Source organism: Pseudomonas sp. Irchel s3a10 (assembly GCF_900187525.1).
Classification (GTDB): domain Bacteria; phylum Pseudomonadota; class Gammaproteobacteria; order Pseudomonadales; family Pseudomonadaceae; genus Aquipseudomonas; species Aquipseudomonas koreensis_G.
Genome location: NZ_FYDR01000013.1, coordinates 55,801 through 100,637, shown reverse-complemented (window position 1 = coordinate 100,637; position 44,837 = coordinate 55,801). Strand labels below are relative to the sequence as shown.

Annotated in this window: 41 protein-coding genes and 1 pseudogene (1 of these 42 running past the window's edge); 17 read left to right on the top strand and 25 right to left on the bottom strand. The window is 56.0% G+C overall.

What is annotated here, in order from left to right; translation table 11 throughout:
* Window positions 1-502: 502 nt before the first annotated feature.
* From CKW11_RS25890 to xth, 4 genes are all read right to left on the bottom strand, one after another.
* Complete coding sequence (locus tag CKW11_RS25890) at window positions 503-1,018, bottom strand: hypothetical protein (protein ID WP_095139961.1); 516 nt, start codon at window positions 1,016-1,018, stop codon at window positions 503-505.
* 291 nt (window positions 1,019-1,309) lie between these two features.
* Window positions 1,310-2,833 carry a nucleobase:cation symporter-2 family protein gene (locus CKW11_RS25885; protein WP_095139960.1) on the bottom strand — a complete coding sequence of 508 codons (1,524 nt, stop codon included), beginning with the start codon at window positions 2,831-2,833 and terminating at the stop codon, window positions 1,310-1,312.
* Between the two features lie 241 nt (window positions 2,834-3,074).
* A complete protein-coding gene (locus CKW11_RS25880) occupies window positions 3,075-3,902 on the bottom strand; it encodes an arylamine N-acetyltransferase (RefSeq protein ID WP_095139959.1) in 828 nt (275 codons plus the stop codon).
* A gap of 100 nt (window positions 3,903-4,002) precedes the next feature.
* Window positions 4,003-4,797 (bottom strand): exodeoxyribonuclease III, encoded by a 795-nt coding sequence (xth, locus tag CKW11_RS25875; RefSeq protein ID WP_095139958.1) that lies wholly within the window; start codon window positions 4,795-4,797, stop codon window positions 4,003-4,005.
* 127 nt (window positions 4,798-4,924) lie between these two features.
* Between xth and CKW11_RS25870 the strand changes: the two genes are divergently transcribed.
* Together CKW11_RS25870 and CKW11_RS28595 are read left to right on the top strand one after the other, a co-directional pair.
* The gene (locus CKW11_RS25870; protein WP_095139957.1) at window positions 4,925-5,509 is read left to right on the top strand and encodes a GNAT family N-acetyltransferase; all 585 of its coding nucleotides are present in this window, start codon (window positions 4,925-4,927) and stop codon (window positions 5,507-5,509) included.
* A gap of 89 nt (window positions 5,510-5,598) precedes the next feature.
* A complete protein-coding gene (locus CKW11_RS28595; RefSeq protein ID WP_095139956.1) occupies window positions 5,599-5,898 on the top strand; it encodes a hypothetical protein in 300 nt (99 codons plus the stop codon).
* A 92-nt stretch (window positions 5,899-5,990) separates the two neighbouring features.
* Here the strand turns inward: CKW11_RS28595 and CKW11_RS25860 are convergent, their stop codons facing one another.
* The 5 genes from CKW11_RS25860 to CKW11_RS25840 form a co-directional block, all read right to left on the bottom strand.
* Entirely contained in the window at window positions 5,991-7,559 is a 1,569-nt protein-coding gene (locus tag CKW11_RS25860; RefSeq protein WP_095139955.1) for a diguanylate cyclase, read from the bottom strand.
* A 236-nt stretch (window positions 7,560-7,795) separates the two neighbouring features.
* Window positions 7,796-8,320 carry a hypothetical protein gene (locus CKW11_RS25855; protein WP_095139954.1) on the bottom strand — a complete coding sequence of 175 codons (525 nt, stop codon included), beginning with the start codon at window positions 8,318-8,320 and terminating at the stop codon, window positions 7,796-7,798.
* Window positions 8,317-9,045, bottom strand: coding sequence for an alpha/beta hydrolase (locus CKW11_RS25850; RefSeq protein WP_095139953.1), 729 nt, complete (start codon window positions 9,043-9,045; stop codon window positions 8,317-8,319). The genes CKW11_RS25855 and CKW11_RS25850 overlap by 4 nt, the downstream gene beginning before the upstream one ends.
* Before the next feature lie 3 nt (window positions 9,046-9,048).
* The gene (locus tag CKW11_RS25845; protein WP_003226482.1) at window positions 9,049-9,546 is read right to left on the bottom strand and encodes a PAAR domain-containing protein; all 498 of its coding nucleotides are present in this window, start codon (window positions 9,544-9,546) and stop codon (window positions 9,049-9,051) included.
* A 137-nt stretch (window positions 9,547-9,683) separates the two neighbouring features.
* Window positions 9,684-10,349, bottom strand: coding sequence for a ribonuclease T2 (locus CKW11_RS25840; RefSeq protein ID WP_095139952.1), 666 nt, complete (start codon window positions 10,347-10,349; stop codon window positions 9,684-9,686).
* A gap of 165 nt (window positions 10,350-10,514) precedes the next feature.
* Here CKW11_RS25840 and CKW11_RS25835 point away from each other — a divergent pair, with 165 nt between their 5' ends.
* From CKW11_RS25835 to CKW11_RS25805, 7 genes are all read left to right on the top strand, one after another.
* Window positions 10,515-10,985, top strand: coding sequence for a hypothetical protein (locus CKW11_RS25835; protein WP_095139951.1), 471 nt, complete (start codon window positions 10,515-10,517; stop codon window positions 10,983-10,985).
* A gap of 102 nt (window positions 10,986-11,087) precedes the next feature.
* Window positions 11,088-12,794, top strand: coding sequence for a copper resistance system multicopper oxidase (locus tag CKW11_RS25830; protein ID WP_095139950.1), 1,707 nt, complete (start codon window positions 11,088-11,090; stop codon window positions 12,792-12,794).
* A gap of 11 nt (window positions 12,795-12,805) precedes the next feature.
* Window positions 12,806-13,672 carry a copper resistance protein B gene (locus CKW11_RS25825; protein WP_095139965.1) on the top strand — a complete coding sequence of 289 codons (867 nt, stop codon included), beginning with the start codon at window positions 12,806-12,808 and terminating at the stop codon, window positions 13,670-13,672.
* Between the two features lie 32 nt (window positions 13,673-13,704).
* Window positions 13,705-14,079, top strand: coding sequence for a copper homeostasis periplasmic binding protein CopC (gene copC, locus CKW11_RS25820; RefSeq protein WP_095139949.1), 375 nt, complete (start codon window positions 13,705-13,707; stop codon window positions 14,077-14,079).
* 3 nt (window positions 14,080-14,082) lie between these two features.
* Window positions 14,083-14,952, top strand: a complete 870-nt coding sequence (copD, locus tag CKW11_RS25815; protein ID WP_095139948.1) for a copper homeostasis membrane protein CopD — start codon at window positions 14,083-14,085, stop codon at window positions 14,950-14,952.
* A 58-nt stretch (window positions 14,953-15,010) separates the two neighbouring features.
* The gene (locus CKW11_RS25810; RefSeq protein ID WP_177440042.1) at window positions 15,011-15,796 is read left to right on the top strand and encodes a transporter substrate-binding domain-containing protein; all 786 of its coding nucleotides are present in this window, start codon (window positions 15,011-15,013) and stop codon (window positions 15,794-15,796) included.
* A gap of 358 nt (window positions 15,797-16,154) precedes the next feature.
* Entirely contained in the window at window positions 16,155-16,820 is a 666-nt protein-coding gene (locus CKW11_RS25805; protein WP_095139946.1) for a TIGR02466 family protein, read from the top strand.
* Window positions 16,821-16,833: 13 nt separating this feature from the next.
* On the opposite strand, the gene CKW11_RS25800 is transcribed toward CKW11_RS25805, so the two are convergent.
* Window positions 16,834-17,334, bottom strand: a complete 501-nt coding sequence (locus tag CKW11_RS25800) for an Lrp/AsnC family transcriptional regulator (RefSeq protein WP_095139945.1) — start codon at window positions 17,332-17,334, stop codon at window positions 16,834-16,836.
* A gap of 119 nt (window positions 17,335-17,453) precedes the next feature.
* Between CKW11_RS25800 and CKW11_RS25795 the strand changes: the two genes are divergently transcribed.
* The 3 genes from CKW11_RS25795 to CKW11_RS25785 all read left to right on the top strand — a co-directional run bounded on the left by CKW11_RS25795 (window position 17,454) and on the right by CKW11_RS25785 (window position 21,153).
* Window positions 17,454-18,488, top strand: coding sequence for a histone deacetylase family protein (locus tag CKW11_RS25795; RefSeq protein WP_095139964.1), 1,035 nt, complete (start codon window positions 17,454-17,456; stop codon window positions 18,486-18,488).
* Window positions 18,489-18,538: 50 nt separating this feature from the next.
* Entirely contained in the window at window positions 18,539-19,591 is a 1,053-nt protein-coding gene (locus tag CKW11_RS25790; RefSeq protein ID WP_095139944.1) for an ornithine cyclodeaminase, read from the top strand.
* A 146-nt stretch (window positions 19,592-19,737) separates the two neighbouring features.
* Complete coding sequence (locus CKW11_RS25785) at window positions 19,738-21,153, top strand: amino acid permease (protein WP_095139943.1); 1,416 nt, start codon at window positions 19,738-19,740, stop codon at window positions 21,151-21,153.
* Window positions 21,154-21,213: 60 nt separating this feature from the next.
* On the opposite strand, the gene CKW11_RS25780 is transcribed toward CKW11_RS25785, so the two are convergent.
* The 4 genes and pseudogenes from CKW11_RS25780 to CKW11_RS25770 form a co-directional block, all read right to left on the bottom strand.
* Window positions 21,214-21,993: an EAL domain-containing protein gene (locus tag CKW11_RS25780; protein ID WP_095139942.1), complete on the bottom strand. Its 780-nt coding sequence runs from the start codon at window positions 21,991-21,993 to the stop codon at window positions 21,214-21,216.
* 135 nt (window positions 21,994-22,128) lie between these two features.
* Window positions 22,129-22,908 carry a methyl-accepting chemotaxis protein gene (locus CKW11_RS29200; RefSeq protein ID WP_371917805.1) on the bottom strand — a complete coding sequence of 260 codons (780 nt, stop codon included), beginning with the start codon at window positions 22,906-22,908 and terminating at the stop codon, window positions 22,129-22,131.
* A 78-nt stretch (window positions 22,909-22,986) separates the two neighbouring features.
* A pseudogene (locus tag CKW11_RS29195) lies at window positions 22,987-24,063 on the bottom strand (methyl-accepting chemotaxis protein); the annotation flags it as partial.
* 447 nt (window positions 24,064-24,510) lie between these two features.
* On the bottom strand, window positions 24,511-24,873 hold the full coding sequence (locus CKW11_RS25770; protein ID WP_095139940.1) for a DUF6124 family protein: 363 nt from the start codon (window positions 24,871-24,873) through the stop codon (window positions 24,511-24,513).
* A 688-nt stretch (window positions 24,874-25,561) separates the two neighbouring features.
* Between CKW11_RS25770 and CKW11_RS28460 the strand changes: the two genes are divergently transcribed.
* The 5 genes from CKW11_RS28460 to CKW11_RS28455 all read left to right on the top strand — a co-directional run bounded on the left by CKW11_RS28460 (window position 25,562) and on the right by CKW11_RS28455 (window position 33,942).
* Window positions 25,562-27,637: a DUF4238 domain-containing protein gene (locus CKW11_RS28460; RefSeq protein WP_143500117.1), complete on the top strand. Its 2,076-nt coding sequence runs from the start codon at window positions 25,562-25,564 to the stop codon at window positions 27,635-27,637.
* Between the two features lie 537 nt (window positions 27,638-28,174).
* Window positions 28,175-28,390, top strand: coding sequence for a hypothetical protein (locus CKW11_RS25755; protein WP_095139938.1), 216 nt, complete (start codon window positions 28,175-28,177; stop codon window positions 28,388-28,390).
* Window positions 28,391-28,845: 455 nt separating this feature from the next.
* Window positions 28,846-30,165 carry a hypothetical protein gene (locus CKW11_RS25750; RefSeq protein WP_095139937.1) on the top strand — a complete coding sequence of 440 codons (1,320 nt, stop codon included), beginning with the start codon at window positions 28,846-28,848 and terminating at the stop codon, window positions 30,163-30,165.
* Between the two features lie 472 nt (window positions 30,166-30,637).
* A complete protein-coding gene (locus tag CKW11_RS25745; protein ID WP_095139936.1) occupies window positions 30,638-32,689 on the top strand; it encodes an ATP-binding protein in 2,052 nt (683 codons plus the stop codon).
* Window positions 32,686-33,942, top strand: coding sequence for a hypothetical protein (locus CKW11_RS28455; RefSeq protein ID WP_143500115.1), 1,257 nt, complete (start codon window positions 32,686-32,688; stop codon window positions 33,940-33,942). Before CKW11_RS25745 ends, CKW11_RS28455 begins: the two co-directional genes overlap by 4 nt.
* A gap of 6 nt (window positions 33,943-33,948) precedes the next feature.
* Here the strand turns inward: CKW11_RS28455 and CKW11_RS25740 are convergent, their stop codons facing one another.
* From CKW11_RS25740 to CKW11_RS25690, 11 genes are all read right to left on the bottom strand, one after another.
* A complete protein-coding gene (locus CKW11_RS25740) occupies window positions 33,949-35,037 on the bottom strand; it encodes a DNA cytosine methyltransferase (RefSeq protein WP_204895926.1) in 1,089 nt (362 codons plus the stop codon).
* Window positions 35,038-35,293: 256 nt separating this feature from the next.
* Complete coding sequence (gene umuC / locus CKW11_RS25735; protein WP_095139934.1) at window positions 35,294-36,571, bottom strand: translesion error-prone DNA polymerase V subunit UmuC; 1,278 nt, start codon at window positions 36,569-36,571, stop codon at window positions 35,294-35,296.
* Window positions 36,564-36,989, bottom strand: coding sequence for a LexA family transcriptional regulator (locus tag CKW11_RS25730; RefSeq protein ID WP_095139933.1), 426 nt, complete (start codon window positions 36,987-36,989; stop codon window positions 36,564-36,566). The genes umuC and CKW11_RS25730 overlap by 8 nt, the downstream gene beginning before the upstream one ends.
* A 1,393-nt stretch (window positions 36,990-38,382) precedes the next feature.
* A complete protein-coding gene (locus tag CKW11_RS25725) occupies window positions 38,383-38,922 on the bottom strand; it encodes a lysis system i-spanin subunit Rz (RefSeq protein ID WP_095139932.1) in 540 nt (179 codons plus the stop codon).
* The gene (locus tag CKW11_RS25720) at window positions 38,913-39,467 is read right to left on the bottom strand and encodes a glycoside hydrolase family 19 protein (protein ID WP_095139931.1); all 555 of its coding nucleotides are present in this window, start codon (window positions 39,465-39,467) and stop codon (window positions 38,913-38,915) included. Before CKW11_RS25720 ends, CKW11_RS25725 begins: the two co-directional genes overlap by 10 nt.
* Window positions 39,468-39,496: 29 nt before the next feature.
* Window positions 39,497-40,546 (bottom strand): phage late control D family protein, encoded by a 1,050-nt coding sequence (locus CKW11_RS25715; RefSeq protein WP_095139930.1) that lies wholly within the window; start codon window positions 40,544-40,546, stop codon window positions 39,497-39,499.
* 91 nt (window positions 40,547-40,637) lie between these two features.
* The gene (locus CKW11_RS25710; protein WP_095139929.1) at window positions 40,638-40,844 is read right to left on the bottom strand and encodes a tail protein X; all 207 of its coding nucleotides are present in this window, start codon (window positions 40,842-40,844) and stop codon (window positions 40,638-40,640) included.
* Window positions 40,819-41,664 (bottom strand): phage tail protein, encoded by an 846-nt coding sequence (locus CKW11_RS25705; RefSeq protein ID WP_095139928.1) that lies wholly within the window; start codon window positions 41,662-41,664, stop codon window positions 40,819-40,821. The genes CKW11_RS25710 and CKW11_RS25705 overlap by 26 nt, the downstream gene beginning before the upstream one ends.
* A gap of 12 nt (window positions 41,665-41,676) precedes the next feature.
* Complete coding sequence (locus CKW11_RS25700; protein WP_095139927.1) at window positions 41,677-44,301, bottom strand: phage tail tape measure protein; 2,625 nt, start codon at window positions 44,299-44,301, stop codon at window positions 41,677-41,679.
* 149 nt (window positions 44,302-44,450) lie between these two features.
* Window positions 44,451-44,771 carry a phage tail assembly protein gene (locus tag CKW11_RS25695; protein WP_085701160.1) on the bottom strand — a complete coding sequence of 107 codons (321 nt, stop codon included), beginning with the start codon at window positions 44,769-44,771 and terminating at the stop codon, window positions 44,451-44,453.
* 12 nt (window positions 44,772-44,783) lie between these two features.
* A protein-coding gene (locus CKW11_RS25690) for a phage major tail tube protein (RefSeq protein WP_095139926.1) crosses the window boundary here: on the bottom strand, window positions 44,784-44,837 show its end. The gene runs 450 nt beyond the window's last position; the window shows 54 of its 504 coding nt (coding positions 451-504); its start codon lies off the right edge, out of view; its stop codon occupies window positions 44,784-44,786.

Here is a 44,837-nt window from a genome sequence, read left to right as displayed (position 1 = left end):
GATGACGACAAGCAGTCCGAGGTCGGGAAAAGTGAATACCGCCGCCCGGTTGATCCCCCACTGGCCGGAAGGCAGGAGGCGCCCGAGCACTATCGGGTCCAGCAGTGAATGGGGGGCAGAGATTTTCATCTTGGGCTGAACGAGCATGGACGGAACTCCGTGCGAACTGTCGGGAGACAAAGGGCATGGAGTTATTCAGCGCTGAAGATGACGGCTCTGGCTACTGTCAGAAATTACAGGTAGGGAGGTATTTGCGATGAACGGTCGCACGATCCCATAGCCTCAATGCTGCGTCGCCACCATTGAAAAGCAGCGAATCACTCGACAGGCCAGCTACTTGTCTTTTCGAACCCGTGGAGAATGCATGAGCAGTTGCTGGTGGCGGGAGAAATGCGTCAGTGGTGAGCGCCATGCGTAGAAATAAGGCGCCAGCTTGAGCAGCGCCTCCCCATCAAGAGGAGGCACTAGGGCATGGATTACCGGTTTTCACGTCAGTGATGCTTTATGAAGGGTGATTGTCTTTGAGTGTGAAGGCAATAGTACGTAACGTGAAACTGTAGGTCTTCACACCTGCAATCGTAGTCGTCATCTGTAATCTTACTTCATCAAAGTCTTTGCCGTTTTTTGGGGTGATACTTTCATTAAATTGAAAATTGCCTTCGCCTTCGAATAGTTTTAGAGATTCTCCTTCCAATTTCTTCCCTTCCAATAGTAAATCCCTATAGATAATCATTCTGGATGGGAACGACACGTGGCCGATGATTTTTGCACTCGTGGCACTCCCCTCTTTCAGTGTCAAGCCGTACCCAAAGTAGTCCTCACTCCCTTGGCCATGCAGTTCGGCCTTCAAACTCGGCTCAGGGGTCACTGTACAATTATTGTCAGACAATCCCATGGTGATAAAAACCCTCGCTTCAGTGTGTTTCCCCTCCAGCAATTCAACAGACTCTGAGATTCTTCCGCCCACCGGATATGACTGAAAGTTTTCGACGCGGGATTTTAGCGATGTAGATGACATGGTAGAACTCCATCGATTGGTTGGACGACAGAGTTATTAAGGGAGCAAAAGAGGACGTTGGCTACTGTCAGAACTATCAGGTCAGAGCGGATTTCCGATGAATGGTCACAGGTCGCAATAGCCTCGATACACAGCTGTTATCGAGCCTGGCGCGCCAATTCGATTGTCCTGAGCTATCAGAGTGGAAGCCAGACAACGTCATGCTCGACCCGAGTGAGCATATTCAGCATCACTCAAACGAAAAGGCCGATCTGTCTCACAACAGATCGGCCTTTTTCATGCCGTCAGCGCTCAGACATGCTCGCCACTCTTCACCTGCACCTTCGGGGCGCCATGCCCATGATCGTGATCATCAGGCTCGATCACCGGCACTTCCTTGCCATCGCAATCGTGCAGCTTGCCGTCGCTGAAGTAATCGCCTTCACGCAGCGCCGCCAGGTCGCGATAACGCAGGGTGCGTTCTTCCGCTGCGGCGAAAACCGACTGCTGATCCGAGTTGCCGGCAGTGAAGTGGTTGAAGGTCAGGTTGAGCACGATCGCCATGATCGCCGAGGAGCTGATGCCCGAGTGGAAAATGGTCGCGAACCAGCTCGGGAAATGATCGTAGAAGTTCGGCGCGGCAATCGGGATCATGCCGAAGCCGATCGAGGTGGCGACGATGATCAGGTTGACGTTGTTGCGGTAATCGACCTTCGACAGTGTGCGAATCCCGCTCGCCGCCACCGTACCAAACAGCACGATACCGGCGCCGCCCAGCACCGAGGTCGGCACCGCGGCAATCACCCGGCCCATGAACGGCAGCAGCCCGAGAATGACCAGGAAGATACCGCCGGTGGCCACCACAAAACGGCTCTTGATTCCGGTCACCGCCACCAGCCCGACGTTCTGCGCGAAGGCGCTCTGGGTGAATGAACCGAAGATCGGCGCAAACATGCTCGACAGCATGTCCGCGCGCAAACCGTTGCCCAGGCGCTTGGAGTCGACCTTGGTACCGATGATCTCACCGACCGCGAGAATGTCCGCCGAGGTTTCCACCAGTGTCACCATGACCACGATGCACATCGACAGGATTGCGGCGAAGTGGAAGGTCGGCATGCCGAAGTGGAACGGCGTCGGAAAGCCGAACATCGGCCCTTGGGTGACACTGGAGAAATCGGCCATGCCGAGGAACACCGCCAGAATCGTGCCGATCACCATGGCCAACAGGATCGACAGACGCGAGATGGTCGAGCTGCCGACCTTGCTCAGCAGCAACACCAGCACCAGCGTCACCGCCGCCAGACCGATGTTCTGCATGCTGCCGAAGTCCGGCGCGTGGCTATTGCCACCCATGGCCCAGCGTGCGGCCACCGGCATCAGCGTCAGGCCGATGGTGGTGATCACGATGCCGGTGACGAGCGGAGGAAAAAACTTGGTGATTCGCGAGAATACCGGGGTGATCAGCAAGCCGATCAACGATGCGGCAATCACCGCGCCCAGCACCGACTGGAAGCCGCCCTCCCCGCCACTGCTGACGATGGCGACCATGGTCGCCACACCGGAGAACGACACGCCCTGCACCAGCGGCAACTGACAGCCAAAAAACGGTAGACCCAGGGTTTGCAGCAGTGTAGCCAGCCCCCCCGCAAACAATGAAGCAGCAATCAACAGACCAATGTCCGCCGGCGACAACCCGGCCGCCTGGCCGATGATCAGTGGCACCGCAACGATACCGCCGTACATGGTCAGAACATGTTGCAGGCCGTAAGCCATATTCGCGCCGACCCCGAGATTTTCGTCCTCGGGCCGTTGGTGTGAAACATGGGGCGTTTTCATGTGGGGGGTTCCCTGGTTTTTGTTATGCGCACACTGTATTCAATACTCGTGACAAATGTCCATAGAGTTGTATACAACTTGTCAGTCACTTAATGGATAGGTAGCCACCCAAGCTTCTATCCGGCGCTTCGATCCCCCCACGAATCCGGGAACACCCCCCCTCCTGTCCCCGGTTTTTATCCCACCAGGCTGATAGTGTTCATGGCGACCAGCGGCGCTCAATTAGACCCGTGTCGCATGGTCAGGCCGGCAGAATCATCCGCCCCAGCGACTCGCGCACATGCGGCTGGTCAGGCAAGCTCAGGCCGAACTCCTGCTCCAGCACCTTGATCAACTCATCGACATCCGCCACCTCGCGCCGCTCGCTGTCGGCGCCCATGTGGTGAATCGCGAAACTGCCGTTGTTCAGCGTCCGTCGCCAGCCATCGCCAGTGCGCGCAACCATCAGCCGTTTGGCGAACGGGGACTCGGGATGGGTCGAGACGTACCAGTTGCCGAGCGTGAAATCGATGTCTTCCTGGCGTTGCAGATCAAACAGGTACATCGCGCGCCACTCCCCAGCAACACTGGCACGCAGCATGTAGCCGTCCGCCTGTTTATCGATGCGATAGGACTCGTGCGGCGTCGACTGTGCGGCCTCGGTATCGAGCAGCAGCGGCGCGGTCGGCACCATGCCGCCAAAACCGACGTCGGTGATGTAGCGCTCGTCATCGATGATCACCAGGCTCAAGCGATGGGTACGCGCCGTCCACGTGCCTTCGGGTTGCGCCAGCACCACGCGGCCGGAAATGCCTCGGGCCTCGAAGCCCAATTCCTGCAGCAACGCCAGAAACAGATTGTTCAGTTCGTAGCAGTAACCACCCCGGCCACCGTGGAGAACCTTTTGTTCGACCGACGCCAGATCGATCAGCACCGGTGCGCCAGTGATCGTCGACAGGTTCTCGAAGGGAAACACGCCGGTGTGGCGCAACTGCAACTGCCGCAGGGTTGTCAGCGTGGGGGCCGGTGGGGTGTCGAACCCCAGGTGTTGCAGGTACAACGTCGGATTCGCCAGACGTGGCTCGCTCATTGCTCAGTCCTTTTGCATGTGGCCGCGGATCGCTGCGCCGCTGGCCGACAGGTATACGGGATCGGGCCCCGACTCCGACAATTGATTTCGCCAATCAGCGCTACCGACGCTTGCGTGAACCGATGCGAATCCAGGTCGGCGCATGATCGCTGGCGTGCGGTTCGTTACGCACCCACGCGTCTACCCCGGCCTCGTGCAAATACGGACTGAGTGCCGGATTGAGCAGCAGATGATCGATGCGCAGGCCGGAGTTGGTTTGCCAATGCTGGCGGAAGTAATCCCAGAAGGTGTAGAGGCGCTCGTCGGGATACAGATGGCGCAGCGAATCGGTCCAGCCCTGATCCAGCAGCCGCTGATAACACTCGCGGCTTCCGGGTTGCAGCAGCGCATCCTTGAGCCAGGAACGGGTGTTGTAGATGTCCATATCGGTGGGCACCACGTTGTAATCGCCGGCCAGCACCACCGGATGATCACTGCTTTGCAGATCCTTTGCATAGCGGATCAGGCGTTCAAACCAGGCCAGTTTGTAGTCGAATTTCGGCCCCGGCTGCGGGTTGCCGTTGGGCAGGTACAGGCAGCCGACCAGTACACCGTGCACCGCCGCCTCCAGATAACGGCTGTGCTTGTCGTCGGGATCGCCCGGCAGACCGCGACGGCTCTCCAGCGGCTCCGCATCGCGAGCGAGGATCGCCACGCCGTTCCACGACGCCTGCCCGTGCCAGATCGCGCCGTAACCGGCGGCTTCCAGTTCAGCTACCGGGAACGCACTGTCGACCGACTTGAGCTCCTGCAGGCAGGCGATGTCCGGTTGCTCGCGCTTGAGCCACTGCAGCAGGTTCGGCAAGCGCGCGCGCAGGCCGTTGACGTTGAACGTGGCAATCCGCAGGTTTTTCATCGTCCAGGCTCCGGCGAACAAGGTGTGAAATTTGTGACCTTGTGCTGACGGCGGTGGTTGCATCGGATCAACCGGCTGCGGCGTAATAGGCGCTCGCCACTGCCCCGAACTGCCGAGAACTGCTCCCATGCTCACCACGCTGCAAGGCCCGCGCATCCTCCTGCGTCCGCTTCAGTACAGCGACGCCGACGCCCTGCTCCGCGCTGCCGCCGACGGCGAACTGTGGAACCTCACCGTCACCGTGGTCCCTTCGGCGAGCACCATCGACAGCTATCTGAAAAAAGCCCTCGACGGCCGCGACGCCGGCACGGTCATGCCGTTTGTAATCGTGTTGAAGGATAGCGGCGAAGTGATCGGCTCGACCCGGTTCTGGAAGATCGACCCGCTCAATCGCAAGCTGGAAATCGGCAGCAGCTGGATCGCGGCGCGCTGGCAGAAATCCTTCGTCAACACCGAAGCCAAATACCTGATGTTGCGCCATGCGTTCGAGGTGCTCGACTGCGTGCGAGTGCAGTTCACCACCGACGAGAACAACCACAAATCGCGCAACGCGATTCTGCGCCTCGGTGCGCAACAGGAAGGCATTGTGCGCCACGAGCGGATCATGCCGGACGGCCGCAAGCGTAACTCGGTGCGCTTCAGCATTATCGATGACGAGTGGCCGCAGGTGCGTCAGGTGCTGGAGCAGAAACTGGCTGAGGATCGAGGTTGAGGCTCGACAACCGCTCGTCAGCCAATCGGCACCAACGGGTGAAAGTGTCAGACCAAAGTCAGGTAACCGAACCTTTTGGGAGACGTACCATGACAACGCGCAAACTGACTTCCCTGTTGCTCGCCGGGCTGCTGACCACCGCCTCGGTCGGCGCTTTTGCCGCCAATGACGGGGCAGATGCCTCAGGCACCAAATCCGGTGCTACAAGTGGCACCAACATGCCACCCAACACTAATCCCGGAGCACCGAAAAACGGCGACAGTACCGATGGCGCCGGCAAGGGTACCGGCACTAACAGCGGCACCATGGGTTCTGGATCGGGAGCGGGGGGCGGCACCGGTTCGGCCGGCGGCGGAACTGGCGGTGCCGGCGGTGGCACAGGCAGCTGAACGAACAAGCGTGACCGCTGGTGATCCGGCATAAAAGCTTGAATCTGTGGCGAGGGAATCTGATTCCTCGCCACAGATCAAGCGCGTAGGCTTTAGCGATCCGACCGCATCAACTCGGCAACACCCTCCTCCAGCGACAACACTGCCGCGCGATTGCGCCCGGCATTTTTTGCCTGATACAGCGCCGCATCAGCACGTTGGATAAACACTTCGAGGCTGTCATTGCCGCTCGGAATAAATGAGTAGCAGCCCAGACTCACCGTCAGGTAACCGGTGGGCGAACCGCTGTGAGTAATGCGTTTATCCATCACGCTGCGACGGATCTGCCCGGCAATCGCCAGCGTGCCGTTGATATCGTTACCCGGCAGCAACACCGCGAACTCCTCGCCACCGTAGCGCACCGCCAGGTCAGACTTGCGTTGCGAGCAGTTCTTCAAAACCTGGGCCACCTGAGTCAGGCAGTGATCCCCTGCCACATGCCCGTAGGCATCGTTGTAGCGCTTGAAGAAATCTATATCGAGCATGATCAGGCCGACCGGACTCGACTGCCGTGCACCGCGGGCAAATTCGATCTCCAGTGAACGCTCGAACAGGCGACGGTTGGCCAATCCCGTCAGGCTGTCGTGGGTAGCGATCTGCTCCAGTGTGCGCTGTGCCTTACGCAGGTTTTTCTCGATTCGCTCACCGTCGCGCACCTGATGAATGAACACCCAGCCGAACAGGCCGACGCCAAGAATCACCAGCGCCACAATCACGCTGGACTGAAAGGCTCGCTCATACCACCCCTTGAGAATCGTTTCGCGCGAAGAGGCGGACGCTACCACCAGCGGGTAAGCCGCCAACTGGCGGTAACCGTACAAGCGCACCACGCCGTCAACCACCGACTTGATCATCGCGGTGCCGGCCGGGGCTTCGGGCAGCAGCTTCTGATAAATCCTGCCTTGCGCCAGCGACGAACCGATCAGGCCTTCGTCGAACGGCCGCCGCGCCAGCAACGTGCCGTCCTTGAGTCCGAGAAACATGATGCCGCTGTCATCAAGGCTGAAGCTTTTGAAGAACCGGTCGAAGTACGCCATCTTTATCCCGGCCATCAGCACGCCCTGGAAATTGCCGGCGCGATCGTTGATGCGTTTCGAGATCGGGATGACCCACTCGCCATTCTCGCGGCTGCGAATCGCCGGGCCGATATGCGCCACGCTGGAAGCATTCTGCTGGTGAAACTTGAAGTACTCGCGGTCGGCGACACCGTTGCCACGGGGCAGATCAGCGAACGAAGTGATCACCCACTGGCCCTCGCGATCGAACAGAAACATGCCGTGTAACTGCTCCAGTTGCTGCACTCGGCGCGCGAAGGTTTTTTGCAGGCGTGGTCGCTGCGCGGCGCCATAACCATCGTCCTCGACCCAGTCGGCCAGACTGGTAAGCACCAGGTCCGCGGCCAGAAACGTGTCTTCGGCCTGCTGCGCCATGGCTCGGGTCAGGTTGGTGGAGGCGATTTGCGCATTTGCCAGATCCTGGCGTCGTGTCTGTTCCAACTGCAGATAAAGCAATCCGCACAGACACAGGCACACCGCAACGATGAACAGCGCTGCCGCCTTGCGCAGTGGCAGGCGTTTAAGCGTGCCGGGAGTCTGATGCGGGTCTTGAATGGGGATTGGCAAAAACGTGTCCTGGGCAGGTACGACAGGGGCCGCAGCCCGAAACCCTTACTTTTCATGAGCGTAGCCCAGCGGGGTGCGCACAGCAAACCCGCCCCGCCAACACACGCCTGCCCCGCTGTATCGGCGCGCAAGGGATTTGGATGACCTCCGCACGTCGATTTATTTTCAGTGGTGGTTTTGCGGGCGATCGCCCTCGCGTATCTGCGCAGGGCAATCGCGCAGGGCACCGATGACGGCTATCGGGGTTTGTTGATTTCGCGCAGCAAATCCGCGACCGGTAGGTTCATGGTGTTTGAGTAGTAGGGTTTGTAGCCGTACGCGGTGACGACGACTTTGCAGGGGATTTGTTGTTTGTTGGCGAGGAGGTTGTTCAGTTCTGCCACCGAGAGATTTCTTTCAGAACTCCGGTTGCTTGAAGTTTCACTCAAGAATGCGCGGGTGAGATAGGAAAACTTGGCCTTGTTGTTTTCATTTTTTTCCGAGCGTATCAAACCGGTGGCGGAAAACTGTATGGCTTTGCCTACTGAGAAATCATGATCATCCGCCAATGCGCAATGAAGCATGCCCGAAATCATCCCAACTCGCTCCCCGCGATCAAAAAGATCCAACACATCAACGTCCGACTGATACCGGATGATGTATAGCAGCGACTTTTCTCTTTCCACAGATTCGAAGCTCAGGTTTGCGGGAGGCTTTGTGTGATCCTTCGCACAACCAGAGCAGAAAGCGAGCAAGCCGCAAAGTAGTAACCTGTACATCATGGAAAATCCTTCATGATTGAGTCAAAAAGCATATCGGCTGCCGATTTGCTCCCCGCGATACGGGCAGTAAACAACCCCCATGCATTTGCATGATTAGTGTCTACATTGACGTTCAATGAAGGGCCACATGAGATAAGCCACTTTTCACCAAAATCAGCGACTCCATCTGACGAATCTCTTTTAGTTGGCATTGCTTTGATATTGATCCAATCGGCAGCAATTGGATCAGGACGTTCGCGATAAATATCAGAACCCAACCAGACCAGGGCCCCTTCACCCACGGGATCAAGGGTAATCAGCATCTGAATCCGGTAACCCCATTCCGACATGATCTTTGTCAGATGCGCACCATTCCAACCGCCAAGGCTATGACCCACGATATAGACAGGACAGCTCTTGTAGGGAATCAGACTCAGGACATGACGCTGAATATCCTGTTTTCCTCTGACTTCGTTGTAGCCCAGCCACTCAGACTTGTATTTACCCTCCTTAGCCAAGCTTGTCGTGCGCTCATCAAAATCCTTCCGTGCCTCTTGGATGTTTCCATAAGGCCCCGAAAAATAATAACTTTCCTTATCCCCGGCGCCTCCGACAAAAACAACAATCGCCTTGGTACTCTCCACCGGCACAGGCTTGTCACTGACATCCTTCTTATCCGTCAGCGCATGTTCCTTGTGCAGCTTGTAATTGTTGCCTTTCGCGCACGTTACTGTTTCAGCGGCCATGCCTCACTCCTCCAGAAACAGCTTGATGGTTTCAGGCAGGTGCGAGCTGACTTCGTGGGTGAACCCGTTAGCGTCAGACACTCCGTGTTCCAGACGCCCGTCTGCGCGCTGGATCACGTAGGGATGATTGATCATGGGCTCACCGGTCACGTCATTGACCAGTTTCAACTTGTCCGTGAAATGCACCGGCATCGGCAGCAAACCACTGAAAGGCGCCGCTGTTACCGTGTCACCAATGATGACCGTGCCCGACCCGCCAATGACCACGTTGCCGTGCCCACCGGTGCTGTCCAGGGTCGCGGCGTTTAAGCCATTGATAAACACCGTCGAAGAAACGCCACCAGTAATGGGGCTACCGCACGCGGATTTATCAGTCATTCGCGCAGCCGCCAAGCCGTCGAAATTCACGTTCGGCGAGCCACTGGCAATCGGATTGGTGCCATGTCCCGGGAGTGGGCAGGCGGTTGGGTCGGTGACGCGGGCGGCGGGTTTTCCGCTCATGAACAGCTCCTTGCAGTGTTGCGGGTCATCCTTTTTTGGGGGCGCAAGCATGCGTGAATTTTCCGGTTGCTTCAAACCTCCAGGCGAAAAAAAGGCGCCCGATCGAGGCGCCTTTTTCATTCGTGCAACCGCTCACATCACCGCGACGGCGGCACCCGAATATCCCCCGCCCGGCACTGGGTCTTCACGCCCTTGCCGCACGCGCCGAACTGCAGATCCTTGCCCATGCACACCCGCACTTCCGAGAGTTCCGGGCCGCTGCAGATCACCGCGATGCCATTGGCCGGGATCCCCGGGTTGGCCTTGCGGAACAGGTCGGCGATTTCCTGGGCTTCGAAGTAATACGAGGAGCTGAACGGTTGCAGCTCCTGCGGGATTTTCACCGCGCCAACCGCTTTGTCCGCTTCATCCAGATAGCCCATCGCGCCCAGACCGCTGCAGGTGCCGTGTTTGGACCATTCGTGATCGAGCAGTTTCCTGGTCGGGAACAGCGTCAGGCCTTTGGTGGTTTCCGCCGCCGACAGCGTGGTCAGCGGTGGGCAGGATTCCGGCCAGCCGCCGTTGGCGTATTGCGGCCACAAGCCGTGCAACACGAAGCCGTAGCCCTTGCCGGAACATTGCGCGTCATCTTTGTGCGTCAGGCAAAACGTTGGCGACCAGGACAAGCTCAGCAGGTAGTAATCGAACTGCCCCGCCACCGCTTCCGTCTGTACCTTGCTGGCGTTCGACTGACGCGCCGAACTCAGGCCGATGCTACCGGCCGTCAGCGCGATCAGCGCCAGAATTGTAAACAGCTTTTTCATGGACCCGCTCCTTGGGACGCCTGCGTCCGTGGTTTTTGATGCTGACCAGACTTGGCCAGCGCTGATTTCGCCATGTTTGTGTTGCAAGCGCATGACGCAAGGCAAGGCCGTACGCCGTTGAACGGTCTACGATTAACAGGCAGACATCAAACCAAGGGATCCGAAATGAGTAAAGCAGACGAACTCGCCGCCAAACTCAAGCAAACCCGGCACACCCGTGCGGATGCCGCGCTGGAGATCGATTGCTGGCCGGCGCAGGTCTACGATCTGTACCACCGCATCGAGGCCTGGCTGCAACCCGTCACCGAAGTCGGCCTGAAAATCCGCCGCAATCCGACCCACGTTTGCGAGAGCTCACCCGATGGCGAAAGCCACGATTACGCGATCGACCAACTGGTGATCGAAGCCAATCAGCAAACCCTGACCTTTGATCCCATCGCCCGGTTTACCGAGGACGGCGCCGGTCGCGTGCAGATCACCCTGCCGGATCGCAACACCTACCTGCTGCGCACAGTCGATGAGCACCACGAGAGCCATTGGTGGCTGCAAACGGTGGAAACCGGTCAGGAACTGGATGCGATTGCGCTGACCGAGAACAATCTGTTGCAGGTGGTGCAGGAAGGGCTCGGTCTGTAACGCGAGCGGCGAAGCTGTCAAAACTGTAATCCCCCTCTCAGCCAACTGAAAGCCAGCGCTGGTTAGCCTCCCCGTCATGTGTCAAACGGGGATCTCCAGCGCATGCCTTCCAACACTTCAAGACGCACCTTCGTCAAAGGCCTGGCCGCCAGCGGCCTGCTCGGCGGCCTCGGTCTGTGGCGCGCGCCGGTCTGGGCGCTGAACCCGACTGGGCAGATCAACGAACTGAGCGGCAGCGAATTCGAACTGTTTATCGGTGAAAGCCCGGTCAACTTCACCGGCAGCCCGCGCACTGCGCTGACCATCAACGGCAGTCTGCCCGGCCCGCTCTTGCGCTGGCGCGAGGGTGATACGGTGACGTTGCGCGTGCGCAACCGGCTCAAGGACAGCACTTCGATTCACTGGCACGGCATCCTGCTGCCAGCCAACATGGACGGCGTGCCAGGTCTGAGTTTTCACGGCATCGAACCCGGCGGCGTATACGTCTACCAGTTCAAGGTGCGGCAGCACGGCACTTACTGGTATCACAGCCATTCAGGCTTGCAGGAGCAGGCCGGGGTCTACGGGCCGCTGGTGATCGACGCGAAAGAGCCGGAGCCGTTCCAGTACGACCGCGACTACGTGGTAATGCTCAGCGACTGGACCGACGAAGACCCGGCCAGCCTGATGAAGACCCTGAAAAAGCAATCCGACTACTACAACTACCACAAGCGCACCATTGGCGATTTCATCGATGACGTCAGCGACAAAGGCTGGGGGGCCACCGTCGCCGACCGCACGATGTGGGCGCAAATGAAGATGAACCCCACCGACATCGCCGACGTCAGTGGCGCCACCTATACCTTCCTGATCAACGGCCATACGCCCGACAACAACTGGACCGGGCTGTTTCGCCCCGGCGAAAAACTGCGCCTGCGGCTGATCAACGGCTCGGCCATGACTTACTTCGACGTGCGCATTCCCGGGCTGAAAATGACCGTGGTCGCGGCGGACGGTTTGCACGTCAAACCGGTCAGCGTCGACGAGCTGCGCATCGCCGTGGCGGAGACCTACGACGTGATCGTTGAGCCTGACAGCGAGGCCTGCACCCTGTTCGCCCAGGCCATGGATCGCAGCGGTTACGCCCGCGCCACCCTCGCCACCCGCGCCGGTCTGGTAGCACCGGTGCCTGCGCTGGACTCGCGCCCGTTGGTGACCATGGATGACATGGGCATGGCCGGGATGGATCACGGCTCGATGGACATGAGCGCCATGGCGGGCATGGATCACTCGGCGATGGGCCCGATGCAATCGCACCCCGCCAGCGAACAGGACAATCCGCTGGTGGACATGCAAGCCATGAGCACCGCGCCGAAACTCGACGACCCCGGCCTCGGCCTGCGCAACAACGGCCGCCGCGTGCTGACCTACGCCGATCTGCGCAGCACCTTCGAAGACCCCGACGGCCGCGATCCCGGGCGCACGATCGAGCTGCACCTGACCGGGCACATGGAGAAGTTCGCCTGGTCGTTCAACGGCATCAAATTCTCCGACGGCAAGCCGCTGCGCCTCAAGTACGGCGAGCGCATTCGTCTGGTGCTGGTCAACGACACCATGATGACCCACCCCATCCACCTGCACGGCATGTGGAGCGATCTGGAAGACGAGAACGGCAACTTTCAGGTGCGCAAACACACCATCGACATGCCCCCCGGTACCCGTCGCAGCTATCGGGTGACGGCCGATGCATTGGGCCGCTGGGCCTATCACTGCCATCTGCTTTATCACATGGAAACCGGCATGTTCCGCGAAGTGCGGGTGGAAGAATGAAGGGGCCGAACATGACTCGATTCGCAGCGTTATCCTTGTTAATCATCGGCAGCTCCGTCATGGCCGCCGACGACATGCAAGGCATGGATCACAGCCAGATGCCCGGCATGGATCACTCGATGCAAAGCATGGACGACGGCATGATGCAGCCCGCCGCGCCGATTGAAAGCCGCACGCCGATCCCGGTGCTGAGCAACGCCGACCGCGCCGCCGTGTTTGTCAGCCCCGGCGGCCATCAGGTGCACGACAGCGCGATCAACAGCTACTTCCTCGCCGACAAACTCGAATGGCAAAACGCCGATGACGGCAGCGCTTTGGCCTGGGATCTGTCCGGCTGGATTGGCGGTGACATTGATCGCCTGTGGCTGCGCTCCGAAGGCGAACGCAGTAACGGCAAGACCGAGGACGCCGAGCTCCAGGCATTGTGGGGCCATGCGATTTCGCCGTGGTGGGACGTGGTCAGCGGCGTGCGTCAGGACTTCAAACCCGGCGCCCCACAAACCTGGGCCGCGTTCGGTGTGCAGGGCATGGCGCTGTACAACTTCGAAGCCGAGGCCACGGCGTTTCTCGGCGAAGGCGGACAAAGCGCACTGCGGCTGGAGGGCGATTACGACATTCTGCTGACCAACCGGCTGATCCTGCAACCCACCGCCGAGCTCAACGTCTACGGCAAAAACGACCCACAACGGGGCCTCGGTTCCGGCCTGTCGAACACCGAAGCCGGCCTGCGCCTGCGCTACGAAATCCGCCGCGAATTCGCGCCGTACCTCGGCGTGACGTGGAACCGCACCTACGGCAACACCGCCGATTACGCCCGCGAAGAAGGCGAAAGTCGTAGCGAAGCACGGCTCGTGCTCGGTGTGCGGCTGTGGTTCTGAATTCCCACTGAAAAACACCCCAGAGGTCTTGCATGCGCACGTTGAATATCACCCTTGTACTCGCCAGCGGATTGCTTCTGAGCAGCCTCGCCCAGGCCCACCCGAAACTGCTTTCATCGATCCCGGCCGAAGGTGCCGACGGCGCGGCACCCGACAAGATCGAACTGCACTTTTCCGATAGCCTGCTGACCCGGTTCTCCGGCGCCAAACTGGTGATGACCGAGATGCCCGGCATGGCCCATTCGCCGATGCCGATGAAGGCCAAAGTCAGCGCCGGCAGCGACCCGAAATCGATGCTCGTCACCCCGCTCGCGCCATTGCCCGCCGGCACCTACAAAGTCGAGTGGCGCGCGGTGTCGTCCGACACGCACCCGATCACCGGCAACGTCACGTTCAAAGTGAAGTGAGCGATGGCTGAGCTGATCAACATCATTCTGCGCCTGGCGTTGTATGTGGATTTGCTGCTGTTGTTCGGGGTGGCGTTGTTTGCGCTATACAACGTCAACGCGCCGCTGCGGTTCAGGCCGCTGTTGCGTGGATTGGCGTTGCTCGGTGCCCTGCTGTCAGTGGCTGGATTGTTGCTGATGACGAGCGCCATGAGTGGCGAAACCGAACTCGCCGCACTCTGGCCGCATCTGCAGATGATGCTGCTGGAAACGGACGTCGGGCTGGCGTGGGCACTGCGCATGATTGCGCTGATCGTGGTGCTGGTTCAGCCGGGGAAGTGGCTCGCGTCGATGGCCGGCGCGGTCGCCCTCAGCTCCCTCGCCTGGAGTGGGCACGGGGCAATGGACGAAGGCTGGCTGCGACTCTGGCATTTCCTCAGCGACATCCTCCATCTGCTGGCGGCAGGTGCATGGCTGGGCGGCATGCTGGCGCTGGTGCTGCTGACGCGGGGTCGTGTGGATGAAGCACGGATTCGCCTGCTGGCTGCGGCGGTGAAACGCTTCGAGTGGATCGGCGCGGCGATTGTGCTGACGCTGTCGCTGAGCGGCGTGGTCAATTACCTGTTCATCGTCGGCCCGAGGCTGGACGAAGTGCTGCTCGGCACCTATGGGATGTTGCTGGCGATCAAGGTTTGGCTGTTTGCCGCGATGCTGGTGCTGGCGGCGCTGAACCGCTTTCACCTTGGGCCTGCGCTGGAGCGATCCATACGCGATGGACAGCACGTGATCGCGACGAATGCACTCAGGCGCAGCGTGCTGCTGGAACTGGGCCTGGCCCTGCTGATCGTGGCGTTGGTGGCGTGGCTCGGCACGTTGAGTCCGGACGCGGGATGACACCCGCGAAGGCCTTTCACTACACTGGCTCACCGTCCTCTGCAGAAGCCCGATGTCCATGACCATTCTAAAAAGCACGATGATCCTTTGCGGCGCGCTGACCCTGGCCGCCGGCGTTCAGGCGCAGGAAAGCCCTTCGCACCTCGACAGCATCCAGCAACAAGGCCAACTGCGCGTCTGCACCACCGGCGACTACAAGCCCTACACTTTCAAGCGCCCCGACGGCGACTTCGAGGGCATCGACATCGCCATGGCGCGCTCGCTGGCCGACAGCCTCGGGGTCAAGGTCGAATGGGTGCAGACCACCTGGAAAACCCTGATGCCGGACATGCAGGCCGGCAAGTGCGACATCGGCATGGGCGGCATTTCGGTGACGCTGGAGCGGCAGAAAAAAGCCTACTTCAGCAACACCCTCGACAGCGACGGCAAGATCCCGCTGGTGCGCTGCGCCGATGTCAGCAAGTACCAGACCATCGAGCAGATCAACCAGCCCAACGTGCGTCTGGTCGAACCCGCCGGCGGCACCAACGAAGCCTTCGTCCACGCCTTCCTGCCCAAGGCGCAACTGGCGCTGCACGACAACGTGACGATCTTCCAGCAACTGCTCGACAACAAGGCCGACGTAATGATCACCGACGCCTCGGAAGCGCTGTATCAGCAGAAACTCAAACCGGGGTTGTGCGCGGTGAATCCGCACCAGTACATGCAGTACGGCGAGAAGGCATACCTGCTGCCGCGCGATGACATCAGCTGGAAACTGTACGTCGATCAGTGGCTGCATTTGAACAAAGTGACTGGCAAATATCAGCAGGTCCTTGGCGAGTGGCTTGCGCTGCCGCAGTAATCTCCAAGGCACAAACACTTGTGGCGAGGGAGCTTGCTCCCGCTGGACTGCGCAGCAGGCCTTCTTTTGAGGGGCCGCTTCGCGCCCCGGCGGGAGCAGGCTCCCTCGCCACATTGATTCTCAGCCAGGAAATCTATCAATCGTCATGCAACATCCCGGAACTGTCAAAGACGAATGGCGGAACAAGCGCCCTGCACTGGCGCCTGTAATCGAACGAATCAACGCTGCTTGATTGACACCAAAATCGCGTCAATTCCGACATTTACAATAACCCCATCGGGTTTAACAAAGGTTTACATCAACTGGATTTTTCATTCGGTATCGTTATTGCAACTCACCGAAAGGAATCAAACGTCAAATGCAGTCGGGCACCCAACTGGTCAATCCAGAACTGATAAAAATTCGACGACTGTTCGCAACCCCATTGGCGAGTATCCAGTACCCGGGCGCAGAAAAACTCAACGCTGAGTTGAAAGCCATCATCTCCAATCACATGGCTCAAGATCGCAACGGTACCCAACGCAGCAACGACGGCGGTTGGCAGTCCGCCAATGACTTCGCAAATTGGGAAGGAGATGCCTGCATAGCGCTGGTTAAATTCGCCAAAGCATTCGCCGGCCAACTCACCGCCGTTCATAGCGACCTGTATGGACTGACCGAGCCGCACTTCGAATGGAAGCTCAACGCCTGGGTCAATGTAAATGAAGCTGGCCACAGCAACTCACTTCATGGCCACCCCGGCGCGTTCTGGTCCGGCGTTTATTGGGTAGATGCCGGCGGACGAGAAGATGACCCGATCGTCGACGGTGACCTGGAATTCATCGACCCGCGCGGAATGGTTGCCTCGACCTACAACCCGGCCTTGCGCATGAGAGTCGAAGACTGTCTGACTGCCGGCTTCAGCACGGTCTGCGCCGCCAAAAGCGGAACCTTCATCATGTTTCCCTCATGGCTGATGCATTCGGTAAGACGCTTCGAAGGGAAGAGGCCACGAATATCCATCGCGTTCAATTTTGGAACTTGAGACGCCCGCCCCCTCAGTCCTTTACCGGCCTGGGTATCGCAATACGGCTACTGGTCTTGACCTCGCGCAATGCCAGGCTGGACTGGATCGACGCAATACCCACCTGACGCCTGAGCACTTGCTCGATGAAATCGCTGTAGCTATCCAGATCCTCGGCCAGCACCTGCAACACATAATCGGCATCGCCGGTAATCTTGTGACAGGACAGCACCTGGGGCAGTTGCGCAATCACCGCCTCAAAGGCGTCCGGCGCATGATCGGCGTGGGTGGAAAAACGGATGTGCACGAACGCCATGATATCCAGCCCGAGCATGCGCCGATCAAGGTTGGCCTGATAGCCCTTGATCACCCCGGCCTCCTCCATTCGCTTGCGCCGTCGCCAGCACGGCGTAAGGCTCAGTGAAAGCCGCTCACTGAGTTCAGCGTTGGAAATACTGGCGTCTTCCTGCAGCAACTCAAGAATCGCCAGGTCGGTCTCGTCGAGACCGATGCGTTTGGATATTTTTTTCTGCATGACGTCGATCCTGAGTAAAAACGCCCGAATAATTTAATTAATCAAGAAAACAAAGCAAAGAAAGCGCAGGTCAGCCGGAACAGAATATTTGCACTGGCTCACATTAACGGATGCGCAAAATGTTTACAGTTTTCAGTGATTCCCATCGGTTGCACCACGGCACCGAATTGAAAGATGGCGTGCTCAAACCGTCGTTCGAACAACCGAGTCGGGCCGATACCGTGCATAACCGCGTCAAACAGGTCGGCCTGGGGCAAATCGTCGAACCACGTGCGTTTGACCGCTCGTGCTACGTCAACGCGCACAGCGAGCGCTACGTCAGTTTTCTGGAAAATGCCTGGAGCGAATGGTGCGCAACCGGGCGCACGCACGATGCTTTGCCGCTGGTCTGGCCGGTGCGCGATCTGGGCAACGAGCAAGTGCCGACGTTCATCGATGGCAAGCTCGGTTTCTATGCCATGGATGCCGGTTCGCCGATCACCGCCACGACCTGGCAAGCGGTGAAAACCAGCGCCGATATCGCCCTCACCGGCCTCGCACTGATCGATGAAGGCCATGACAGCGCCTTTGCCCTCTGCCGCCCGCCCGGCCATCACGCCGCGCGCGAATACATGGGCGGTTATTGCTACCTCAATAACGCCGCGATTGCCGCGCAACAGGCCATCACCCAAGGCGCCAAACGTGTCGCGGTGCTGGACGTCGACTTCCACCACGGCAACGGCACCCAGAACATTTTCTACCAGCGCAGCGACGTCCTGTTCGTGTCGCTGCACGGTGAGCCCGCGGTGTCCTACCCGTACTTCTCAGGTTACAGCCACGAAGTCGGCGCGGGTGTCGGCGAGGGTTACAACCTCAACTACCCGCTGCCGAAAAACACCACCTGGGAAAGCTACCGCAACGCCCTGATCCACGCCTGCAAAAAACTCCAGCAGTTCGCACCTGAAGTGCTGGTGATCTCCTTGGGTGTCGACACGTTCAAGGACGACCCCATCAGCCACTTCCTGCTGGAAAGTGAGGACTTCATCGGCATCGGAACGCTGATCGCCAGTGTCGGCTGCCCCACCCTGTTCGTGATGGAAGGCGGCTACATGGTCGATGAAATCGGCATCAATGCGGTGAACGTGCTGCATGGTTTCGAGAGCAAACGCAGCTGAACCTTCCCGCGCTCTACAGCCTTTCAATGTCTGAATCGGAGAATAAGAACATGACGCTTTTTATAGATGTCGATGACGCTGCACGCCTGTTCACCCAAGTCGGTATCCGCCGCGCCATTCGCGAAATGGCAAGCTACATCGAAGCGGACTACGCACGCTGGGCGCAGTTTGATAAATCGCCGCGCACGGCCAATCATTCGGCAGACGGCGTGATCGAGCTGATGCCCACCGACGACGGCCAGCAGTACTCGTTCAAATACGTCAACGGCCACCCGAAAAACGGTCAACAGAATTTGCTGACGGTCATGGCCTTCGGTCTGCTGGCGGATGTGCAGAGTGGTTATCCGACCCTGCTCAGCGAACTGACCTTGACCACCGCCGTGCGCACCGCTGCCACCTCCGCGCTGGTCGCTCAATCGCTGGCTCGCCCGGGCTCGACATCGATGGCCCTCATCGGCAACGGAGCGCAGAGTGAGTTTCAGGCACTGGCCTTTCATGAAATGTTGGGCGTCAGCGAAATCCGCATCTTCGACATTGATCGCGACGCCTCACTCAAGCTGAAGCACAATCTCGCCGCGTTCCCGCAGATCGACGTGATTCTGGCCAGCTCGGTGAAGGACGCGGTCAAGGGTGCGGACATCGTCACCACGGTCACCGCCGACAAAACCTACGCAACGATTCTGACACCCGAGATGATCGAGCCCGGCATGCACATCAACGCGGTCGGCGGCGACTGCCCGGGTAAAACCGAACTGCATGCGGAGATCCTGCGCAACGCTCGGGTCATCGTGGAATTCGAGCCGCAAACGCGCATTGAAGGCGACATTCAGCAACTGGAAGCCGACTCTCCAGTGGTCGAATTTTTCCGGATCGTGCAGGGCGAAGTTCCCGGCCGCGAGAGCGATACGCAGGTGACAGTCTTCGACTCTGTGGGTTTTGCCCTGGAAGATTTTTCGTCACTGCGCTACCTCAACGACCTTGCTCAGCAACAGCAAATCGGCCAGCGCATCCACCTGGTACCGACGCCCGCCAACATCAAAAACCTCTTCCAGTTGCTGGAGCTGCAACCGGCACCAGCCTCGCGTCTGCGCACCGTCAGTTGATTCGGTAATGGCCGCCCCCCGGCGACTTGGCGGGGGGGCCATTCACCGTTCCGGCATCGCCGTGATTAGCCGCTGCCGCTCTAACAAGAACGCTCGACACCTACTTTCTGCCAAAACTCAAAAACATAAAATCAAGAGGTTTTGCAATGAAATCGAACCCTTCCGGGCTGCTTGAACAGCCCGCGCTGCAGCGCACGCTCAGCAATCGTCACATCCAGTTAATGGCCATGGGCGGTGCCATCGGTACGGGTCTGTTCATGGGTTCCGGGAAGATCATCGCCCTCTCCGGGACGTCGATCATCCTCATCTACATGATCATCGGCCTGTTCGTTTTTTTCGTCATGCGAGCCATGGGTGAGATGCTCCTGTCCAACCTGAACTTCAAAACCTTTGCCGATTTTGCCGGCGCCTACCTTGGCCCGCGCGCGGCCTTCTTCCTCGGCTGGTCGTATTGGTTGAGCTGGAGCGTGGCAGTGATCGGCGATGCCGTTGTGGTCGGCGGATTCTTCCAGTACTGGTTTCCCGATGTCCCGGCGTGGATACCCGCCGTCGGCATGCTGGCGACATTGTTCGCGCTCAACGTGCTGACGGTCAGGCTGTTCGGTGAGGTGGAGTTCTGGTTCGCGATCATCAAGATCATTGCCGTCGTGACCTTGATCGGCGTCAGCACCGTGCTGATTGCCAGCTCGTTCGTGTCCCCCAGTGGTGTCACCGCGTCCCTGAGTCACCTGGTGGATAAACAGGCAGCTTTCCCTAACGGCCTGTTCGGCTTCTTTGCCGGATTTCAAATGGCGATTTTCTCCTTCGCCGGCACCGAGTTGATCGGCACCGCTGCCGCCGAAACCCGCTCTCCGGAGAGGACCTTGCCCAAGGCCATCAACTCGATTCCGCTGCGGATCATCCTGTTCTACGTGCTGGCATTGACCTGCATTATCGCCGTGACGTCGTGGCAGCAGGTGTCTCCGGTCAAGAGCCCCTTTGTCGAACTGTTTCTCGTGGCAGGGTTTCCCGCGGCCGCCGGTATCGTCAACTTCGTAGTACTGACATCGGCGGCATCATCGGCCAACAGTGGCGTGTTTTCATCGAGCCGCATGCTGTTCGGCCTGGCCAACCAGCACAACGCTCCGGGCCTGTTCCGGCGACTGTCGGGCAACAGCGTGCCGCTGCTGAGCCTGACGTTCACCACGCTGCTGATGCTGATTGGGGTGCTGGTGCTGTTCATCGTTCCGGAAGTCATGACCGCCTTCACCATCGTCTCCACCGTGTCGGCGATTCTGGTGATTTTCACCTGGTCGACCATCCTCGCGTCTTACATTGCCTATCGCAAAAAACGCCCGGACCTGCATACGAAGTCGGCTTACAAAATGCCCGGTGGCGTACCGATGGCCTGGTTCTCCCTGGCGTTTCTGGGCTTTGTGCTGTGCTTGCTGGCATTGCGACCTGACACCCGGATTGCCCTGATGGTCATGCCGGGATGGTTCGTATGGCTGGCGATTGCTTACCAGTTGACCCGCTCAAGGCAGACGAAATCTGCAGTTGAGTCGGCGAGCCAGTTTGGCTAAGCCCGCACGCCTGAGTCGTCACCTGAACGTGACGGCTCAGGCCCAACAACGTGCCCCCCGTCAAATCGGCTGCCACGCCTGCGCAGGAATCTGCGCCATCGCCTCAAACGCCGGTTTGGCAAACCAGAAACCCTGCATCAGATAAATCCCGCAATCGGCCAAAAAGTCCCGTTCCTCCGGGTGCTCGATGCCCTCGGCAATCACCTCGATCCCCAGTTCGGTACACATGCCCACCACGCCCCGCACAATCGCCTGACGCACGCGATCACGGTGGATATCGCGGATCAGCGCCATGTCCAGTTTGATCAGGTCCGGCTGAAAGTCCGCCAGCAGATTCAACCCGGAATACCCCGCACCGAAGTCATCAATGGCCGTCTTGAAACCAAACTCGCGATACTCGCGCAAGATGTTCATCAAGTGCTTATTGCTTTCAACGTGCTCGCCCTCGACCGCTTCGAAGATCAACCGATCGAGTGGGAACGCATGCGCGCGAGCCGCCTCCAGCGTGCTGCGAATGCACATGTCCGGACGATAAACGGCGTTGGGGAGGAAGTTGATCGAAAGAAAACCAGTGAGCCCCAACTGCGCGGCCGTGGAGATCGCCCGCACGCGGCACAGTTGATCGAAGCGATAGCGGTTCTGGTCATCGACCTGCTGCAAAACCGAAAGCGCACCCTCGCCCTGCACGCCCCGAACCAAGGCCTCGTGGGCGAAGGTCGATTGATCACGCACATCGACAATCGGCTGGAACGCGAAGGAGAACGCCATATCGGCCTCGCCTTTTTGCCGGCATCCTTGGCACCCCCCGCTGGGCTGGGGGAAGATTGGTGTATTGGTCATGACGCCCCCTGAGAGCGGGTTGCAACCATCCATGGCCCAGAAAAAATTACTGCACGGACCGGGTGGCGCCGCTTGGCGGCCCCCGCTTATACAGGCTGACCGGTCAATTTCGGCCAAGTTCATTGCGAAATGCCATCAGGTGCGGAAATGCGCCGTCATGCGTTGCAGGTCCTGCCCCAGCGATGCCAGCTCAATGGTCGCGGCAGCACTTTCTTCGCTGGCGACGGCCGACTGATCGGCCACATCGCGCACACTGACGATGCTGCGATTGATCTCATCGGCCACCGCACTTTGCTGCTCGGCGGCGGCGGAAATCTGCAGGCTCATTTGCTGGATCGTGCCGATCGAATGGTTGATCTCGGTGATCGCCTGCTCGGCCTTCTGCGCCAGCACCACGGTGTCCAGCGTGCGCTCGCGGCTGGATGTCATCAGCGTAGATGCCGCTTGCGTACCCTGCTGCAAGGTGACAATCAGCGCTTCGATTTCCTTGGTCGAATCCTGGGTGCGCTGCGCCAGCGAGCGCACTTCATCGGCAACCACGGCAAAACCACGGCCCTGCTCCCCCGCCCGCGCCGCTTCAATCGCCGCGTTCAGCGCCAGCAAATTGGTCTGCTCGGCGACAGCCTTGATCACATCGATGACCTTGCCGATCTGCTCACTGTCCTGGGACAGCACGTTCATCGCTGCGCCCAACTCTTCGATCGCCACCGACAGTTCGCTGATCTGCACAGTCGCCTGCTTGACCACCGCACTGCCGTGACGCGCCTGCTGATCGGCCAGGGTCGCGGCGGCGGATGCGTCCGTGGTGTTGCGCGCCACCTCCTGCACGGTCGAGGCCATTTCGTGCATCGCCGTGGCGACCTGATCCACCTCGACTTTCTGCTGACGCACACCGGCGCTGGTCTGCTCGCTCATCGCCGAGAGCTTCTCCGCCGATGTCGAAATATGCGTCACGCCATTACCGATCCCCTGCACCAACGTGTTCAGACTTTGCGCCATGTCCTGCATCGCGTTTTGCAGATCGCCCAATTCATCCTTGCGGCTGGATTTGGCTTGCACCGTCAGATCGCCCTTGGCAATCCGTCGCGCCAGCTCCACCGTCAGCGCCAGCGGCCCGGTGATCTGCCGCGAGATCAGCACTGCGGCCAACAAACCGACCACCAGCGCCAACACGGTCAGCACGGCAATCTGGATAAACGCACGATGTTGATCGTCCCGCGCCAGACGCTGCTGAGTGTCCATCAGGCCGGTCATGATGCTGTCCATCGCCTGGCTCTGTTGATCGACCTGCTGCCGCAGGCTCTGCTTCTGCTCGAACAGCACAGCGACCTGCACCAGCACCTCGCGATAACGGCGCATCCCGGCCTGCGCCTCTTCAAGCTGACTCGACAGAGCCGCCGGCAAACCGCTGCGCGCCTTGCTCATGTCGGCCAGGAAGGCATCGGTGGTGTCCAGCAGCACCTGCTTGTTGGCCTCGCTCGGCACGGCGATATAACGCCGCAGCATCAGACGAAACATCGTCATGCCATTGCGCAGATCCGCCACCGTGCGCAAGTCCGCCACCCGCGCGCTGTCGGCAGATGCCAATGCGCTGGCCGTGGTGCTCTCGAACATGCTGTTGAAGGTCTCGGCGTACTTGTCCGACATCGCTCCCAATGGTTTCAGCGCATCGCTGGTCGCCTTGTCCGCCTCGACCAAGCGCTTGACCTGCTGATCGTAAGCCAGCGTGGTGTCCTGCAAACGCTTCAAGGCCTGCTGGTTTTCCGCCCGCGTCAGGGTCTGCAACGCCTTGGCGATCAGCCCTTGCAATACCGTCAGCTGCGACTGATAAGCCTCGGCATAAGCGACATCCGCCGCCGCTTCGTACTGCTTCTCCGACAGCCGCATGTCCTGCGTCGCATCGTTGAGAGTGCCGATCAGACGCGTGGTGTCCAGGCGATCCACCAGCACATTGCTGCTGCTATAGCCAATGAAGGCCACCGCCCCCACCGCCAGCAACAGAACGCCAAACCCGGCCCCCAACTTTCGGGAAACCTTGATGTTGCCCAGGAAATTCGATGCTTCTGCCATGTTCAGCCTCTAACGCTCTGACGCGATTCAGCGTCAGGCACAAAAAGTAGATCTCTGATAACCGGAGTTACCGCTCATATTCGGGGTCGTCGTCCTGGGCGAAATACGGGCAGCTTCCACTGACCCGGCTGCAACAACCTGACGCGAAAAGCCGTACCGACGGCCCACGCACCAGCGGACAAATCCAGGACTGACGCTGGATTTATCGTTTCAGCAAAGGTGTTGGAACGGATGCTATAAATTTTGGGAAAAGTTGTACAACTTTATATTTTTGTATAATCGTTGAACTTTTTTGAGCGCGTGATGACGCATTGCCATCATTTTTTGTGGCACATGGCTATTGCTGCAGAAACAGGCTGAAAACCGCCATTTTGGACGGTTGTTTTGCGCATCGACAGAAAGCCCTCCGCGACCACGACCTCGCCGCTCGCCACGGAGGACAGCGCTCTACGCCTTGAGCTCGACGTTATCCAACGCCTGATTCACCGCCAACTCCCCCAACATCACCACCTGCGCAATGCCCAGCAGCGTCTTGCGGTGCGAGACATCCAGCAACGCGGCGAAGTCGTTGAGCATGGTCGTGGCGGAACCCAGTGACTCACTGGCGTTCGCGAGCAGGGATTCAGTGTCGTAGGCCGGGTTGGCGAGGAACATCGGTTTGGTTTGATCACCGCTGGCCATGATCTGGCTGGTTGGGGTGAGGTAGTGATCGAGGGCGCGCTCGGCGGCTTCGTGGAGTTTGCGGGAATCGAGGGATTCGTAGGGGGATGCGGGGTTGGATTCGGGTGGGTTGGGTGTTGGTTTGATCATGGATGAAACTCCTAACACTTTTAGTGAAGGCTTCACCCTTTCGCTACCAAACGAAGGGTGGCGGCCATGAACAGGTTGGTAGACCGGGTGTTAGGAGCCGGCGCGCCCGAAGACGCCCTGTACATGACCACCATAAACCCCGATCGCAAATACGATCGGTGATGGTGACGCTGTACATCTAACACGCGGGCTACCAAACCCGGTCACTGGTTTTCAGTGACCCGAGAACGATAGAACCCACGGTCTAGACGTACAAGCCGGCGGATTCTGTCTTAGGTGTAGGGGGAGGCGCAAGGTGGTGTAGGGCTGAGGTAGTACGGACAACCTCATCTTAAACAGACTGAATCTCAACCGTTTAAATTGAAGGCGCTGTACCAAGGCACGAGTCCAAACAAGTCTGATAGAGTCGGCACCGGTTCATTCGTTGACAGGGAGTCAAACATGGCAAAGCCAGCCGCACGCATCACCGATCCCACTAGTTGTCCAATGCCCAGACACGGCCCCGAAGCCATTACTTCCGGTTCCCACGACGTAGAAGATTGTTAAATAAATCTGTCACCTTTTTCTAAGCAAGATTTTTCCGGCCGCAGCGAATGAATCCGAGGGATATCTAAACTTTTTTTCTTTCCGACTGGAAAATCCTGTAACACCTATACTAGGACCACCAAATTGAAAATGGGAGAAAACCATGGCTGGAAGACGTCAACATTACATTCCTCAATTTCTACAGCGTGGTTTTCTAGACGACCGGGATCAAACAACCAAATTAACTTGGCTACACCGACGCGAGAGCGAAGCTCGACTAGTAGGAACCAGAGATATAGGGGTGCGCGAAAACTTCTACTCTAAGATCCGTGCAGATGGGAAAAAAACTCTAGATGACTTGATTACCGAAATTGAAGGTGGATTATTAATTGATTTTTTAGCGTTAAAATCTGCACCAACAAACATCCCTATTGAACCTAAAATTGCAGCACGCTTAACGACGCATCTTATGCTGAGGACTGCTCACGTAAGATCTCTGTTCGAGCAAGGCATGGCAAAGATCATCGATGCAGCGGGCCGCTTATTTACTGATCCAGAATTAGCCCGTAACCTTATAAACCTAGATAACTTGGTCGACGCAACTAATTTTACGAAAATAATCGAAGACACTTTAGAAAACTCCCCAATTGACTCGTTGTCGATCCCTCGCCCCCTCGCATATCGGATCGTTTCTTTTCTGGCTCGCGAGAACTTCAATACTTTTTTTGATGAGTCAGCGCCATTGATAGCACAACAAATAGAAATATCCTCAACCAAAATATCAGACCATGTGCGTGACGCGCATAATAACGCTCTAGAAACTCGTGACCAGACTCAATGGGAGGAAAGATTATCTAAGCTCAACTGGTCGACCCAAGAGGTAACGGGAGCAGTACTCTCTGACTGCGTTGTACTTGCTCGGGAGGAAGGACAAGAATTTACACCCCTGCTGTTAACCAGCAAAACAAATATCGAGTTGGTAATACTTCCGCTGGCTCATAATCGACTATTGATCGGAAAAAAAGGGACAAAAAAACCAATTGACGTAAAATCTCTGAATGCGGCAAGTGCCGCTTGTAGTGACCGTTTTTTTATATCACATCGATCAGAAGACGGGATAGGCCTAACACATTTGATTGGCCAAAGATCCGCTGACTCCATTAATGCCAGCGTCAATGAGGCGCTATTAGGATTTAATCTATCCTCCGAAAACAAAGAAAGCTTTACTCCGTTTGAACCCGTCTATTACGGAACTGAAAATAGTTCACCAGCGTCATTTTTATTAACACTCAAAGATTTCGGAAACTCAGACATAGCTTTGAGACTTGCTGAGATTATAAAGACAATTACCCACGAAGTAGGCAATGGTATTCCAATTTCCATTCTGGACGGAATAACTTTCGCATTAGACTACCCGGCCGCACTGACAAGCATAATCCGTGAGAATAAAAATTCTAAGGCAAGCGAAAGCCAGCCTCGGGAATATGGCAGAGCAGTCGCAAAAATCGTTCCAGTAATCCGCAACAGCAAGCCGAAACACCATATCGTCATTGATGCTACTGTTGCTTATAACCTACTTTCAGATAGTGACGAAGACCGGTTACCCGCAATCCACCTGCTGCTAACTTTGCTGTCAGAACTTGCACACATAACTCGCTACGAATCAAAAATAAAACAAACTTCCAGCGAAATAATCGACCCGGTGAAAAAACTATTAATTTCTAGCATATCAACTATACCAAGTAGCTTTTTTTGCGCGCGTCAAAGTGCATTTTCAGACCCTAGCGCAGGTAACCGTTATGCTGAATTGGTGAAGGATAGTTATATTGCAGCGCAAAAATCTATTAGGGCTGCTCGGCTGGCTTATAGAAAGAATAGCGATATGGATGCATTACTGAACATAGCGCTTCCGCGAATAGCATTTGTTCTAACCCATGCGGCAGAATGGCTAGGGCACAGGGAGGGTTTATCTGCGCATGATGTCTTCCCTGGATCCTCACTGCCTAGTGATTTGGAGGCGTTTGAATTGGCTCGATGGTTGGAGTTATTCGGTCGCGACTTGCGCAATCTATACGACGTTGAAAACGAGCTCACCCTCGACAATATCTTTGAGCTAAGCAAACATGTCGAACGGCTCCTCTGGACAGTACAGATCTGTCCGTGGCCGATGGAAGATGGGACTCTGTATATCAGCGTGCCCTTTGGCGACGATTTAGCCACTTTGGACGCCGAGATATGAGCAGCGCAGGCGAAGCTCACGAATAGAAATGCCATTACCCTCCAAAAACCACCTTCAGCAATAGTAAATATATGAAATGGAACAAGCGGTCTGAATTACTGCCCGAACTTTTCGGGCCGCTTTGTCCTCATTTCAAAACGTCAGGGGCGTTTTCAAATGTGACTGATCAGCGAAAAAGGGATCAGATCGATTTACTACCAAGCATCAACCGTTACTGAACAAATTGTTTCGGAGGACAGATCTCCACCAGCCTCCAAACCCGTCCTCCCCCATTCCTGATAAACTCCCCACCTCCCAGCCTCACCCAATCCAGAACCGCCAATGTCCCCTATCTCCGCCACACCCGCCCCACTCTCCCGCCGCTTCTCCGTTGCCCCGATGATGGATTGGGCGTAGCCCCTCGTCTGCACCCCGGCCAGCCTTGCCAAACACTGAAAGACACAATGCTTTGTAGCAATTTCTAAGCATGCAGCATCCACCGCCCACGAAGGGCAGTACCGGTACTATGCTTTCCCTTTTATCAAAGGAGTCGATGCTGTGGCTGACGAATATTCGTTATCGGACGTGCTGGAGAGGATCTACCAAAATCAGCTCAGTCTGGAAGCGGCCCTAATGGAGCTGACGCTTCATGTTGAACAGCAAGGTTTCACTGAAGTCGGAGAGAACGTTCGTGGTGCATTGTGGGCGATAGGCGAAAACGCGGGCCACATTAAACAGGGGTTGGCCAGGCTCAAAGGAAGGAACAAGGGGTAGATTCAATGGCATGTGATTTTCTCCGTCTCTGACGCTTTTGAGCTCAAATCTCTCCTTCTGCGGCAACAACTGCGACGCACTTTACGTTGATATCTGATTGTCATGTGGTGATCGCGTCGATTGTTGCAGCCACAGCATTCTCTTAACGCAACAGTACGATCAGAGCATCTGCAGTGACGATTTTGCAGTGCCATCCACCTAGCATTACAAGCGTTCTAGGGGAAGTTATACAAAATCATAGAGCATCACTTCCATACGCAGCCGGATACAAATCCACCCGGCGGTCATCCGATTGCAGCTTTACAACCCCGCTCCGCTACTGATAGCTATTGCAAATAGCAAGCTTTTCTTTCTTAGTGAGACTGTGGACGGCTAGTAGACAATCATATCGAAATTGCAGTAATGTCAAAACACTGGCAAAACAAATTTCTCACGTTTGAATCTGGAGATTTAGTATGCAGGAGTTGGCTAAGTATTACTTCACGTCGAAGCTTGATGGCGTCGCAGAAACTATTGAACGGTATTCCGCCGTCAACGAACTGATCGACCTTTGGTTAATTGAGAAAGGCGCTGCGAATACATCTTCAGAAAAAGGAACTTTTTCCAGTAAGCGACAGGGCGCTAGCGGCCACTTTACGCAAACAATAACAAAAAATGACATCGGCCACCTTCGTGAATTCTTGCTCATCGACATTGTTAAAGGAAAGCACGCATTCGCTACCACGTTGAAAGTTGGGGTGATTGATTGTGAAGTTGTGATTTATTGCGCACTTTCCGTCAAGAGACTATCTGAGGTAATTGCGCCCCTCAATGTTTACCCCCGCTGCCCAAAGATCATCAGAGATATTGTCGAGGCTTTTGGCGATTGGAAGTTAGGCGGCGATACAGTTCCTCACGCCACGCTGATCGACGCGTCAGGGGAAATTGGAGGGTACGATCTGAGTGTAAGCTTACTAGATAGAGAGCGGAAGTTTCCTATTTTAGTTGTGTCGGACGATCCTGACAATCGCCCTTGGACGAATCTTGCCGATAAGCTTGCTAATGACCTCGTGGGTGTAGCACACGTAGCGAGTGTAGATGAGGATGGCTCGTGGGCACTAACGGATGAATTGGGGAAATCACACTCCTGTTATTTAGGTGCAGTTAGACTTTATTGGCCTTTAACAACGGATGATCTTCATACCTCTGTCTGGACTGCGGGCAGACTTATAAAAGAATACGGTGAAGATGCATCTGGTCTAAATAAGTTTCTGGCAATGATAAGAGAGGTCGTATTAGAAACTTCATCACTATCATTGTCACATCCTAAAACACTACGTGAAATCTCGAATCAAGAATTAAGACAGCGCTTAAGTGCCGCTAACGCTGAAGAGCAAGAAAAAGAACTTAATACGATAATTGACGAGAATAGCGATCTTTACGACCAACTGAGCGAGGCAAATGCTGAAATTGCCAGACTCAAAAGCAAGATTCTGAGTTTATATTCTCAATTAAATGAGGGTGATCAGGGGGGCAGTGCGGATGACGCTGAGGTCGAAGCGGTTCACAAACCGGCAGAAGATGGCGAGCTTAGATTCTATAAAAAAATTAGAAAGAATGGAGGTTCCGACAAACTGGTCGTAACGGGCGAATGCAACCATAAATCTTGGCGCCCCACTCCTAAGGCTATTCAGGCACAAAAAGGAATTCAAAAACTCGAGGGCCGAGATGATTGGCGCAGCTTCCAGCATTGCAATGGTTGCACCAATGGAGGTCGATGGAGGGTACAGTGGTAGATCAATTATTGTTATGAATTAGGGCCAGCCTGACAGCCGTGGGACGTTTCGCCAACAACGTGGGTCTGCGTGGATTCAATGTGCAACTGTGACCGGAGTTGCCAGGTCTGGCGCGCCATCGAACGTAACCAAACCACCTGGATAGAGATTCGAACCCCTTCCGGCGTCACTACAGACCGTCAGAGGCCATAATTTATAACCATTTTCGCTCAGTAGCTCGGCGCTTTGCGGTCTATTGCGGCCCCAAATCTGCCCTAAATTTGCCCTAATCGGTTCACAGAACGCTCCCCCCAATCTCCCACCAAACCTGTACATGGCCCGCGCTCCGCGAATGATGGCCATTGGATCGTTCACTAATGCAGAGGACGAACGCGCTGAGGGAGAATCGGGTCTGCTTGTGCACTGTGCAACGTTAAAAAAAGTGTGTTTTACTCAACGAAATACGGCTGTTCAGCAGCGATGAAGGATAAGAATGATTCAGGATACGGATTTCACCCCCTTGGTCTCGCCTTCAAGCGAAGATCTCATTCCCCTTATCGATAAGGGCGAGGATCTGAGCAAATGGCTGAGCGAAAAAGAGAACGAAGGGCAAATCGTTCGCACAAGACTGAAGGCCAGCGAGCGTGTAATTGCACGTGTCACTGACGGAATTTACCGCCAACCAGCGTCCGCCCTCCGGGAGCTCATATCAAATGCTTGGGATGCTGATGCTAATAACGTAGAAATCATTACCGATGCTCCTCGTTTTTCCCGCATGTATATCAGAGACGACGGTGCAGGGATGTCGTACGCGACGCTGGCCCGCTTGCTTCATTCGATTGGCGGAAGCGCAAAACGTACAGAGATCGGACAAGAATTAGGCGTAACGGACAAGTTAGATAGCGAAAAAACTCCTGGTGGACGACTACTCATAGGGAAAATAGGTATCGGTCTTTTTTCTATTAGTCAGCTTGCACGCAGATTCCGAATTGTCACAAAAGTTGCCAATGAGAATTATCGCTTAATAGCAGAGGTAAAAGTTCGCGCCTACTCTGAAGACTCTGACGACGAAAGCTCTCGCGATGAGGATGATAATTTTGTAAACGGTGAGGTACTAATAACTCGCGAATTTGTTGAAGATTTAGCAGCTCACGGCACTGACATTATACTTGATACATTAAAGCCTCGCGTCAGAGACATGTTGCGGAGTGCCGATCGCTGGAGAGCGCTTGAAGAAAAAGAAACTGCATTAGCTGCAGGCGACTTGGAAACAGCGCAAAGTATCAGAGTGGAAGTTCCAAAATATCATTCTGGCTGGATTGAAAGCCTCCCAAAAAAGAGAAGCGACCCCACAGTCCTTACAAACATTCCAAAATTTCCTTGGGAACCCGACGTCCCTGCCAGCTCAAGAATGTCGTTTTTGATTGACGCTATCGAGAAGGAATCTAGTCGCACTGAAAGGCCTGATCTCGCGAGTACTCTTGATACATATTTAGAGACTTTATGGACGCTATCACTTTCGGTGCCGGTCGAGTATGTTGAAAAGCACCCATTTGAACTTACGGCTGATTCTGGCGTAAGTATCTATTGGCTTTCAAATGAAAATCGCGGACAAGCCGTGGAGGTAAAATTAAACCCCGGCCAGACTGTTCGTGATGCTGTTAAAGAGCAAATCCCAGGCCACCCTGAACTTTCCGAAGGAAAAATATCTCCAAGCGGTGGATTCAAGGTAACGATAGACGGATTTGAATTAAAACGACCTATTAGATTCAAACACCCATCAAACGATACAAAAAAAGCTAACAACCCTATGCTATTTGTTGGACGCTACGCACCAAACCTAGCGAGCGTAAAAAGCGATGTCCGGGGCGGAAAACTATCACTTGAAGCGTACTTATTCTGGAACTCTAAAATTGTTCCAAAGGAAAACAACGGCGCGCTTGTTAGAATTAGAGGCGCAAGCAGCGGAGTTTTTGATACAACCTTCTTCAAATATCAAGTCTCCGAACAGACGCGACTTAGACAGATAACGACAGAGCTTTTCATTCGAAGCGGGCTGGATGCAGCACTAAACATAGACCGAGAGTCATTTAATTTTGCACATCCTCATGTGCAATTGGTAAGCCAATGGCTACACAAATCAATTCGTCAACTAACGAATAAACATAAAGACCTTAGCAAGCGAGCACGAATTGAAAAAAATGAAGTTCAAGCAGAGCTGGTCCGCGACGCATTGACCGTGCACTCTGAAACGATATGGAATTCACGCCGTATTGGTGATCCACTTCCAGAAATTACCGTTGCTCAAGATAAAGCAAGTGCAGAAAAATCTCGTTCAGACGGATTTATGACGATTGTTCGAGAAGATATACCCTCCCTCACTGGGGTAATGCCTGCAGCAGAACGAAAAGATAAGGAAGCACAAGCTAAAGCTCTTATGCGTGTCCTCGACGCATATGGAATGTTAGATGACCGCCCTTATGACGAACAGCAAGACATTATCGATGCAATTTTCAAAGTCTTCTACGCGGCAAATATCAAATGACTGAACTCAATGCAATTCCAGGAACCGCGTTCGAAACCGAAGAAGAAAATTTTGAAGATATTTATGGAGAAGAAGATGAAGCAATTGATGACCAAGCAACTTTAAATCGCTTTCATCGTCGTGACTATAGCCCTTGGCACCACCCGGTTAAGCAGATCGTCCGCTCTCATCAATGGGCAGCTTTAACTGAAAGGTTCATTCAGGCGCGCCCTCAAGCAAATGCTTCTGATGCATTGACTTATTTTACGCTTCCTGGGGCAGATCTTTTCGACGTTCAGACTCTCTCAAATATCTGCGAACCATTAGGGGTAAAAATTCAGTACTTTGGATTCAACTCTGCATTCCCAGATGAAGAAGCCGAAGGAGCAAACGATCCGTCAGATGCACCATGGGTTACTGCAGAGTCGGCACTTAGGCAGGCGGGGCGCATTACGTCGGATGCCGTTGTATTGTCTGATCGGCTAGAGGATATTGCAAACACCGCGTCTCAGGCATCTCTTGAGCTCGGAAAGCGGCCGCCATTTGACATCATAAATATTGATGCGTGCGATCATCTTGCGTATAGCCCAAAGGGCCGACCTCAAAGCATGTTTGATGCACTTCAGCACCTGCTGACCCATCAGCTAAGAGCTAAATCCCCTTGGCTTCTTTTCATCACAACAAGAGTACAACCGGATTTAATCGGAGCTCCAGGCGCTCATTTCCAACAAGCCATTAATGAAAATTTATCCATTAGCAACAGCGGCTTCGGTGCAGCTTTGGCAGAATGCCTATCTTTAGATGAAGATCGCTTTACTGAAGATCTATTATCTTGCTGGGATATACATGATGAGCGTTTTCTCAAACTTTACACAGTTGGCCTAGGCAAATACCTACTTCAGTTTTTTCACGGTCAGCCGTCACTGCCCGCGAATGTTGAACTTGCAAGCGTCTATTCGTACCGAGTTTATGGTGAACAAGCGGATATGTTGGCACTTGCCTTCCGAGTAACACCAGATCCCATGCGAGTTTTTTTACCTATGACTGGTGGTTCTTTTGTCATACCAGACCTAGAACCACGGCGTGCAACAAAAGTAGCGCGCCAAGCAATTAAGATTCAGGACCTAGATAAGGCAATAGCTGAGGATGAGGAAATTCGGCAGAAGGCCATCAGCGGTACTGTCAAATTGCTAGAGGGGGCGCGATTCGATATAAATGGCTGGTGCGAGTGGCTAGCTAAACACAGCCAACGCCCATTAGTAGTCTCACTTTAGCAGACTTCAGTCACTACCGCGGTTAACTGGATTCAGAGAAAGCTTAACCGCGGCAGCTACGCTTTGTGCTAACGGTGGTGGTACAGCATTAGAAACCTGCTCAACTTGCTCAGAGAGATTTCCTTTCAATACAAAGCTAGTAGGAAACCCTTGAAGTATCATTGCTTCAAATATACTCAAACGTCGCTTACCGTCTGGATGAACATGTATTTCTCTATTCCCAAATGCGACGGTAGGACTTGCTTTATCCCAAGCTAAACGCTTAAAACTTCTTCCCTCTGGATAGTTCGACTCCGGGTTTAAAAACCGAGCTGATTTCGGCTGCATCGTCCAGTGATTCGGATGGACTGGTATATCTGAAGGTGTAAGAGTTCTGTTAAAGAAGACAGGTTCCGCAAGGTGAGAAATAGCCTCTCTAACTGTTTTCAATCCGTTCTTCTCTAAAGGTTTTACGGGCAAATAACCCTGCCCCATGCGCATAGCAGAAAGAATAACTCGACGACGATTTTGAGGAACACCAAAATTGAGAGCACAGAGTTCTTTCTCTGTAACGTCAAAACCTAGGCCGATCAGTCCATCCACCAATGCCTTATAAGTTTCAGCATGCTTTTTGTCTCTAATACCCAGTACATTTTCCAAGACCACAAATTCAACTGTGTAGTCTTTTTGAAGTCTTTTCACAATGTCCAAGTAGAGACGAGGAAGTTGATTCCTCGGGTCGTCAGCTTGAGATGTAGTATTGGCTCTTGAAAAACCTTGACACGGTGGACCTCCAATCAAACCAATTCGCGCTCCACTACCTACCCTTTCTGAAACAAGCTCATGCACACCTTCGGGCTGCAATTCGATAAGATCCCCTGCAACGCTGTGTGTTTGTGGGAAATTAGCCTTATGTGTGCGTACTGCGGCTGCGGAAATGTCAATTGCCAAGGGAATATGAAAACCTTCTTGGTGGAATCCCCAATCTAGGCCACCGGCGCCGCAGAACAAGCTGATGACTTCCGGTTGCTCACTATCAACAATAACGGACTGCATCGGCGGAGTGGACTCAAGCTCGGAAGCTTCGTGGCAACGTGCAGCGCTAGCTGAGGACATTTATTTCGCCTTTGAAGATAAGTACAGGTGATTCTGTGATTAGCGTGAACTACTTGAAAGGTGCTCCAGGGACGAGCCCCGCCCCATGGGAATCAGCACATAGGTATCAAACGCGGCAGTATATCAGCTAGCCTAGTCGCTTCGCCTATCAAAGCTCTCTTTTCGGCGCCGGTGTGAGAGCGTTAGCTGAAGCGATTCCACCCGCTGCAGACCTTGTTATCTGGAATATCCGCTTGGGCCCTATACGGACCGTGAACTACTGACAGTTGATGGTCCATAGCTGATCCAGCCGTGTCGTGTAGCTTTGGCTCATCATCTCCTGGCGCATCCCCCAGCTTGGATTGCTCGGCACGCTAGCGGCCCGGAGCGTCCCCCTGCCCCATCGTCCGTTAATTTCGTCCAATACCGCCATAACTCTTGTTGCCTCAGAGGGCTGAGAAATGGCGAACAGATCGTCCGTGTATTCACCCGGCTGGCAGAGATTCAGCAGTAAAACTTCCGCCTTGCTGTAACTGAAACCAGGGCGGAACACGCGATCAAGAGCATCGACGGCCGCCGTCGTTAGCAGCCGAACGTCGTCCGTTGGGTAAGGCAGATCCACCACGACACCATTCGCGTATTTGGCCTCATCGGGGTTGAACATTCCGGTGCGGATGCTGACCCTGACCTTCTTGCAAAATGACTTCTGCGCCCGGAGCTTTTCCGAGGCCCGCATCATGTAGGTTGCCACTGCCTCCTTGATCGGCGGCAGCTCTTTCAGCCTTTTTCCGAACATCCGGCTGCAGCAGATCTCCTGTTTGGGCGCGTCTGGCTCGTCCAGCTCCAGGCATGGTGTGCCGGCCAATTCCCGGGCAGTTTTTTCGATCACCACACTGAATTTTTTTCTCAACGTCCGCGGGTCTGCTTTGGCCAGATCCATGGCGGTCTTGATCCCCATTTCGTCGAGGTGCACTTTCATGCGCCGTCCTACTCCCCATACCTCCGCCACGTCGGTATTACGCAGTACCCAGTCGCGCTTGACCGGATCACAGATGTTCACGACGCCACCCGTTTGCGCCTGCAGGCGCTTGGCGGTGTGATTGGCCAACTTGGCCAAGGTCTTCGTGTGCGCAATGCCGACACCGACGGGAATACCGGTACAACGCAGTACTTGACTACGGATTTTGCGCCCGAGGCCATCCAAGCCACTGATGCCGGTGAGGTCGACGAACGCTTCGTCAATGCTGTACACCTCGACGGCCGGCACCATCGACTCGATCAGGGTCATGACACGTTCGCTCATGTCGCCATACAGCGCGTAGTTCGAGGAGAACGGGACGATGCCGTGCTGCCTGAGCTTGGGCTTGATCTGAAAATACGGCTCGCCCATTTTCACGTAGGGCTTGGCGTCGTAACTCCGGGCGATGACGCAGCCGTCGTTGTTCGACAGCACCACGATGGGTACTTTGGCCAGGTCCGGTCGAAACACCCGCTCGCAACTGGCGTAGAAGCTGTTGCAATCGATCAGGCCGAATACCGGCAGCGCTTTAGACATGGCTGCGCACGCTGCTTGTGACCACACCCCAGATCGCCAGTTCGTCACCTTCAAGGACGTAGCGTGGCGGATACTTGGGGTTTTCTGACATCAGGATGACTTCCCTACCGCGAAGGCATAGGCGCTTGCAGATAGGTTCATTGTTCAACAACGCAATGACGATGTGGCCGTGGGCCGGCTCAATGGAGCGATCGACAATGGCCAGGTCTCCCTCATAGATCCCGGCGCCTTGCATGCTTTCACCGGCGAGTGACACTAGGTAGACGTGTGGCGCACGAATATTCAGCACCTCATCTAGCGATATCTGCGCTTCGATGTGATCCGCAGCAGGCGAGGGGAAGCCGGCCGGGACGCGGAAGAGACATAGCGGCACCTTCGAGCCGCCCTCACTGATCGGACCTATAATTGAGTAATTCATGACGCACGACTTCCAATACTGTACGAATATACAGTTAACTTTTTGAAAGCCTTCCGGTCAATTCTTGCGGGAAATATCAGACCAACGGGAGCACCCTAAACCTAAGCATCACTGCATCCGATAAGCGCCCCTCCCCAACCTCGCGCCATTAACCCGCAACCTGGAGACTGTCCGGCAACCGATGCGTACCCTTCTGGCGAGCGATTCACCCGCCCCATTCAGGTCAGCAGAGCTGATTGAGCAACGACGAAGGACGCAGATACGACCCAAAAAATCGATCGAAAGCGGTTTTTTTCAAAAAAAATAATTTTTTTTCGAAGAAGGGGGGAATTTGGAGAATCTAGATACGAGGAGGGAGCTAGAAAATAAACGTTTTGGACAAAGCTACCGCTAGGGGTCCCAAGAACGAGGGATTGCGTATTGTACTAAAAATGACCAAAGGTAGGTCTTTGAGGCGATTTTCCTCTAAAAAACGCATTCGTGCAAGTTTTTTATTTTTGGGGGGGCTTGAGTATGTCTTAAGGGTATATCTAGCGAAGCCAATCACGCTGAAAGCCACGAATGACGTGGCTTTCAGCGCGATGACCGATTATCAAAATCAACTTAAAAAACAAACTAACCTCTACACGCAAATATTCCGACTAACTTAAAATAAAAAATCAACTTAAATACCTTAATAACAAACCCGACAAACGGAACTTCTTTTTTTTAACAGTAGATCCAATACTGCAAGCACAAACAAAAAAATGGCCAACGACAAGAAAGAACACTAAATTGAAGTTAGTATAAGCATTACCAAAACAGCAAAAAAAACCAGAACAAAGAAGCGCAAAACCCTTTAAAATCAAGGCCTCCAGCCACTTCAAGCCGAAACAAAAACATATAATAAAGCGATTTTTTAATTGCCTCACTTTTCCCACTACAGGTCTGTGGTCGCGATTGACGAGTTTTAAAGCCCGCTCTAAGATCACTCCCATCAGCCACACAGAACCGAAACGCCACGTCTCATTCGAGATTCCGGCGACGGCCCCTGTCGGTTTGATGAAAGGAAAAAACGAAAGTAAGAAAAAAAAGCAAAAAAAAGCTGAAGGGCGGCAACCCTCCAGCCTTGCTGCAAAACCACGGATCGTTAACGCTTAGGACGATTCGGCACCGAAATGATGCTGGCTTCACAGGTTCTCGCGAATCAAAAGTAGCACAGATCATGGATGGTGAGCCATGGCCCTTGGTCGCTTGCGACTAAGGGCTTGGCGACTGAGCATCACGAAGAGGATGCAAAAATGTCCATTAGCCATTTGATGTTGATCTTGGCAATTGAGGTAGTTCGTCTGCTTCAAGACGTACTGCCGCTGTTGCTTGTCTGATAAAAGAAGCCGGGGAAACCCGGCTTTTTTCATTGGAAAGTGATCGCTTTGACATAACCTTGGCACGCAGCCAGTGCGATCAGTCCCCGATCACCATCATCGGTGATACTGACAATTCGTTGAGCATGCGCTGGGTCAAGTTCGGCTCTTGTGGGGCCATGAACCACGCCGCCGGTGGCGGTGGTGGCCGACAGCGATCCGTTGTAGGCGCCGGGGGTGGCGTCGAGTAAGACTGACAGGCGCAGATCAGCAGTGGCAAGGCGGTCGCGCAGGCGACCTTGATCACGTTGGACATCGTTCAAGGCTCGGTAATGGGTTTGCTCGCTGGTAGCAAGACGCTGTTCGAGCGCGAGGCGCCTGTCTTGTTCGGCACGCTGCTGCGCGGCCGAGGCCAGATTCAGTTGGTTGAGAGTTTCGGTGTGGAAGCGGGCCTGCTCTGCGATCTGTTTGCCGTAGCGCCAATCCTGCACTTGCCAGCTAATGGACGCAGAACCACCGGCCAAGACGACCAGCACCAAGCCTTTGGCCAAGAGCCGATACGGTGCAGGGATCAGTTCACCTAGACGCATAACACCGCCCTCGCCCGCTCCCACAACTCCAGCCGATCCTGCAGGCCGTTGAGACCGCCGTTGATCCTGCGGGTGATCGTGTTGAATTCGTTTTGATCCGCGAGCGTGTTCAACCCATTCACCGACCAGAACCATGCCGCCGATTCAGCAGCCCATTGCGGCAATTCCAGCAACTCAGGAGTCCGCAGCAAGCGCTCGTCACCGAACAGCGCCAAGCTGCAGCGCAGATAATTGTCGTGGCCGGTGACCTGGATCAGACCCCGACCGCGATAACGCTGACCATCACCATCCGCTGCCGGGGTGTTACCCAGTTTCGCAGCCAGGGTGCCGGTGTCGTATTTGCTCAGGTACTGGTCGCCGCCCAGTTCCCGGACGTACTGCAACTGACCCGACTCGTGACCGACTTGCGCCAGGAACGCGGCTTGCCGTTTCGGTGTGTTGATCTGCCGATGGGCCATGGCTGCGTTGAGGGCGGATACAAAAACGCCCGCTTGGCGGCGGGCGTTGGGCATGATGGATTGCAGTTGCTGTTCGGTCAGTGACATCGATGTCTCCTTAAGTTGTGAGAATGGCGCTATTGCTTGAGCTGAACGACCTTCAGATCCTTCGCCGCTTTTTTCGTCTTGCCCCTGGCTTTGGCTTTACCCTTCTTGCCGCCGTTGCACTCGACTGTCGTGCTCCAGCCGGCCTGGGTGAACACTTGCTCCACCGAGTCGACCAAGTACTCACCATCGAGACCGACCTTGAAACCCTGGGCATTGATCGAGCGCTCGGCGAATAGGTCGGTGCGTCCGGCCATTTCCAACCGGACGCCTGCGGTGGACCGATTGAAGGCGGTTAAGCGTGCCTTGGCGGCGGCTTCGGCCGCGGATTTGTTCGGGTAGATATGGCGGTCGCTGTGCACCGGCGGCAACCCGTCCGGCGATTCGTCGTTATCCAAGGTGACCACCGCGAGCTTTCCGGTTTTCTTGTCCTGGTGCTTGGTCGATACCGCCTTGTGCGTGTTGCGATCACCAAGACGAAATTGAAAGCGACTGACGTCGCGCCGTTGAATCAGGACCACACCGAAAGACTTGCCCGAGGCGCTCTGCCCGCCTTGGCGTGACATCACCAGCAGCTTGCCGTCGGCGACTTTGGCGGTGCAGTCGTACTGCTTGGCCAGACGTGTGATGAAATTGAAATCCGATTCATTCAGCTGATCGGCACGCGGCACTTTGGTTTGCACTGAGCACACAGGCTGCCAGCCATTGCGTGCAGCGATATCAGCCACGATCCGCGACAACGGTACGTTCTCCCAACTGCCGCTGCGCACGGTCTTGCCACTGCCGCGCATGTCGCTGGCCTTGCCAGTGATCGCCAGCGTATCCGGCGGGCCGGATAACTCGATCTCATCGACGATGTAACGGCCGATGCGAGTCAATTTGGTTTCTGTATAGCCGAGGAAAATCTCGATGCTGGCCCCGCGTGGAGGCAGCACCACCGCGCCGTCGCGGTCGTCGATGCGCAGTTCGAATTCGTCGGACTCCATACCAGGCTTGTCAGTGGTTTTGAGTTGCAGCAGTCGGTCGTTGATCCGCTGCGTGATGTCGGCGCCGTCGGCGACGATTCGGAAGGCGGGGGTCATTTATTTTTTCCATAAAAAAACCCGCACGAGGCGGGTTCTGAAGGGGTCGTAACTGCAGGAACTTCAAGTCCTACGCGCTGACTATAGTCAATCAATTCCACAGTGCTACGCCTTCTTCAATAGGACCAGGTAGATCCGGCAGCTCAATTACGATGCCGGCGCGGTAAGGTTGCACCTCATCGGCCAAGCCCTGATTGGCATCGAGCACCGCCTCAACCGTGCCCTCAAGATGCCCATAGGCGTGGTAACAAAGGGTGTCCAGCAGATCCCCATCAGACGTTCTGCAGGTCGTCGCCATAACGCACAAACTCCAAAGTAAACGCCTGCTTGCGCGGGATCCCGCCCTGCAGCAGCGTGCTCTGTTCTTCTTCAACGTTTTTCAGGCACCAGGTGCCGAGCACGTCGCCATAGCCGGTAGTCAAGGTTAGCGGCTTGAGTTGGGCACCGAGGCTGCGCAGAGTGTCCAGTTGTTTGATCCCGCCTTTGAAGCCGGGAAAGATCGCGCCCTTGAGCGTGATCTTTTCCTCACCGATGCCCACCGCTTGCTGCGCCGGCCGACGGGTGAGTCGCTCCTGCGAAGCCCATCTAAACTCAGTCGAGCGCCGCAGTTCATCAAAGGCTGCGGTGTCCAGATTGAAGTAGTAGGGCCGCGCCTGCGGATCCTGTGGTTGCACGATCAGCAGATGCGGGAACGGCTTCACCGCTTCCGGCAATGGGGTGGCATCACCACCCAGCGAACCGGTCGGCACGATGTTGGCCAGCGACGGGCTGACCTTGCCGGCGACTTTGTTGATTGCGGTGGACGCCCGGGCGGCCTGTTCCTTCAGCTCGCCCATGCGCTCATCGATCTGCGATACGGCACGCGTAGCTTTGTTGTACGTGGCCACCACCTGGCCGACCTTGGCCTGAGCGGCATTGACGCCACGCATGACACGCTGCAGCTTTGCTCCAATCGCCGGACCGACAAAGGGAATCCCTTCCAGCTCCGAGGCCGCGCCGCTGATCTCGCTGATGGCACCGTTGACTGGCCCCATCATGCCGTCGAGGCTGCGCCGACCGCTCTCTCCCGCTGCTGCAAGATTCTTCAGTCCCGATTGCAGCTGTTCCATGTAGGCCATTGGCTCTCCTCGTTACACATGCGGTTCGTCGAACAGCGAGCGGTTTTGCAACTGCTGGGTGGACTGACGCCACTGCTGATCGATGTAGGGTTGAAGCTCTCGCGCCAGTTGCGCCGGATCCTTTACGTCGCCCTGTACGGTGACATGCAGAGGCGCCTGAATATCGAACCGCTGCTCAACCTTGGTCGACTGGGGTTTCGCAGCAACAGGCGGTGCGAGCATCGCCGGTACCGCCGGGGATGCCGTCTGATTCAATGCACGCGTGACATCCCCCAATGCTGTTGCAGTCGGCTTCCGTTCAGGCAACAGAGGCTTGGAAACAGGTGACTTTGGAACCTGTGCCGGCAGCGCTTGCATCGGAGCCGGTAGCGGCTTGGGACTGTCGAGAGTCGCTTGAGGTACGGGCGCAGCACCGGTCAGCAGCGGCAACATTTTCGGTTGCGGCTGAACCATGTCTTTGACGACTGGTACCGGCGCGAATGAACGGGCGACATCGCCCATTACCGGCGGAATGTTCTGCCCGGCATTAACCATCATCAGCGGCCCGGCATCCGGCACCTTCTTGAGTGAGTCAGGGGTTCCGAACAGCTCTTTGCCCGCAAAGCCGCCGAGTGCGTCGCCGCCCATGTAACCGAGATAACCACCAATCAATCCACCGACCATGGTGCCAATGATGGGAATGGCCGATCCGATAGCGGCCCCAGCTGCAGCACCGGCCAGTGTGCCAGCCAAGCCACCCGCCGCTTGCCCATACCCTTCGGCTTTTTCATCCTGAGTTTCGGCATTCTGGTAGGTATCCCAGGCCTTGTATCCCGCTTCAGCGATGGCGATCACGGCGGTTCCTTTCACCACAGAGCCAACGCTAGGACCACCCCCGCCTCCACGGGTGATACCCTCTTTGCCGCCGCCCTTACCGCCTTTTCCGCCCTTTCCTTTTTTTCCATCACGACCGGTATCGAAGTCGCCGGCATCCAGTCCGCCGCCCATGGCCGAAAGGTTGGTGACGATGACCTTTTGCGGAATGTTCGGGTTGCCCATCAAGGTGCCGCGCCCGATATTCATCAGGCCCTTACCCATCTTGAATGCGCTGACGGCCCCCTTGAGCGCGATCATGCCCGCCACAGCGGTACCGATAGCCGTCACCAAACGCGGTGACTCATCGGACAGTCCCGCGAGCTGACGGCTGACATTCGTGATCCCATCCGCCACCGCATCAGTGACCGGGCGAATCGCATCACCGATGCTGCGCATGGCATCATCCATGCTCTGGGCCATCTCGGACCACTTTTGCGCAGACGTTTGCCGGCGCTCCGCCAGGTTCTTGTCGAGGATCCCGGTGGCATTGGCCGAGTCTTTCTTCAACTGCTCATACAGATCCTTGCTCTGCATGTACGCTGTCAAAGCGGCCTTGACCTGCATATCAGCGAACAGGTCACCGGTACGCAAAGCCTCCTCCAGCGACTTCATCATAGCTTTGGCTTTCTCGGGATCAGCCTCTTTACTGATCGCCGCTGTGGCCTTGGCCATCTCGGCCGCCCGCTTCGGATCGGTCGCTTCAATGTACTTCTGGGCCAGCGCAAAACTGGATTCCAGTGTGGATTTGCCATTCTGCAAACCCGTCTGCATCGACCCCTTATAGTCGATCCCGGCCTTCTGGTAGGCCTTGACCGTTTCACCCGAGCCTATTTTCTCCATCCAGTTTTTGAGGTTGTTGGCCGCTTCGTCCGAGCCGCCGGCAGTCTTCATCTGCACCTGCAACATCGCGCCCAATTGCGACACCGAGTCCATGCCGGTGATGCCCAGCTTGCCCATGCCGGCCAACAGCTCAGGAAACCACTTGGCCATGTCGACCGCTTCGAAACTGCCTGCCTGCCCCTGATAGGCGATGGCCTCCAAGGCCTTTTGCATCACAGCCGGATCGGTGATCTTGGCGTTCTGCCCCAGGGCGTTGATCATCTTGGCGGTTTCCGTGCCATCCGATCCCTGCCCCACAGCGAACTTGGCCGCCGTCGGCGCATAGGCCAGTGCCTTGTCCAGCTCCATGCCGGCGCCGACCAGGGCATTGACCAACTCGGCGACCTGGTTGCGCGCCATGCCCGTATCACGCGACGTGTCGATCACAGTTTTGGAGAGCTGAGTTTCTTCTGGCGTGTTGGCAATGTTGGCCTTGATCGCGATGTCGCGAATGATCGCGCCGTAGTCCGCGCTGACCTTCGTCGGGATGGCCACGGCGGCCGTCAGGGCACCGGCCTGGCCGAGGGTGCTTTTCATGCCCTGCCGACCTTCATCCAGTTGCCGGTGGCCGAGCGCTTTGAGTTCGGCACCGGCCGCAACGCGACCCATCGTGGCGTAGGCCTTGCTCAAGCGCCCGACCTCGACGCCCTGTTTCTTGAGAAGGTCGAGGTTCTTTTCGTATTTGGACAACAGCTTGTCGGCACCGGCGGCGCCGGTGGCGTGCGCCTTGTGCCATTGCTCACGCAGACGCATGGTGTCGCCGATGGTGTTCTGCAGCACCCGGGCTTTGCTGCCGACCGTGTCCAGGTGCTTGATCTTGCTTTCGACGTCCTTGAACGCTTTGCCCACCGTCGGATCGACGGCGCCGCCGATGACAAAGCCGAGTGCGAGGTTCTTCGCCATGTGCGTGTCCCTGGGATCGAGGATGATTGGAAATGGCTCAGTCCGTGAGCCACCACACGATGTCGTTGAAGGGCATGGCCATGATCTCGACAGCCGAGAAACCGGTCTCCTTGGCCAGCCGCTTGGCCAGCCCTTTCAACGTTGGTCCATCAAACCTCGTCGTCTTGGACCAGACGAAAATAGCCTTTTTGCAGGCGCATGTAGTCGACCAGCTTGAGGGCCATCAGATCCTGTTCCGGGGTCTGAGTCAGCGAGGAAAACAGCGACATTTCGCGCTTTTCTTCATCGCCGTTGCAGGTCGCTTGCGCGGCTCGAATGTCTCGCACGCACGGCGCACGGATGGTCAGCGTGTCGACCAGCACACCCGACAGCTCGGTGGGGTGTCGCAATGAGATGCGAAAGCCTTCCTCGGTCAGTTGCAGCCAGCTTGGCAGTGGTTTTTCTTGAGTGGCTTGATTGGTTTGCGTCATTTCATCTTGTCCTTAAAGGCCGAGGGCCGAACGTTCATCAGCGAGCTGGTCGACGCCGTCGACGAC

Coding starts and splice junctions, on each gene's coding strand:
- CKW11_RS25695 (WP_085701160.1), bottom strand. CDS start 44,771: ATGACGCAAACCAATCAAGCCACTCAAGAAAAACCACTGCCAAGCTGG.
- CKW11_RS25770 (WP_095139940.1), bottom strand. CDS start 24,873: ATGATCAAACCAACACCCAACCCACCCGAATCCAACCCCGCATCCCCC.
- CKW11_RS25700 (WP_095139927.1), bottom strand. CDS start 44,301: ATGGCGAAGAACCTCGCACTCGGCTTTGTCATCGGCGGCGCCGTCGAT.
- CKW11_RS25725 (WP_095139932.1), bottom strand. CDS start 38,922: ATGCGTCTAGGTGAACTGATCCCTGCACCGTATCGGCTCTTGGCCAAA.
- CKW11_RS25825 (WP_095139965.1), top strand. CDS start 12,806: ATGACTCGATTCGCAGCGTTATCCTTGTTAATCATCGGCAGCTCCGTC.
- CKW11_RS25720 (WP_095139931.1), bottom strand. CDS start 39,467: ATGTCACTGACCGAACAGCAACTGCAATCCATCATGCCCAACGCCCGC.
- umuC (WP_095139934.1), bottom strand. CDS start 36,571: ATGTCTAAAGCGCTGCCGGTATTCGGCCTGATCGATTGCAACAGCTTC.
- CKW11_RS25830 (WP_095139950.1), top strand. CDS start 11,088: ATGCCTTCCAACACTTCAAGACGCACCTTCGTCAAAGGCCTGGCCGCC.
- CKW11_RS28595 (WP_095139956.1), top strand. CDS start 5,599: ATGACAACGCGCAAACTGACTTCCCTGTTGCTCGCCGGGCTGCTGACC.
- CKW11_RS25715 (WP_095139930.1), bottom strand. CDS start 40,546: ATGACCCCCGCCTTCCGAATCGTCGCCGACGGCGCCGACATCACGCAG.
- CKW11_RS25840 (WP_095139952.1), bottom strand. CDS start 10,349: ATGAAAAAGCTGTTTACAATTCTGGCGCTGATCGCGCTGACGGCCGGT.
- CKW11_RS28455 (WP_143500115.1), top strand. CDS start 32,686: ATGACTGAACTCAATGCAATTCCAGGAACCGCGTTCGAAACCGAAGAA.
- CKW11_RS25705 (WP_095139928.1), bottom strand. CDS start 41,664: ATGGCCTACATGGAACAGCTGCAATCGGGACTGAAGAATCTTGCAGCA.
- CKW11_RS25880 (WP_095139959.1), bottom strand. CDS start 3,902: ATGAGCGAGCCACGTCTGGCGAATCCGACGTTGTACCTGCAACACCTG.
- CKW11_RS25745 (WP_095139936.1), top strand. CDS start 30,638: ATGATTCAGGATACGGATTTCACCCCCTTGGTCTCGCCTTCAAGCGAA.
- CKW11_RS25810 (WP_177440042.1), top strand. CDS start 15,011: ATGACCATTCTAAAAAGCACGATGATCCTTTGCGGCGCGCTGACCCTG.
- CKW11_RS29200 (WP_371917805.1), bottom strand. CDS start 22,908: ATGAGCGAGCAGACCAGCGCCGGTGTGCGTCAGCAGAAAGTCGAGGTG.
- CKW11_RS25835 (WP_095139951.1), top strand. CDS start 10,515: ATGAGTAAAGCAGACGAACTCGCCGCCAAACTCAAGCAAACCCGGCAC.
- CKW11_RS25870 (WP_095139957.1), top strand. CDS start 4,925: ATGCTCACCACGCTGCAAGGCCCGCGCATCCTCCTGCGTCCGCTTCAG.
- xth (WP_095139958.1), bottom strand. CDS start 4,797: ATGAAAAACCTGCGGATTGCCACGTTCAACGTCAACGGCCTGCGCGCG.
- copC (WP_095139949.1), top strand. CDS start 13,705: ATGCGCACGTTGAATATCACCCTTGTACTCGCCAGCGGATTGCTTCTG.
- CKW11_RS25890 (WP_095139961.1), bottom strand. CDS start 1,018: ATGTCATCTACATCGCTAAAATCCCGCGTCGAAAACTTTCAGTCATAT.
- CKW11_RS25855 (WP_095139954.1), bottom strand. CDS start 8,320: ATGATGTACAGGTTACTACTTTGCGGCTTGCTCGCTTTCTGCTCTGGT.
- CKW11_RS25790 (WP_095139944.1), top strand. CDS start 18,539: ATGACGCTTTTTATAGATGTCGATGACGCTGCACGCCTGTTCACCCAA.
- CKW11_RS25780 (WP_095139942.1), bottom strand. CDS start 21,993: ATGACCAATACACCAATCTTCCCCCAGCCCAGCGGGGGGTGCCAAGGA.
- CKW11_RS25710 (WP_095139929.1), bottom strand. CDS start 40,844: ATGGCGACGACCTGCAGAACGTCTGATGGGGATCTGCTGGACACCCTT.
- CKW11_RS25730 (WP_095139933.1), bottom strand. CDS start 36,989: ATGAATTACTCAATTATAGGTCCGATCAGTGAGGGCGGCTCGAAGGTG.
- copD (WP_095139948.1), top strand. CDS start 14,083: ATGGCTGAGCTGATCAACATCATTCTGCGCCTGGCGTTGTATGTGGAT.
- CKW11_RS25845 (WP_003226482.1), bottom strand. CDS start 9,546: ATGAGCGGAAAACCCGCCGCCCGCGTCACCGACCCAACCGCCTGCCCA.
- CKW11_RS25750 (WP_095139937.1), top strand. CDS start 28,846: ATGCAGGAGTTGGCTAAGTATTACTTCACGTCGAAGCTTGATGGCGTC.
- CKW11_RS25885 (WP_095139960.1), bottom strand. CDS start 2,833: ATGAAAACGCCCCATGTTTCACACCAACGGCCCGAGGACGAAAATCTC.
- CKW11_RS25740 (WP_204895926.1), bottom strand. CDS start 35,037: ATGTCCTCAGCTAGCGCTGCACGTTGCCACGAAGCTTCCGAGCTTGAG.
- CKW11_RS25785 (WP_095139943.1), top strand. CDS start 19,738: ATGAAATCGAACCCTTCCGGGCTGCTTGAACAGCCCGCGCTGCAGCGC.
- CKW11_RS25795 (WP_095139964.1), top strand. CDS start 17,454: ATGTTTACAGTTTTCAGTGATTCCCATCGGTTGCACCACGGCACCGAA.
- CKW11_RS25805 (WP_095139946.1), top strand. CDS start 16,155: ATGCAGTCGGGCACCCAACTGGTCAATCCAGAACTGATAAAAATTCGA.
- CKW11_RS25800 (WP_095139945.1), bottom strand. CDS start 17,334: ATGCAGAAAAAAATATCCAAACGCATCGGTCTCGACGAGACCGACCTG.
- CKW11_RS28460 (WP_143500117.1), top strand. CDS start 25,562: ATGGCTGGAAGACGTCAACATTACATTCCTCAATTTCTACAGCGTGGT.
- CKW11_RS25850 (WP_095139953.1), bottom strand. CDS start 9,045: ATGGCCGCTGAAACAGTAACGTGCGCGAAAGGCAACAATTACAAGCTG.